Annotated in this window: 48 protein-coding genes; 21 read left to right on the top strand and 27 right to left on the bottom strand. The window is 66.1% G+C overall.

Annotation, left to right across the window (positions count from 1 at the left end; translation table 11 throughout):
- A partial coding sequence (locus CGK74_RS09130) for a hypothetical protein (protein ID WP_206186225.1) occupies positions 1-863 on the top strand: 863 nt, incomplete at its 5' end.
- Here the strand turns inward: CGK74_RS09130 and CGK74_RS09135 are convergent.
- Positions 860-2,533: a prenyltransferase/squalene oxidase repeat-containing protein gene (locus CGK74_RS09135; RefSeq protein ID WP_133091815.1), complete on the bottom strand. Its 1,674-nt coding sequence runs from the start codon at positions 2,531-2,533 to the stop codon at positions 860-862. The genes CGK74_RS09130 and CGK74_RS09135 overlap by 4 nt on opposite strands.
- Before the next feature lie 100 nt (positions 2,534-2,633).
- Here CGK74_RS09135 and CGK74_RS09140 point away from each other — a divergent pair, with 100 nt between their 5' ends.
- The gene (locus CGK74_RS09140; protein WP_094268187.1) at positions 2,634-3,254 is read left to right on the top strand and encodes a tetratricopeptide repeat protein; all 621 of its coding nucleotides are present in this window, start codon (positions 2,634-2,636) and stop codon (positions 3,252-3,254) included.
- A gap of 42 nt (positions 3,255-3,296) precedes the next feature.
- Here the strand turns inward: CGK74_RS09140 and CGK74_RS09145 are convergent, their stop codons facing one another.
- Positions 3,297-3,986 (bottom strand): GNAT family N-acetyltransferase, encoded by a 690-nt coding sequence (locus CGK74_RS09145; protein ID WP_094268188.1) that lies wholly within the window; start codon positions 3,984-3,986, stop codon positions 3,297-3,299.
- Between the two features lie 153 nt (positions 3,987-4,139).
- On the opposite strand from CGK74_RS09145, the gene CGK74_RS09150 reads away from it, so the two are divergent.
- Genes CGK74_RS09150 through CGK74_RS09160 form a run of 3 tightly spaced genes read left to right on the top strand, consistent with a single transcriptional unit; the run spans position 4,140 to position 6,083 of the window.
- A complete protein-coding gene (locus tag CGK74_RS09150; protein ID WP_048706093.1) occupies positions 4,140-4,388 on the top strand; it encodes an acyl carrier protein in 249 nt (82 codons plus the stop codon).
- 2 nt (positions 4,389-4,390) lie between these two features.
- Positions 4,391-5,224, top strand: coding sequence for a hydrolase 2, exosortase A system-associated (locus tag CGK74_RS09155; protein WP_094268189.1), 834 nt, complete (start codon positions 4,391-4,393; stop codon positions 5,222-5,224).
- A 46-nt stretch (positions 5,225-5,270) separates the two neighbouring features.
- Entirely contained in the window at positions 5,271-6,083 is an 813-nt protein-coding gene (locus CGK74_RS09160) for a hydrolase 1, exosortase A system-associated (protein ID WP_240498676.1), read from the top strand.
- Here CGK74_RS09160 and pth read toward each other — a convergent pair.
- The 4 genes from pth to CGK74_RS09180 all read right to left on the bottom strand — a co-directional run bounded on the left by pth (position 6,080) and on the right by CGK74_RS09180 (position 12,410).
- Positions 6,080-7,987 (bottom strand): aminoacyl-tRNA hydrolase, encoded by a 1,908-nt coding sequence (gene pth, locus CGK74_RS09165; RefSeq protein WP_094268191.1) that lies wholly within the window; start codon positions 7,985-7,987, stop codon positions 6,080-6,082. The two genes, CGK74_RS09160 and pth, sit on opposite strands and share 4 nt — an antisense overlap.
- Positions 7,988-8,208: 221 nt before the next feature.
- Positions 8,209-9,552 carry a UDP-glucose dehydrogenase family protein gene (locus tag CGK74_RS09170; RefSeq protein ID WP_094268192.1) on the bottom strand — a complete coding sequence of 448 codons (1,344 nt, stop codon included), beginning with the start codon at positions 9,550-9,552 and terminating at the stop codon, positions 8,209-8,211.
- A 139-nt stretch (positions 9,553-9,691) separates the two neighbouring features.
- Positions 9,692-10,816, bottom strand: a complete 1,125-nt coding sequence (locus tag CGK74_RS09175; protein ID WP_094268193.1) for a hypothetical protein — start codon at positions 10,814-10,816, stop codon at positions 9,692-9,694.
- A gap of 7 nt (positions 10,817-10,823) precedes the next feature.
- A complete protein-coding gene (locus tag CGK74_RS09180) occupies positions 10,824-12,410 on the bottom strand; it encodes an MBOAT family O-acyltransferase (RefSeq protein ID WP_094268194.1) in 1,587 nt (528 codons plus the stop codon).
- Between the two features lie 324 nt (positions 12,411-12,734).
- Here CGK74_RS09180 and CGK74_RS09185 point away from each other — a divergent pair, with 324 nt between their 5' ends.
- Both CGK74_RS09185 and CGK74_RS09190 read left to right on the top strand, forming a co-directional pair.
- Positions 12,735-12,929 carry a hypothetical protein gene (locus tag CGK74_RS09185; RefSeq protein WP_048706080.1) on the top strand — a complete coding sequence of 65 codons (195 nt, stop codon included), beginning with the start codon at positions 12,735-12,737 and terminating at the stop codon, positions 12,927-12,929.
- A 52-nt stretch (positions 12,930-12,981) separates the two neighbouring features.
- On the top strand, positions 12,982-15,408 hold the full coding sequence (locus CGK74_RS09190) for a hypothetical protein (protein ID WP_094268195.1): 2,427 nt from the start codon (positions 12,982-12,984) through the stop codon (positions 15,406-15,408).
- Positions 15,409-15,473: 65 nt separating this feature from the next.
- Here CGK74_RS09190 and CGK74_RS09195 read toward each other — a convergent pair whose 3' ends face one another.
- The 6 genes from CGK74_RS09195 to cysQ all read right to left on the bottom strand — a co-directional run bounded on the left by CGK74_RS09195 (position 15,474) and on the right by cysQ (position 24,273).
- Positions 15,474-16,715: a pyridoxal-dependent decarboxylase, exosortase A system-associated gene (locus tag CGK74_RS09195; RefSeq protein ID WP_206186226.1), complete on the bottom strand. Its 1,242-nt coding sequence runs from the start codon at positions 16,713-16,715 to the stop codon at positions 15,474-15,476.
- Positions 16,716-16,795: 80 nt separating this feature from the next.
- Complete coding sequence (locus tag CGK74_RS09200) at positions 16,796-18,592, bottom strand: asparagine synthetase B family protein (RefSeq protein WP_094268196.1); 1,797 nt, start codon at positions 18,590-18,592, stop codon at positions 16,796-16,798.
- 150 nt (positions 18,593-18,742) lie between these two features.
- The gene (locus tag CGK74_RS09205; RefSeq protein WP_240498677.1) at positions 18,743-19,972 is read right to left on the bottom strand and encodes a right-handed parallel beta-helix repeat-containing protein; all 1,230 of its coding nucleotides are present in this window, start codon (positions 19,970-19,972) and stop codon (positions 18,743-18,745) included.
- A gap of 18 nt (positions 19,973-19,990) precedes the next feature.
- Entirely contained in the window at positions 19,991-21,571 is a 1,581-nt protein-coding gene (locus tag CGK74_RS09210; RefSeq protein WP_094268197.1) for an acyl-CoA ligase (AMP-forming), exosortase A system-associated, read from the bottom strand.
- Between the two features lie 178 nt (positions 21,572-21,749).
- Entirely contained in the window at positions 21,750-23,486 is a 1,737-nt protein-coding gene (locus tag CGK74_RS09215) for an SLC13 family permease (protein ID WP_094268198.1), read from the bottom strand.
- A 16-nt stretch (positions 23,487-23,502) separates the two neighbouring features.
- Positions 23,503-24,273, bottom strand: a complete 771-nt coding sequence (gene cysQ / locus CGK74_RS09220) for a 3'(2'),5'-bisphosphate nucleotidase CysQ (protein WP_094268199.1) — start codon at positions 24,271-24,273, stop codon at positions 23,503-23,505.
- A 193-nt stretch (positions 24,274-24,466) separates the two neighbouring features.
- On the opposite strand from cysQ, the gene cysD reads away from it, so the two are divergent.
- The 4 genes from cysD (at position 24,467) to CGK74_RS09240 (ending at position 29,006) form a co-directional block, all read left to right on the top strand.
- Positions 24,467-25,384 carry a sulfate adenylyltransferase subunit CysD gene (gene cysD / locus CGK74_RS09225; RefSeq protein WP_094268200.1) on the top strand — a complete coding sequence of 306 codons (918 nt, stop codon included), beginning with the start codon at positions 24,467-24,469 and terminating at the stop codon, positions 25,382-25,384.
- Position 25,385: 1 nt separating this feature from the next.
- Positions 25,386-27,299: a sulfate adenylyltransferase subunit CysN gene (cysN, locus tag CGK74_RS09230; protein WP_094268201.1), complete on the top strand. Its 1,914-nt coding sequence runs from the start codon at positions 25,386-25,388 to the stop codon at positions 27,297-27,299.
- Between the two features lie 12 nt (positions 27,300-27,311).
- A complete protein-coding gene (gene ampD, locus CGK74_RS09235; protein ID WP_094268202.1) occupies positions 27,312-27,833 on the top strand; it encodes a 1,6-anhydro-N-acetylmuramyl-L-alanine amidase AmpD in 522 nt (173 codons plus the stop codon).
- 333 nt (positions 27,834-28,166) lie between these two features.
- Positions 28,167-29,006, top strand: coding sequence for a transglycosylase SLT domain-containing protein (locus tag CGK74_RS09240; protein WP_094268290.1), 840 nt, complete (start codon positions 28,167-28,169; stop codon positions 29,004-29,006).
- 47 nt (positions 29,007-29,053) lie between these two features.
- On the opposite strand, the gene CGK74_RS09245 is transcribed toward CGK74_RS09240, so the two are convergent.
- Positions 29,054-30,226: a pyridoxal phosphate-dependent aminotransferase gene (locus CGK74_RS09245; RefSeq protein ID WP_094268203.1), complete on the bottom strand. Its 1,173-nt coding sequence runs from the start codon at positions 30,224-30,226 to the stop codon at positions 29,054-29,056.
- Between the two features lie 105 nt (positions 30,227-30,331).
- On the bottom strand, positions 30,332-32,179 hold the full coding sequence (locus tag CGK74_RS09250) for a phosphoenolpyruvate carboxykinase (GTP) (RefSeq protein WP_094268204.1): 1,848 nt from the start codon (positions 32,177-32,179) through the stop codon (positions 30,332-30,334).
- Between the two features lie 426 nt (positions 32,180-32,605).
- Here CGK74_RS09250 and CGK74_RS09255 point away from each other — a divergent pair, with 426 nt between their 5' ends.
- From CGK74_RS09255 to pbpG, 3 genes are all read left to right on the top strand, one after another.
- Positions 32,606-34,879: an NADP-dependent malic enzyme gene (locus CGK74_RS09255; RefSeq protein WP_094268205.1), complete on the top strand. Its 2,274-nt coding sequence runs from the start codon at positions 32,606-32,608 to the stop codon at positions 34,877-34,879.
- Between the two features lie 66 nt (positions 34,880-34,945).
- Positions 34,946-36,082, top strand: coding sequence for a patatin-like phospholipase family protein (locus tag CGK74_RS09260; RefSeq protein WP_094268206.1), 1,137 nt, complete (start codon positions 34,946-34,948; stop codon positions 36,080-36,082).
- A gap of 168 nt (positions 36,083-36,250) precedes the next feature.
- Positions 36,251-37,357, top strand: a complete 1,107-nt coding sequence (pbpG, locus tag CGK74_RS09265; RefSeq protein WP_094268207.1) for a D-alanyl-D-alanine endopeptidase — start codon at positions 36,251-36,253, stop codon at positions 37,355-37,357.
- A 6-nt stretch (positions 37,358-37,363) separates the two neighbouring features.
- Here pbpG and CGK74_RS09270 read toward each other — a convergent pair whose 3' ends face one another.
- Entirely contained in the window at positions 37,364-38,185 is an 822-nt protein-coding gene (locus tag CGK74_RS09270) for an IclR family transcriptional regulator (protein WP_094268208.1), read from the bottom strand.
- 199 nt (positions 38,186-38,384) lie between these two features.
- On the opposite strand from CGK74_RS09270, the gene CGK74_RS09275 reads away from it, so the two are divergent.
- The 7 genes from CGK74_RS09275 (at position 38,385) to CGK74_RS19185 (ending at position 45,610) form a co-directional block, all read left to right on the top strand.
- Positions 38,385-41,246, top strand: coding sequence for a monovalent cation/H+ antiporter subunit A (locus tag CGK74_RS09275; protein WP_094268209.1), 2,862 nt, complete (start codon positions 38,385-38,387; stop codon positions 41,244-41,246).
- A complete protein-coding gene (locus CGK74_RS09280; protein ID WP_094268210.1) occupies positions 41,246-41,668 on the top strand; it encodes a Na+/H+ antiporter subunit C in 423 nt (140 codons plus the stop codon). The genes CGK74_RS09275 and CGK74_RS09280 overlap by 1 nt, the downstream gene beginning before the upstream one ends.
- Positions 41,665-43,185, top strand: a complete 1,521-nt coding sequence (locus tag CGK74_RS09285) for a monovalent cation/H+ antiporter subunit D (RefSeq protein ID WP_094268211.1) — start codon at positions 41,665-41,667, stop codon at positions 43,183-43,185. The genes CGK74_RS09280 and CGK74_RS09285 overlap by 4 nt, the downstream gene beginning before the upstream one ends.
- Positions 43,185-43,712, top strand: a complete 528-nt coding sequence (locus tag CGK74_RS09290; RefSeq protein WP_094268212.1) for a Na+/H+ antiporter subunit E — start codon at positions 43,185-43,187, stop codon at positions 43,710-43,712. The genes CGK74_RS09285 and CGK74_RS09290 overlap by 1 nt, the downstream gene beginning before the upstream one ends.
- Positions 43,709-43,978, top strand: a complete 270-nt coding sequence (locus tag CGK74_RS09295; protein WP_094268213.1) for a K+/H+ antiporter subunit F — start codon at positions 43,709-43,711, stop codon at positions 43,976-43,978. Before CGK74_RS09290 ends, CGK74_RS09295 begins: the two co-directional genes overlap by 4 nt.
- Positions 43,975-44,397, top strand: coding sequence for a Na+/H+ antiporter subunit G (locus CGK74_RS09300; RefSeq protein WP_240498678.1), 423 nt, complete (start codon positions 43,975-43,977; stop codon positions 44,395-44,397). The genes CGK74_RS09295 and CGK74_RS09300 overlap by 4 nt, the downstream gene beginning before the upstream one ends.
- 493 nt (positions 44,398-44,890) lie before the next feature.
- On the top strand, positions 44,891-45,610 hold the full coding sequence (locus tag CGK74_RS19185; RefSeq protein WP_240498679.1) for a pseudouridine synthase: 720 nt from the start codon (positions 44,891-44,893) through the stop codon (positions 45,608-45,610).
- Here CGK74_RS19185 and mnhG read toward each other — a convergent pair.
- The 12 genes from mnhG to CGK74_RS09370 all read right to left on the bottom strand — a co-directional run bounded on the left by mnhG (position 45,583) and on the right by CGK74_RS09370 (position 57,534).
- The gene (gene mnhG / locus CGK74_RS09310; RefSeq protein WP_094268215.1) at positions 45,583-45,942 is read right to left on the bottom strand and encodes a monovalent cation/H(+) antiporter subunit G; all 360 of its coding nucleotides are present in this window, start codon (positions 45,940-45,942) and stop codon (positions 45,583-45,585) included. The genes CGK74_RS19185 and mnhG overlap by 28 nt on opposite strands.
- Positions 45,939-46,265 carry an MrpF/PhaF family protein gene (locus CGK74_RS09315; RefSeq protein WP_094268216.1) on the bottom strand — a complete coding sequence of 109 codons (327 nt, stop codon included), beginning with the start codon at positions 46,263-46,265 and terminating at the stop codon, positions 45,939-45,941. Before CGK74_RS09315 ends, mnhG begins: the two co-directional genes overlap by 4 nt.
- Complete coding sequence (locus CGK74_RS09320) at positions 46,262-46,768, bottom strand: Na+/H+ antiporter subunit E (protein WP_094268217.1); 507 nt, start codon at positions 46,766-46,768, stop codon at positions 46,262-46,264. The genes CGK74_RS09315 and CGK74_RS09320 overlap by 4 nt, the downstream gene beginning before the upstream one ends.
- 11 nt (positions 46,769-46,779) lie before the next feature.
- On the bottom strand, positions 46,780-48,273 hold the full coding sequence (locus tag CGK74_RS09325) for a proton-conducting transporter transmembrane domain-containing protein (RefSeq protein ID WP_094268218.1): 1,494 nt from the start codon (positions 48,271-48,273) through the stop codon (positions 46,780-46,782).
- A complete protein-coding gene (locus CGK74_RS09330) occupies positions 48,270-48,680 on the bottom strand; it encodes a sodium:proton antiporter (RefSeq protein ID WP_094268219.1) in 411 nt (136 codons plus the stop codon). The genes CGK74_RS09325 and CGK74_RS09330 overlap by 4 nt, the downstream gene beginning before the upstream one ends.
- A gap of 1 nt (position 48,681) precedes the next feature.
- On the bottom strand, positions 48,682-51,480 hold the full coding sequence (gene mbhE, locus CGK74_RS09335; RefSeq protein WP_094268220.1) for a hydrogen gas-evolving membrane-bound hydrogenase subunit E: 2,799 nt from the start codon (positions 51,478-51,480) through the stop codon (positions 48,682-48,684).
- A gap of 256 nt (positions 51,481-51,736) precedes the next feature.
- Entirely contained in the window at positions 51,737-51,970 is a 234-nt protein-coding gene (locus tag CGK74_RS09340) for a hypothetical protein (protein WP_094268221.1), read from the bottom strand.
- 402 nt (positions 51,971-52,372) lie between these two features.
- Positions 52,373-53,572, bottom strand: a complete 1,200-nt coding sequence (locus CGK74_RS09350; RefSeq protein ID WP_094268222.1) for an ABC transporter permease — start codon at positions 53,570-53,572, stop codon at positions 52,373-52,375.
- Between the two features lie 5 nt (positions 53,573-53,577).
- Positions 53,578-54,786 carry an ABC transporter permease gene (locus CGK74_RS09355; protein ID WP_094268223.1) on the bottom strand — a complete coding sequence of 403 codons (1,209 nt, stop codon included), beginning with the start codon at positions 54,784-54,786 and terminating at the stop codon, positions 53,578-53,580.
- Complete coding sequence (locus CGK74_RS09360; RefSeq protein ID WP_094268224.1) at positions 54,783-55,478, bottom strand: ABC transporter ATP-binding protein; 696 nt, start codon at positions 55,476-55,478, stop codon at positions 54,783-54,785. Before CGK74_RS09360 ends, CGK74_RS09355 begins: the two co-directional genes overlap by 4 nt.
- Before the next feature lie 9 nt (positions 55,479-55,487).
- Positions 55,488-56,633, bottom strand: a complete 1,146-nt coding sequence (locus CGK74_RS09365; RefSeq protein ID WP_094268225.1) for an efflux RND transporter periplasmic adaptor subunit — start codon at positions 56,631-56,633, stop codon at positions 55,488-55,490.
- 7 nt (positions 56,634-56,640) lie between these two features.
- A complete protein-coding gene (locus tag CGK74_RS09370) occupies positions 56,641-57,534 on the bottom strand; it encodes a restriction endonuclease (RefSeq protein ID WP_133091819.1) in 894 nt (297 codons plus the stop codon).
- Between the last annotated feature and the right edge of the window lie 137 nt (positions 57,535-57,671).

A 57,671-nucleotide genomic window follows, 5' to 3' on the forward strand; every position in this document is an offset into this window, starting at 1 on the left:
CAGCCGCTGAAAGCGGGAAATTGAATATTTCAGGGCCGACTATTGAGATCGACAGACCGCAGAGCTCCTTTGACGCAGACCTTAAGGATATTCACATGACCAACCACTGTGGGGGTGGGCATGCCTGGGTTCTGCCGCTTGCGTCGCGGTTGGTGGGTGATTTTTCGACCGTCTACGACGGCTTGGCCGGGGAAGTCCTTTCGGCCGGTTTTATGCTGGATAACCGCAAGACGGCATTGTTCCGCGAGGAGTCGTGGGAGGAGCTGGCGCGGCTCATTCTGGGCGAAAGCAATGCCGAGCCGATGCTGCGCAGCGTATTCACCGATGCGTTCTATTCCCGGATCGGCTTGGAAGAGGCGGTGGGCAGGTTGGTGCCGGAATTGCGCAGGCATGCGGGCCTTCCGAATCCGGTCTTGTCGTTCGTTTTCGGAAACCGCACTCGACGCTACATCGCCTTGATACCATTTGCGACCCTTCATCAGATACCGGTGGTGCACGTGCCGTATCTGGATCATGACGTTTTCGACTTTCTATTTTCACTTGACCCTTCGATGATGGAGGGCGGTCGCCTGCATGACGAGACCATCCGCCGCGCCTATCCGGAATACGCTGACATCCCCTATGAGGACAAGCGCGTCAAGGCGGTGATGTCGGCAACTGACCATGCTTACTACCGCGCGGCGCGGCGGGCATTCTTTTCTTACCTTCGGCAGGCGCCGGCGGCAGCGACGGCCTCGCTGCGGAAAACCCAATTGTATGCGCGGACCGGTGCCGATCTGCTGACATCGCGGAGTCAGGCGACGTGGTATATGCGGCCAGCACTGCAGACCATCGAACTGGAGCGTCTGCGGCTGGGCTGCTAAGTAGGTGCGGAGGATGCCGTGCCCGTGGCGAGACCGTAGCGCCTGCATTGCCGATAGACGTAGGGCGCGGTGTTCCCCGGCGGTGCCCCTGCCGGCTCGCTGAACTGCTTGCTGGCCGGATGCACGCAGCGCGCGTGGGAGAAAGGCAGGAGCGTAAGTTCCTCCGTGACCGTGAAGCCTTGGGGGTTGGCGTCGAGTTGTAACGTCCGGCTGGCGTCGTGCCCGGGTAGGGGGGTACGTTTCAGATTCGCGCCGCGACCCAGGCGCCCGCCGAGGAAGCGCCAGTCGATGGCGGCCACGATGCGCCTGCGGAGGGATGCAGGGGGCGAGGGGGCAACCAGATGGGCCTGTCCGTGCAGGCGGAGGGTGAAGCCGCTTGCGGTGGCTTCGAGCACCGGATCTGGGTAGCGATCGATGACACACAGCCGGGTGTCCTCGCGCAGGAGTGGCGTTGGGCCGGCCAGGGCCGGGGTGGATTGAAGCTGCGAGAGCGGCCCGCGGTAGCCTGGGGTCATGACGGCCGGGCTGCTGCCAACCCGGAGGTGGTAAATCCGCCCGCCGCTGTATCGCAGATCCGCGGTGCAGCCGGCGGGGGCTTGCGGCGGTTGGCCGGTGGTGCTGAGTAGGATCACGTTGCCGGCTTCATCCCGCCAGCTCGCGAGCCCGGCTTGCTCGTCGTGGAACAGCCCGCTGCGATTGGCTCGCCACTGCAGTGCCTGCAGGCCCGGGGCGAGCGGGTAGCGCGCCTGTACCTCGCGCGCTGCGCGAAGGATTGCGGCAGCCCAGGCGTTGTAGATGGAAAGGTGCATGTAGTCGTCCCAGTGCCGGGGGCCTTGGTTGGGGCCCCAGGGGTCGAGCCACAGAAAGCCGTCGGAGCGCACTTGGCGATGCAGGCGTCGTGCCAGCGCGTCGGCGGGGCCGTGCTCGGGGACGTCGAGCAGGATCAGCGCAGCGATGAGGCAGGCGTCGCCAAACAGCGCATGGGTGCTGCGGCCAAAACCGCCTGCATAACCGGCATCGTCCCAACAATGAACCAGCCAGTCGAAGAGCCGCCGCGTCTGCGCAGCAAGTTCATCATCGGCACAGAATCGCAGGGCGAGCGCACCAAGAAACAGGGCTTTGTGGTGATAGGCGAGCGGCGTGCAGATTGCCTTGCCGGGGTTCGCAGGGTAGTCAATAAACCCGCCCTTGTGGGTCGTCCAGCGCCGGATCATGCTGGCCAGTGCTCTGGCGAGGCGGGGACGTTGCGCGGGCGTGGCCTCGAGCAGCGTGCAGGTGGCAGCGAGAAGCGTCCAGTTGTTTGACGGATAGTGCTTGCGAAGTTGGCAGCGCTTGATCCCGCTCTGGATCATGGCAGCTTGCGAGCTGTCGAACTGGTCTCCGAACAGGATGGCCATCAGGTGCAGGGTGAGGCGGTTGAACGGAAGGTGGCCGATCTGGCTGATCGGTGTGCCCAGCCAGGCTGCGAGGGCAGCATCGCGTTTGCACGCCTGACCCTGGTTGGGGGAACATAGCGCGAGCGCTGCGCAGGTCTGCCCATAGTGGTCGGGCGGCGTCGCCTTGCCGGTGTGCGCATCGACAAGGCCGAGTTTGGGGTGGACCCATTCGGCGATTGCTGTAGTCAGGCCGTCCAGCAATTGATCAAGCGCAGGTGATGTCTGAGCGGGCATGGTGTGTTCGTGTTCTTGTCGAATTGACGGCGACGTTAGCCATGATTGATGAAAGGCGAGAAAAATGGGAATCCGATCGAAGTCTATCTGCTTGGCTGTGATGACGGCCTGCCTGCTGCCTGGCGTAGCAATCGGACAGAGCGGGCTGGAGGCGATGGGCTGTGGAACCCTGCAGAAGCAGCCGGGTGGTTACGGGCCTCATGACTATCGGGTAGACAAGGACAAGCTGCCGGTGGTGGAGAAATACCACTTCGATGTGGGCGTCGAGACTTTCACCAGGCAGAAGACCGGGCCTTTCGGTGGTGATCTCAGCTACACGTTGAGGGCTTTCCCGAATCACCACCGCGCGTTGATGGCGATGGTGAACCTCGGGATCAAGGAAAAGGCTAGCCAGCCGCGTGGCGCAAGTTACACGGTTGCCTGTTTTCTTCAAAGAGCCGAAACCTACCAACCTGAAGACGGCATGGTGAAGGTGATCTATGGGCTGTACCACCTTAAACATGGGCGTCCCAGTGAGGCGGTGAAGAAGCTCGAGGAGGCACGAAAGATTGCTGGCGATGACGCCAATGTGCATTACAACCTCGGGCTGGCCTACATGGACCTGAAGCAGCATGACAAGGCGTTGGAGAGTGCGCATGCCGCCTATGCCCGTGGCTTTCCGCTCCCGGGGCTGAAGGACCGTCTGCGCAGGGCCGGCGCTTGGAGAGAGTTGCCACAGTAGGCCGCCCCGTTTCGCGGCTGCGCCTGCAGGGCCCGTCCCATTTCAGTGAGGCGGACTGAGTCGCAGCACTGGCCTTCGCGCAGACAGGCTGAGGTGCAGATAAGGACGGCGGTCCAGTGCGCTGAGTTGCAGGCGGCCACATTTTAGAAAACTTGCCGTGGCAACCTTCCTTATGCCGAGTCGTCGATGCGCGGCGAGCGAGGCTGGGTTGAACGCCGAGATGCGCGACAGACTCCAGCGCACCCCCTCTGAAGCCAAGTGCGTGTTGGCGGCCTCCCACAGGCGGGAGAAGGTGCGGCCGATGCGAAAGTCGGGTTCGACGTAGACGTCGTAGTCCCATGCACAGCGGGACGGATCGGCAAGGACGTATCGGCAGCGCACTTCGTCTTCTTCGTATGCACCGTGGGCAAGCCAGAGGAATCCGGAAAAACGTCCGTTGGTTTCGGCCACGAAGCAGGTGCTGCCGTTGGCAAACCGGTTGGCGATGACCTCGGCCGGTCGCGGAAAGCTCGCCACGACAGGATCCCCAGGGCTGACGAGGCGGACGGTGCTCTTTGCGGACGTGCGGTTGCCAGGTGTGGAGGTTTCGGGAACGGGTTGTGCGACGAAGTGGTACCTGATGAAGGTGATGTGGCCGCGGCTGGCGGCGGAGAGTGCCTTGGCTGCGAGGTAGTAAAGCCCTTCGCGAACGCCGAACTGGTTGAATACGCTTTTCAGACGGGCGGCTAACATGGGTGGGTCACGAGGCAGTGTCGGCGGCAGGCGGAATGCCAGCCTGTTTATGCAGGTTGAGCGGATGCTGGCCATATAATACGCGCGCTTCCTGGCCGCGCATCGGGCTGTACTGGCTGGACGAAACTCAACGCAAGATCACAGGAGACTGTTTTGGATATCAAGAAGGAAGTGCTGGCCGTCATCGATGAGGTGCTCAGCCTTGGTGGGCGTGCACATTCGTTTGACCTGGATACGCCCTTGCTCGGAGCGGTTCCCGAGCTTGACTCGATGGCGGTGGTCGGCTTGATCAACCTGATCGAGGAGCGCTTCGGGTTCGTTGTTGAAGACGATGAGATCGACGGATCGTCGTTCGCGACCGTGGGTACCTTGGTGGAGTTTGTGGAAGGCAAGCTCGCCTGAGCATGACGGACGTGGTCCGCGAGGCCTTCTTTCTGGAAGCCGGGGGGGGTGGGCGCTTTTGCGTACATACACATCACGCCTCGGCGCGCGCCGGCAATGTGCTTTTGGTGCCGCCGTTTGCAGAAGAGCTGAACAAGTCACGGCGCATGATGGCGCTGGCTGCCCAGGCTTTTGCCGAGCGTGGTTGGCGTGTGCTGCAGCACGACCTGCTCGGCTGTGGTGACAGCGCGGGCGATTTTGGTGATGCCAGCTGGGCGGCTTGGCTGGACGATGTCGATCGAGCATGTGCCTGGCTGGAACAGGACGACGATGCGCCGACAGTGATCTGGAGTCTGCGCGCCGGTAGCCTGCTCGCCGCGGACTGGATGAAGAAGGCCGGTAGAGCGTTGCCTTGGTTGGCATGGCAGCCCGTGAGCAACGGGAAGCAGCATCTGCAGCAGTTCTTGCGCCTGAAGGGCGTCAGCGAAATGCTGGCTGAGGCGGATGCGAAGGCAACGATGTCTGCATTGCGACAGGCTTTGGCCGAGCGGCAGGTGGTCGAGGTTGCGGGGTATGCAATTGCGCCGGAGTTGGTCGATGGCCTGGAGTCGTCGGTTCTGGACATTGCGCCAGGTCATGCCGCGCCGATCTGCATGTTCGAGCTGGTAGGCCAGGCGGAACCCGAGTGTTCCCCCGCTTTGCGCCTGCTCGTGGATCGATTGCGCAAGCAGGGGGGCACGGTGGAGGCGCGGGCCCTTCAGGGGCCTGCCTTCTGGCAGACCCAGGAGATCGAGACGTCTCCGACGCTCATCGAGGCATCGTGCGAGGTGCTGGAAGGGTGGCGCCGTGCACACTGAGCGAGCCGTAAGTTTCGACTGCGAGGGCGAACGGCTGATCGGTGTCGTGACCCAGCCCGCGGCGAGTGAACGGCCCGCCAGGATCGGTGTGGTGATCGTGGTGGGGGGGCCTCAGTATCGCGTTGGCAGTCACCGCCAGTTCGTACTTCTGGCGCGATTCCTTGCCGATAACGGCGTGCCGTGCATGCGCTTCGATTACCGCGGAATGGGCGACGCGACTGGCGCCGCGCGGGACTTCGAGGGTGTGACGCTGGATCTCGAGGCGGCCATCGATGCATTCGTGCGCGAGGTGCCCGGCGTGGCCAAGGTCGTGCTGTGGGGCCTGTGTGACGGCGCGAGCGCGATCTGTTTTGGCCTTGGACGCGACGCGCGCGTGGGCGGCGCGGTACTGCTGAATCCCTGGGTGCGCACCGCTTCCGGTGAGGCACGGACGATGCTCAAGCACTATTACCTGCGCCGGCTTTTTGACCGGCAGTTCTGGCTCAAGCTGCTGCGGGGCGGGGTCAGCATTCGCAGGGCCTTGGGTGGCGTGACATCTGCGGTTGGACAGGCGGCGGGCGCGGACGGGCAGGCGTCCGGCGCCGGCCAGCAGGCGAGCGTGCCTGAGCGGATGATCAAGGGGCTGCAGTCGTGCAGCGTGCCGATTGCCGTCTTTCTGAGTGGACGGGATTACGTGGCACGGGAGTTCGAGCAGTGCGTGGCCGCCGACCGCAACTGGTCGGCGCTGATCCGCTCAGAGCGTTGCGTACTGCGGCACTTCGACGATGCTGATCACACGTTTTCAAGTTCGGAGCATCGACATGCGATCGAGTTGGCGACGCTCGAGTGGCTAAACCGGATCGCGGCACATACCGGTTAGCGACCACCATTCGCAATGACGGTCTGAACCTGCTCGATCGCTTTGGTTTGTGCGCTTCGGAGCAGGTCGTGGTCCTCTTCCTGAAACCGTTCGAGCACGATCGAGCGTGCCGAGCTTCCTGCGCGATCCGTCTTGCGTACGCCGACGCGGATGCGCGAGATTGCACCACCATTCCCCAACGCTGAGAAAACTGAACGCAATCCCTTGTGTCCCCCGTCACTCCCACTGTGCTTCGAGCGCACGTCGCCCAGGTTGAGGTCGGCATCGTCATGAACAAGGGCGATGCGGTTGGGGTGCACGCCAAATCGTTGCAGGGTGCGGGCAACGAAAGGGCCGCACAAGTTCGTCAGTGTTGACGGCTTGAACAGGATGACTTCGTGATCGTTGAGCTTCGCGTGACTCAGCATCCCTTCGTTGGTCATCTGCCACTGTGCTGATAGCCGCTCGGCAAGGTGGTCGAGTACGGCGAAACCGATGTTGTGCGGAGTGCCGGTGTAGGCTTCGCCGTGGTTTCCCATGCCCACGATGAGCCATCCCGGGTGGACTGATTCGCTCGAGTGCGCTGGTGATCCGATGCCGGGGGAAGCTATGTCGGGGCCTGTCGTGATGCCGGATGCGACTACCGATGCGGTCGCCACGTTCGCGCCATGGGCCGGCTTGTCCAGTTCCGGACAGGCATCGCAGAAGCGGTTAAAGCCGCAGTCCCGACGCCAACAGAGAACCTGACGGCGGCGGGCGAGCAGGAGTCGAAAGAGATGGTCGGCGTGATTCGATGCCTTCAACAGGACCAGATCACCCTCGCGTAATTCGCGCTGCAGGAAACGGTGGGCGTCCTCGAGTTCCGTGAAGCCGACCAGGGAGTGATCGTCTTCACTTTGTCTTGCCTTCAGCGCTCGCAAGGCATGAGGCCCGACGAAGACGACGAGGTCGGCGACGTCCATGGCCAGCCGCGCCGCTTTGGGGTAGAGCTTGGATGCGGAAAGCGAATAGTCGGAGATGGTCCCGATGATCGCGACCTTGCGCTTTGCTCTGGCGTCCCGCAGGTACTCGAGCGTTATGGGGAACGACCAGTACGGAGCCTTGTAGTCGTCGCGGATGAAGGTGACCCCGTCGGATTCGCTGACAATCTGCATCCGTCCCGGTGTCGTCGTCGCGTCTCCGAGCGCAGCCAGGCACGTCTCGATGGGGGCGCCTGCAGCGATGCCGATGCCAATGGCAGCGAGAACGGGCACCACCAGGTGTTTGCCGTGTATGGCGGTAGCGCACCGGTATTGCACGCCTTGGTACTCGATGACGAGCGTCAAGGGGTCGGGCCAGGAAGACGTTGCTTCAATGAGCCGGATGTCCGCCTGCGGTGCGCTGCCAAACCAGAGGCATCTTGCGCGGGTCCGGGCCCCGATCGATTGCACGAGAGGGTCGTCGATATTTAGGACGGCGACGCCGTTCTCGGGCAGGGCCAGGATCATCGCCGCCTTTTCGTCCGCAATTGCCTCGATCGACTCGAAACTCTTCACGTGCTCCCGCTGCACTACGGTCAGTGCCCCAATCTTCGGCTGTACCAGCTCGGTCTTGCAGGCAATGTCGCCGGGCAGCAGGGTTGCGATCTCTATGACAGAGAAATGGTCCCGGCCCCGTGTGTTGAGGATGACCATTCCGACTTCAGGAAGGTAGTTGAGCGACGCATGATTGCAACTGACCGGGCCGAGACGGCGCAGGATGGCCACGGCCAGGTCCTTCGTTGTGGTTTTTCCGGCTGAGCCGGTGATGCCAACGAAAACCGTATCCTTGAGTCGTCGCCGCTTGAGGCGTGCCAACGCAAGGACGCAACGATCATGCACCCTGATGCTGCGCCATTCCACGGCGCGTCGCAGGTTATCCAGCAGGCTGACAGCGGCACCTCTCATGACGAATTCCTCACGTCCGAACTTCAAAGTGAAAAAAGCTACATGGTGCTGACGCAAAACGGCTCGCTTTGCAGGGGCACTCCAGGGAGCGCTGGGCCTGCGAGGCGATATCACTGCGGCTACGACTGCTGGGCTTGCTCAGGCTACGTGGCGGGGAGTTATGTCGGCAACGCGAGTCCATGACGGCATGACTCATCCCGCGGAGGTCGTCTAGTTCTTCATCATGTCCGCTGGCGTGCGGGGCGGCCAACACTGAAGTACTGCCAGCCGTCTTCTTCCAGACGGTTCGGGCTGTAGAGGTTGCGTCCGTCCACAATGACCTTGCCCTTGAGCAGGTTCGCCATTTCCTCGAAATCCGGTGCCCGGAACTGCTGCCATTCCGTGCAGATTGCCAGTGCATCGGCGCCTTCCAGCGCGCTGTACTTGTTGCCGCACAGTGCGAGATCAGGCCGGTCGCCGTAGATGCGCCGGGTCTCGTCCATTGCCACCGGATCGAAGGCCTGTACCTTGGCGCCGGCGCCCCACAGCGCCTCGATGAGCACGCGGCTGGGGGCCTCGCGCATGTCGTCGGTATTGGGCTTGAAGGCCAGGCCCCAGACGGCGATCGTCTTGCCTGCGAGCTTGTCGGCGCCGCCGAAGTGGCGGGCCAGTTTGGCGAAGAGGGTGGTCTTCTGGCGATTGTTGACCGCTTCGACGGCCTTGAGCAGCGGGGCCTCGTAGCCGATCTGGTCGGCGGTGCGACCCAGAGCCTGGACGTCCTTGGGGAAGCAGGACCCACCGTAGCCGCAGCCGGGGTAGATGAAGTGGTAACCGATACGCGGATCGGCACCGATACCCTTGCGCACTTCCTCGATGTCCGCGCCCACGATCTCGGCCATGTTGGCGAGCTCGTTCATGAAGCTGATCTTGGTGGCGAGCATGGCGTTAGCGGCGTACTTCGTGAGCTCGGCACTCTTCACGTCCATGAACATGGTGCGTTCGTGGTTGCGGTTGAAAGGCTCGTAGAGCTCTCGCATCCGCTCTTGCGCCTTGGCCGAGCGGGTGCCGATGATGATGCGGTCGGGCTTCAGGAAGTCACCGACGGCGGCACCTTCCTTGAGGAATTCGGGGTTGGAAACGACATCGAAGGCGATCTGCTCGCCGCGCTCTGCAAGGATCTGTTCGACTTTGGCCTGGACCTTGTCTGCGGTTCCGACCGGGACTGTGGACTTGTTGACGATGACGCGGTAGCTCGGCATGTGGCGGGCGATGCTCTCGGCCACTGCGAGCACGTACTGGAGGTCGGCCGAGCCGTCTTCGTCGGGCGGTGTACCGACGGCAATGAACTGCACCTCGGCATGTTTGACCGCATCTTCCACATCGGTGGTGAAGCGCAACCGGCCCTCGGCGACGTTGCGCTCGACGATGGGCTGCAGGCCCGGCTCCCAGATCGGTATGACCCCGGCTTTGAGCTTGTCGATCTTGCGCTGGTCGATGTCTATGCAGACGACTGTGTGGCCGACTTCTGCCAGGCACGCGCCAGTGACGAGACCGACGTAGCCGGTACCGAAGATGGTGAGTTTCATGAGTGGCTCGCTGTTGTGTTAATTATGGCGTCGATCTTGACGAGGCATAGATGTAATGTCAAAAGCCTAGCCCCCAAGGATGACGCTTTCAACGGCAGGGGCGGCGGTTCGCGGGGGGCGGGTGAGTTGTGGATCGCTCTCAGTTAGGTAGGCAGCTGTTGTTGTCGAGGAGCCGTGCAAGCATCACCTCGCCCAACTCTGCCGTGTAGTGCGCAGGCTCCCAAAACCACCGTATGTGCTTGTTCAGAATCTCCGGGCCAGGTGGCTCCTCGTCCAGATCGAGCCCTTGCGTGTTGAAGTTCTTGAACGGCACGCCCGAAGTCGTCGCTATTTCTTCAATTTTGCTGACCCACTGCGCGTAGGTGTCGCCCAATCCCGATTCGGCGATGATTCGGTGGTAGTCGGCGTGGTAAGGATTGATGAAGAGCGTGACGGATAACTCGTGCTGCCGCGCCCAGTCTAAAAAATTGCGCAGGGCGTCAAAGCTTTCCGAGCTCTGCTGGCCGCGAGGTAGGAGGCCGAGCGTAGGCTTGGATAGGCGGGTGCGCAGCTCCGCGTTTTTCTGTGCAAAGAGAACGTGCTGTCCTTCGCTCCGAATAATGGCCTGATAGTCACGCCCGGGATTGAAACCGTCGGCTCTACGGTCCGACGTGAGGGGGACCTGCTGCTGGATCACGGTTTCGAGCGAGTCAGTCAGGGTTGTGAGTGAGAACAGTGCGCCGAGTTTGTCCCGGGCCTGCAGTTGAATGAGTTGCCAGGCGGGAACATCCTCGCTGCGGATGTGAAGGCGCCCGGCGTAGCTCCGTGCCAGCGCGGGCCAGTTGGGCGCGTGGGCCGGCGCGTCTTCGTCCTCCAGAAAATCCAGGAAGTCAACCGCGAGCAGGACGTGTTTGCCGCCGCCGGCCATTAGGGCGTGCTTTGCGTACTGCGTCTGCATGTAGAAGCTGGCGCCGGGGATACCAGTGTTGAAGACCGGTTTGTAGTCATCAGGCCAACAGGGGCTTTGCGGGTTGAGACCGAGTTCGGGGCGTGAGTTGCCGGCGATGACTGTGGCCGGGCGTGCAGCGGTGGCCATGTAGGGCTTGGCAACTCGCACGCGTTCAGCGGCGGCGGGCTTTATGGCGTTGAAGCCTTGGGTGCGGGGGGTACCGAACAGGCCGTAGGGGTCGATGAGGTAATTGAGGCAGGCAACTGCAGCGCACACCAGGGCAAAGCTGAGCGCCAACCAGAGCAGGAAGCGACGCGAGGCGGTGGGGCTGTCCATGGCGGGTTCAGAACTGGAAGTAGAGGAATTCGGAGATGCGCGTCATGGCGAGCACGGCGATTGAGGCGAGCAGACCGATGCCAATGGCCCAGCTGATGCTTTCGTGCCAAGCGAGTTTGTCCGTGAGTTGCTTGCCTGGCTGGAGTTCGTCTTCGTCGCGACCTCGATGCAGATGAAGGCCGGGCTGGGAGTAGCGCATGATCTGCTGCGTGTTGGGCATGATGAGAGCGATTGGCAGCAGCGCGGCGATCCACAGCCAAGTGAAGACGAACTGCGAGCCGCCGCCGAGGTAGGTGTTGAAGCCGAAGCTGGCGAGTACGGGCCACACCGCATCTAGTCGTGCGGCGATGGCGTTGGGCAGTGCGATGCCGTTGAGGCCGGCCATGCCCTGCAGCACGGCGACGGCAGTGTCGAAGCTGCCTGCGCGGAAGAATACCCAGCCGATGACGACGGCGACGAAGGTGACGAGCCACGACAGGGCCTTGGCAAGCGGTGCTGGAAGCAACCCCTGCGGGCAGAGGCGTGCGGTGGTGTGCCGCCAGGCGTGGTTGATGCACAGATACAGGCCGTGCAGCGCGCCCCAGGCGACGAAGGCCCAGCCCGCGCCGTGCCACAGGCCGCCGAGCAGCATGGTGAGCATGAGGTTGCGGTAGCGCATGAGCCGCCCTGCGCGGTTGCCGCCGAGCGCTATGTAGAGGTAGTCGCGTAGGAATGCCGACAGCGTCATGTGCCAGCGCCGCCAGAATTCGATGATGTTGGTGGCCTTGTAGGGCGAGTGGAAGTTGACCGGCAGGACAATGCCGAACATGCGCGCGGCCCCGATTGCCATGTCGGAGTAACCGGAGAAGTCGAAGTAGAGCTGAAGCGTGTAGGCGAGCGCGCCACCCCAGGCTTCGAAGAAGCTAAGCGTGCTACCCGCGGCGGCGGCATTGAAGACCGGAGTGGCGTACTGGGCGACGCCGTCGGCGAGGACGGTCTTCTTGAAAAGCCCGAGGGCGAAGATGCTGAGGCCGATGGCCATGTTCTGCGCCCGCGGCATGAGCGCACCGGGCTTCATGAACTGCGGCAGTATGTCGCGGTGATGGACGATGGGGCCGGCGATGAGCTGTGGGAAAAAGGTGACGAAGAGCGCGTAGTGGGCGAACCGGTATTCGCGCGCTTGGCCTTGGTATGCGTCGACGAGGTAGGCGATCTGCTGGAAGGTGAAGAAGGAGATTGCTAGCGGCAGGATGATGGTGTCGAGGTGGAGGTTGGTGCCTGCGATGGCGTTGAGGCTGTTGACGGTGAAGTTGGCGTACTTGAAGTAGCCGAGCAGGGCGAGGTTGAAGGCGACACCAGCCGTCAGCCAGGCTTTGCCAACATGCCGAAGGCCTTGGCGGTGCGCGAGTTCGAGCAGGCTACCGAGGCCGAAGTTAACGAGCATCGAAAAGAGCAGCAGCAGCAGATAAACCGGCCGCCACCACGCGTAAAAGAACAGCGAAGCCAGCACCAGCCAGACAATCGCTGGCTCATGACCTCGCCGCGCTACCCAGAAGTAGCCTGCGAGCGTAATCGGCAGGAACAGGAAAAGAAATTCGTACGAGTTGAAGAGCATTGGCTGTCACGCGTCGCGGAGCGCCTAGGGTGGCACGTGATAATGACCGATGAAAAGTGCATTGTCAGCAGGTCAAAGGGCGTGCCCGCATGGTGCATTGCTTGGTTGCATGGCTGCGCTCGCGGATGGGCACCTGGGTGTCGAGGTTTCTTACACCGTTCCGGGTCTTGAGCGTCCTGCTCGCGATGCGCGTATTCCAGGTCATTGATCCAGAAACGGTTCAGCTGCGCTCATCAAGCAAGAACGGTTCTTGCTTAGAGCGATGCAAATGTGTTTTTGCAACTGCAGTGCGTTTGCAGGCTGCTTAGCGGATCAGGAGAGGAAATGGAGCAACGTACGCAGACCAAGCTGCGCCGGGTGGTGGATTTGTGCGTCCGGGCCGTTGCGCGCGGGTCCATGCCGTTGTCGAGGGCTGCCCGGACCATGGAGGCTGCAGGTGCGTCTTTCGAGGTGGTGTGCCGGGTGCTGCTGCCGTTCAAGGACGGTGTTTCAAAGAATGTGAGGATCGATGGAGTCTGACCCGATTGCCCCGTAGACTGGCTGCTTATTCAGGACAGGGGGAAGGCGGAGCATGGGGGCGCATTCGGGAAGCTTGAAGGGCAGCGCGCTGACACCGACGGGCTGGGGATTGCTGGCGCTGTGTGGTTTGACGGGCTTGGTGGTGTTTGCCCTGCGTCACCCCTTCGGCGTGGTCGCCGGGTGTGTGATCGCGATCGGCTTTGTTGCCCTGATGAGCGCACGCCGCGACGCCTGGCTGTTCTGTGTGCCGGCGCTGGCGCCCGTGGTCGATCTGGCCGGCTGGTCAGGCGCCATTCACCTGACCGAGAGCGATGCGCTGGTGATGAGCGCGCTGCTGGTGGGCAGTGTGCAGTCGATGGCCCCCGTGCGTCTGTCGCGAGCCGATATTAAGGGCGGGCGGCCCTGGCGGTTCGGCCCGCTTCAGCTCGGCGTGGTCGCATTGCTGGGTCTGAGCTTTCTCGTGTCGACGCAGTGGTCTGCGGTGGCCGAGGCGGCGGGCGATGCAGCGCTATGGATGGGGTACGGCACCGCCTTGAACGGGCCGCGCCTCGCCAAGGGTTTTCTCTGGGCCGTGTTGTTGCTGCCGCTGCTGGCGCAGGCCTTGCGCGACCGACCGCAGACGGCGACGCAGACGCTGGTGTTCGGGTTGGTGGCAGGAGCTGTGTTGGTTTCACTGGCTGCGGTGTGGGAGCGCTGGGCGTTCACCGGCGTGTCGGACTTCGCGAGCGATTACCGCACTACGGCACTGTTCTGGGAGATGAACGTGGGCGGCGCCACGCTGGACGGCTGGCTGGCGTTGACGGTGCCCGTGGCCTTGTGGTGGGTGCTGGGTGAGCGTGATGCACGCCGGCTGGCGATCGGGGCGGGGTTGCTTGCTGTGCTGGCCTACGCGAGCTTCACGACCTTCTCCCGCGGGCTGTACCTGGGCTTGGCAGTGGGGGTTGTGGTACTGCTGCTCGCGATGCTGCGGCGTGGGGCATGGCGGGTGTCGCTTCCGGCGGTGCTTGTGTGGGCCGGGTTTGCGGCGGCGTGCATCTGGCTGCTCGGCGGGGTGTTCCAGGCCGGCGGTTTTCGTGGGTTGGCGGCCATGCTGGGCCTTGCGCTGGCAGTCTTCGGGGTGGCTCCGGTGTTCGCGCTGGCGTCGGGCCGTGCGCTGGGGGCTGCGCTGCTGCTTGCACTGACGGGGACTGTTGCGAGCGCGATCGCCATCGTCCTTGTGCCGAAAGGGGTGTACCTCGCCTATGCATTCAATGCGGTGGCGCTGGGCTGGGCTTTGTTCGCGCATCTTCCGGCACGGCTTGAGCGTGTGGCGGTCGGTCTGGTGCTGGGCCTGCTCGGGTGGCTGGCGGCGAACGCGGTGCTGGTGAGCCACCACTGGGCCGAATCAGGCGGATTGTTGCCGGCCCTGCTGTGCACGCTCTTCGTCCTCTTGCCGCTTGCGTGGGTGCGCCTGCAGCCCGCGCGCTGTTGGCGGCCGACGGTGCATGGTTGGGTGCTGGTTTCGCTCTGCCTGGGCGCGATGGCCCTGACTGTGGTGAGCCTCAACACCTACTACGCGGCCCAGCGCATGGAGCGTGCCGCTGCCGATCTGGAAGGCCGCTTTGCACACTGGTCCTATGCCGCATCGCTGCCGTCTGCGCAGGGGGCACAGTGGCTGGGCGTGGGTGTGGGGCAGTTTGCCGAGGCGTATTTCTGGCACGCACCGCAGGAGGTGTTCCCGGGGTCGCACACCCTGGGTTTCGACGCGGGGAATCCCTATCTGAAGCTGGGGGCACCGCGTCACGTGCTGGGCTTTGGTGAGCTGTACCGGGTTTCTCAGCGCGTGTCGCCGGGCCTGGCTGCGCCCCTGCAGCTGGCGGTGCGCCTGCGCGCTCCCGAGCAGGATGCCCGGCTGGCGGTGGAGGTGTGCCGCAAGCACCTGTTGTACGACGGGGGGTGCACGACAGTTGGTATCCGGGTGCCGCAGGGGAGCGCCTGGAACACCTACCAGTTGATGTTGCCCCCGGGGCGTCTCGGCGTGCCGGCTGCGGGCTTTCCACGGCCGACGGTGTTCTCGATTGCCAACAACAGCCGCGCCTTGCTCGAGGTGGACGAGCTGAGCCTGATCGATGCGCGTGGGCGTGAGCTGCTGGGCAACGGACACTTCGAGCAGGGGGCGGATTACTGGTTCTTCTCCAGCGATCGTCATCACTTGCCCTGGCATGCCAAGAACCTGTGGCTCCACTTTTTTGTGGAGCAGGGGTGGCTGGGACTGGTCGCGTTCTCTCTGTTGTGCGTGGCCGCGACGTCGCGCCTGACGCTGGGGCGCGCGTCAGCGCACCCCTTGGCCCCGCCCTTGCTTGCCGGCCTGACCGCCTTCTTCATCGTCGGCGCCTTCGACAGCCTGGTGGACGCGCCGCGCCTGGCGATGCTCGCGTATCTGCTGATGTTCGCGGCGCTGGGGCTGCAGGGCGGGGGTGCGGCGGCACGGGCGCCTTAGCACTCGGCGCCCGACGTCTTCCGGCGACTCCGGATTGGCTCGAGCGCTCGACGCGCGGTGGCTGCTCAGATGAGTACTTCGGTGACCGCCGGATGCCCCAAAAACCTTTGCGGACTGGCCGTGGCGCCATAGGCGCCCGACTGGTAGATGACCACCAGATCGCCCGGCCCGGCCGCGGCTAGGTTCATGCGGTCGGCCAGCAGGTCGAGCGGTGTGCATAGCGGGCCAACGACGGAGACGGTTTCCTGCTCGGTTGCGTCCATGCGGTTGCCGATGGCCGCGGGGTAGTTCTTGCGGATGACCTGGCCGAAGTTGCCCGAGGCGGACAGGTGGTGATGCAGGCCGCCGTCGGTGACGAGGTAGGTGTGGCCGCGCGAGACCTTCTTGTCCAGCACCTTGGCGACGTATAGCCCCGCTTCGCCCACGAAGTAGCGGCCGAGCTCGATGACGATCTCGGCTTGCGGCAGGGCAGTTTTCGCCTGCGCCACGATGTCGGCGAGGTTGGCACCGATCGGGGCGAGATCTAGCGGCTGTTCGCCCGGGAAGTAGGGGATGCCGAAGCCGCCGCCAAGGTTGAGGAACCTGACCGGCGACGGCGCGTGCTCGGCCAGCCGGCAGGCGAGCGCGAAGCTCTTCTGCTGGGCCTCGACGATGGCTTCGGGCTTGAGGTTCTGCGAGCCGGCGAAGAGGTGGAAGCCTTCGAAGGCGAGCCCGGCGCGGCCGATCGCGGCGAGCAACTCGGGGACCTGTTCGGCGTCGACGCCGAACTGCTTGGGCCCGCCGCCCATCTTCATGCCCGAGGACTTCAGTTCGAAGTCTGGATTCACGCGTACCGCGACGCGCGCCGGCAGGCCGAGCGCCTGCTGGGCGGCGGCGAGGATGGGCAACTCGCGGAAGGATTCGACGTTGACCAGGATGCCTGCGGCCACGGCCTGGTGCAGCTCGGCGTCGGTCTTGCCGGGGCCCGCGAAGCTGATCTCCTGCGGATCGGCGCCGGCGTCCAGCGCCACCATCAGCTCGCCCGCGGACGCCACGTCGATGCCGTCGACCAGTGTCGCCATGTGGCACACCAGTGCCGGCATGGGGTTGGCCTTCATCGCATAGTGCAGCTTGACCTCGGCCGGCAGGGCGGCGCGCAACTGCGCTACGCGGGCGCTGAGCAGACTGCGGTCGTAGGCGTAGAAGGGCGTGCGTCCCACACGTGCGGCAATGCGGCTGATGGGCTGGTCGTTGATGAGCAGGTCGCCTCCGGCGCTGCGAAACTGGTTCATCGGCGTGTGGTCGGGCAGCTTGCGGGTTTCGGTCATTTCGAGTCTCGATTCGGCAGGGCTTTGCGCAGCGTGTGATCGGCTGTTTCGTCGGTGGTGATGAGGGGCACTGACGTGCGTCAGGCCGTCTCGTGTTCCCGCATCCAGAACTCCATCATCATCAGGATCCACACCATTTCGCCGTAGTAGCCGGGGTGGGCCGGCAGGTGCGTCTTCAGGAGTTCGTCGATGAACTGCGGGCGGACGATGCCGCGGTTGCGGAAGCTGCCCAGGGCATCGGTTGCAAGCGCCTTCAGCCCCGTGTGCTGGCAGGCCCAGACACCGAAGGGCAGGCCGAAGCCGTGCTTCTTCTTGGCGATGATCTCGTCGGGCAGGAAGCCGCGCAGGGCTTCCTTGAAGAACCAGCGCAGTGTCAGGCGCTTTAGCTTCCATTCCGGCGGCAGCGTGAGCGAGAAGTCGGTGAGTTCGTCGCTGAGCAGCGGGAAGGCCACATCCACGCCGGCCAACTGGGTGGTGCCGACGACCTTGGGCAGGTCGTTGTCGGCCAATGTGTACTTCCAGTCGTAGTTGAGCATGCGGTTAATGTGGGCGCTGGCATTGGTGGCCTGCCACACCTCGCGCTGCGCGCGGTAGGGGCGGTCGGTGTCGACACGCGCGATGAAGTCGGGCGCGAAGACGGTGTCCATACCCAACTGGATCAGCATGTTGTACATGTGGATGCGGTCCGGCATGGGCACGCGGGCCTGCTCGACGTAGCTGACACCTTTCTTGAGCAGCGGGATGCGGCCCATGCCGGGCAGGGCCAGCGTGGGCTCGAGCAGGCCACGGCGCAGCAGGCCGGGCACGCCGTCGTACCAGCCGAAGATGCGCTGCTTGGCGTAGCGGGTGTTGCCGCCGAACAGTTCGTCGCCGCCGTCGCCGGCGAGCATGCGCTCGATGCCATCCTCGCGCGCGCGCGTGGCGCAGATCCAGCCGGGCAGGGCCGACGAGTTGCCGAAAGGCTGGTCGTAGTGGGTGGCGACCTGCGGAATGCCTGCCACGAGGTCGTCGGGAGTGACGTAATACTCGCGGTGGTCCGCGCCGAAGCGCTTGGCGGCGATGCGGGCGTACTCCATCTCGTCATAGCCACTGGCATCGAAACCGATGGAGTAGGCGCGCGCAGGCTGGCCGACCACCTTGCACAGCATGCCGGTGACAGTGGAACTGTCCGTGCCGCCCGACAGGAAGCAACCCACGCTGGCGCCCTCGGCCTCGCGGCGTACGTCGTCCTCGATGATCTGGAGGAAGCGTGCTTTGGATTCCTCCAGGCTCGGGGTGTTGTCTTCCTCGAAGACCGCTTGCCACCAGCGCCGGCATTCGGCCTTGCCATCCTGCCACTTGAGCAGGTGGCCCTGGGGAAGCCGGAAGACGCCTTCGAAGATGGTCGTCGGCGCCGGGATCATGTGGAAAAATAGGTATTCGAATACCGCCTGCGACGAGATCTTCCGCGGGACGCCGGGGAGCGTGTCGGCGCGGTCGGAGAAATGCAGTCGTCCCTCGTGTTCGGCATAGCAGATGGGCCAGGTGCCGAAGCGGTCGGTGGCGAGCAATGCCTGGCTGCCATCCCGGGCGATCAGGATGACGCTGAAGCGGCCGGCGGCTTGCTGTACAGCGGCGTCTCCGTGGGTGCGGAAGGCCTGCGCCCAGGCCGCGGCGGCGCCGCGCTGCTCTTTGAGTTGCTGCAGGGCGGCGTTCTTGAAGCGGGGGGAGCCAAGCGCAAGGCAGACGCTGCCGTCATCCTGGAAGACCGTTACATCCGTCCGGTAACCGATGGCACCTTGGGGAAACTGCAGACGCGCCAGGTTTTCGGGAAAGATCCGGCTGGTGTCGGTGACTGCGTCCGACGCGTGAAGAACACCACAGAACCGCTCGAGCACACTGAACTCCGTTGGCCGCGAAGGCTGGAAAGTTTCGAATCGACGGGATGATGCCGCATGAAGGCGGGATTGTCAGTGCCGAGTGCGATCCGGATATGACAGAAGTGCGGGTTACCCGTGGCTGTGCAGCGTCCCGACCGCCTCCTGCACTCAGAAGTCGTTCTGCAACGCGCCGGGCAACCAGTTTGACGACGGGGTGAGCGGACGGGTGCCGATCGGCAGTGCGAACTCCGCTTCGGGCACGAGCGAGACGCCGCGTGCGCTACCGGCCGGCGTGGTGAGGTGACGCAGCAGCTCGGCGCCGCTCGGGCGAAAGTCGAGTGTGTCGGGTGCTAGCAGACCGCCAGGGGGAAGGGGCACGTTGCCGCGGAAATCACCGCTCGCCGCGAGCGTGAAGGCACCGATGCCCGCTGTGATGTTGTTGATGCCAAGCACCTCGACGTTGCCGGGCAACTTGTCGCTGAAGGTGCGCAGGAACCAGGTGCCGGTCAGGCGATCACTGAGCAGGGTGTTGTGTGACAGGTAGAGCGCGCTGTCGGGCCAGGCCTTGCCTTCTGCACCGTAGGCAATCACCACGGGGTTCTGGGTGCCGGCACTCTGGCCGATGATGTTGCCGATGAGGAAGGCCAGACCGCCGTTGGGCAGGTCGATCTCGTAGGAGGCTTCGCCGCCCGGACCGTCGAGGAGCAGGTTGTAGCGGATGTCGTTGTAGCGCGCGCGCGATTTGACCAAGTGGCCGTGGTAACCCTGATGGAGGCGGCTGCCGCTGATCTCGAAGCGGGCGATGCGGCCGACGTACAGCAGGTGCGGCAGCGGCTGTGTCTGCCGAGGCGCCTGAGCGAAAAGGCTGTCGCGGATGATGAGCTCCGCGTCCTCGAAGTTGGCAGTCAGGATGCCTGTTTGGTTGTCGACGAAGTGACTGTCTCGCACCTCGAGGCGGCCCCGCTCGAAGCGGATGCCCGCGCCGTTGCCGTCACTGGCGCGGGCGCCGTGGAACGCGATGTTCTCGATCTGGATGTCGCCGTTGCGGATTACCCAGATGGCCTTGCCCTCCGCGTTCTTGCCGTCGGCAATCAGCACCGGACGCTCCCCGATACCCCGGATGAGCAGGCGTTTTTGGTTCCACACCGTGACATCGCCCCGGTACTCGCCGGGCAGGATCTCGACGATGTCGCCGTCCCGTGCGGCCTTCGCCGCATCAGCGATGCGCGTGAAGGCTTCGCCCGGACCGACGCGGATGACGGCTGCAGCCAGATCCGATGGCAGGATGCAGGCGGCTATGAGCAGTGCCGTATGGAGAAGTGCCGCATGCGCGCGTCGGCAGCGCCGCGCAGCAATCGGGCGAGGGGGCTGCAGGGCCCCTTCACATCCGCGAGACATGAGCACCGCCGAGCTTGGTCAAACCTCGCTCGACAGCGTCTTGCGGTCGATCTTGCCGTTGGGGTTGCGCGGCAGCGGCCCGTCGCGCACCTCGATGCGCGTCGGCACCATGTAGGCCGGCATGCGCCGGCGGCATTCGGCCAGCAGCGCGGCGGTGTCGAGCGAACCTCCCTGCGGCGGTGTGGCGATGACCGTGATGCTCTGGCCCAGGGTGTCGTGTGCGACGCCGAAGGCCGCGCATTCACCGACGAGCTTGGTCGCGTACAGGATCTCCTCGACCTCGGTGGGGCTGACGCGATAGCCGGAGGTCTTGATCATCTCGTCGCGGCGGCCGATGAAGTAGAGGAAGCCTTCTTCATCGCGCCGCACGGTGTCGCCGGAGAACACGGCGATCTCGGGCAGCACAAGGCCGTTCTGTCGGCCCGGCGCGTGGCTGGGCAGGGGCTTGAAGCGTTCGGCGGTCTTCTCGGGGTCGTTCCAGTAGCCCATCGCGACGAGCGCGCCGCGCTGCACGAGCTCGCCCGGTTCGTTGGGGGCGCATTCGCTGCCGTCCTCGCGCAGCACGACCACGTCGGAATTGGGGATGGCCTTGCCGATCGAGTCGGGGCGGCGGTCGGCTTCTTCGGGCGGCAGGTAGGTGGCGCGGAAGGCCTCGGTGAGGCCGTACATCAGGAAGGGCCGGGTCTTCGGCAGCATGCCGCGCAGCGTGGTCAGAGTCTCGAGCGGCATGCGGCCGCCAGTGTTGGCGATGTAGCGCAGGTGCTCGGTGATGGTCTCCGGCCACTTCAACTGCGAGAGCTGGATCCACAGCGGGGGGACGGCGGTCAGGCCGGTGACCTTCTCCTTCTCGATGGCCTTCAGTACGTCGCGCGGCAGCAGATAGTTGAGCAGGACGACGCGCGCGCCGCTGTGGAAGGCGGTGGTCAGCTGCGAGAAGCCTGCGTCGAAAGACAGCGGCAGCGCCGCCAGCAGGGTGTCGTCGGGGTTGTTCCCGAGGTACTCGGCAACGCTCTTGGCGCCGGTGACCATGTTGCGGTGGGAGAGCACGACGCCCTTGGGCCGGCCGGTGCTGCCCGAGGTGTAGAGGATGGCGGCCATGTCGGCGTCGATGACGCGGTGGCCAGGTATGGCGGGCGCCGTCAGCAGGTCGATGAGTCGATGCACGGATGCGCCGGGCAGGGCAGGGAGTTCCGCAGGATTGCCGGTGAGCACGACGTGGCGCAGGTCGTGGCAGCTACCCAGGGTTTCGGCGAGCGCAGCGAACCGCTCGGGCGAGGTCACCAGCACTCGAACGTTGCAGTCCTGCAGGATGTAGCCCACCTGTTCGGGCTTGAGGATCGAATTGACCGGTACGAATACGCCGCCCGCAGCCGTGGCGCCGAACATGCCCACCACCGTCTCGATGCGCTTGTCCAGGTAGATGCCGACCCGCTCGCTGCGCTCCAGGCCCAGTTGGCGCAGCCCGGCGGCAAAGGCCTGCACTTCGACAGCCAGTGCGTCATAAGTGCGGTGTTCGGCGCCGAAGGTCAGCGCGACCGCGTCGGGCGTTCGATGGGCGGACGAGAAGATGAGCTGGTGCAGCAAATAGGTTGCGTTCATGACGGTCTGGGCTTGTGGGAGGCTGTGGATGATGCAATGCCACAAGGTTAGACTCAGAGCGTGAAGGCGACAACCGCCTTGGGCCGGAAAACGGCTGCGGAGGTGCCGCGATAGGCGTTTCTATTGAGACGCACTCTCCCTTCGCGGGCAGTGCCCGCCAACAGGGCGGGTTGTCGATTCAGGCGGGTCGGAACGGAAACACCAGCGGCACCAGCAGCAGCACCCCGATCGAATAGGTGAGGCTGATCGGCAGCCCGGCGCGCAGGAAGTCGCGCATGCGGTAGCGCCCCGCCGAATACACCATCAAGTGCGTCTGATAGCCGAAGGGGATCAGGAAGCCCGCACTGGCGCCGTAGGCGACCACCATCACGAAGGGGGTCGGGTCCACGCCGAAGGCACGTGCGGTGCCCAGCGCGATCGGGAAGGCCAGCGCCGCTGCGGCGTTGTTGGTGACGAGTTCGGTCAGGGCGAGCGTGATCAGGTAGACGCCGACCAACGCGCCATACACGCCATAGCCGTCGAAGGCGGCGCGCATCCAGCCGGCCATCAGCGCCGCGGCGCCGGAGCGCTCGATGACACCGGCGATCGTCAGCGCGGAGCCGATCACGATCATCAGCTCGAACGGGAAGCGCCGGCGCATTTCGCCCAGCGTCAGTAGGCCGCTCGCGAGCAGCGCCGCCAGCAGGATCAGTAGCCCGCTGAACAGCGGCAGCCACTCCAGTGCCGACAGCAGGATGACCGCAGCGAAGCCCGACAGCGCCAGCGTGCTCTGCCGCGATGTCATGCGCGGGCGCAGGCCTGCACCATTGAGCACGTGGAAGTTGCGGTCGAGGTTGCGGTGCTGGAAGAAGTCCGGTCCGGCGGCCAGCAGCAGGCTATCGCCGACGCGTAGCGGGATGCGCCCGAGCTGACCGGTGAGGCGCTTGTCGCCGCGGCGGATGCCGACCACGCCGGCATCGAACATGGTGCGGAAGTCGACATCGCGCAGGGTGCGGTTGGCCAGGTCCGACTGGTTGGAGATGACGACCTCGACCAGGTTGGACTTGAGCAGGGCGTCGGCGCCTGCGCCGAAAACCTGCAGGCCGGGAAAGCGCTGCAGGGCCTGGACCTTGGCGATCTCGCCGGTGAACACGAGCACGTCGCCTGCGTGGAGGACTTCCGCGGGGCCGACCGGCGAGATCAGGTGGCCGTCGCGCTCGATCTCGACGAGGAACAGGCCTTCCAGGTTGCGCAAGCGGTTCTGCTCGATGCTGCGACCGACCAGTGGCGAGTCGGGCGCCAGGCGCGCCTCGAGGAAGTAGGCCGAACGCGATTCCTGCTCGGTGGCCGCGTTCGCCGGCAGCAGTCGCGCGCCGAGCGCCATGACGACGATGCACATGATCGCTACCGGCAGGCCGACCAGCGTGAACTGGAACATGTGCAGCGCGGGCAGTCCCGACTCGACGGCGAAGGAGTTCACGACGAGGTTGGTGGAGGTGCCCACCAGGGTCGTGATGCCGCCCAGGATCGAGGCGTAGGAAAGCGGTATCAATAGCTTCGACGGTGGGTGGAGCCGCTGTTTCGAGAGCGGCCCCAGCAGTGCGCCGACGACCGCGGTGTTGTTCATGAACGCCGACACCAGCGCGGCGAAACCGCCGAGCTTGAGCGTCGCGCGTGGCTGGCTGCCCCGCAGCAGGGACGAGGACAGGTGGTCGAGCAGCGGCGATCGTTCCAGCGCGAGCGACACCAGCAGCAGCAGGATCAGCGTGGCCAGCGCCGGGTTGGTGAAGCTGGACAGGAAGGCCTGCTGGCTCGACAGCCCCAGCAGGTGGTAGCCGCCTGCCCAGGTGACGAACAGGATGGCGGGGCTGATGCGCCCGTGCACGAGCAGCGCGAGCAGGACGGCGATGGAGCCGAGGACGAGGTAGGCCGTCATCTGCGGAGTGTGCGTATCAGGCGGCGCCGCAGGCAACGAAGTGCGGGTTGTCGAAACCCGGCTTGCCGTAGCGCAGCGGTTCGCCGGACAGGGTCTCGACGCGGCCGCCGGCTGCCGTCAGCACCGCGTGGCCGGCGGCGATGTCCCATTCCATGGTGCGTCCGAGGCGGGGATAGAGGTCGGCCTCTCCACAGGCGATCAGGCACAGCTTGAGCGAGGAGCCGGCGTTCCTGAGTGCGGCGACCTTGCGCCCGCCGAGGAATGCATCCAGCGCCGTGGCATCGCCATGCGAGCGGCTGGCCACGACGGTGAGGCCTTCGGCCGGCACCTTGCGGCAGGCGATTGCGTGGCGCTGGCCACCTTCCTCAACGAACGCGCCTGCGCCGACGCAGCCGGCGAAAAGGCGGCCGAGCGCCGGCGCGAGGACTGCGCCCAGCACCGGGGTGCCGTGCTCGATGAGCGCGATGTTGACCGTGAACTCGCCGTTGCGGCTGATGAACTCCTTGGTGCCGTCGAGCGGGTCGACCAGCCAGAAAAGTTCGCCCACCTCGGGGATGCTGCCGGCGGCGACCGCTTCCTCGGCCACGATGGGGGTGCCGGGCAGCAGCGCTTCGAGCGCGGGGAGGATGAGCGCTTCGGCACGTTCGTCGGCCTCGGTAACGGGCGAGGCGTCGTCCTTGCCGCGCACCGCAAAGTCCGTGCGGTATACCGCCATGACGACGTCGCCAGCCGCGCGGATGATGGGCAGGAGACCTTCAAGCAACTCGGAGTGGCACTGGGCAGTCACGGTTCTGGTCCGCAGGGATGAAAGCACGGTATTTTAGCGACTGCTTGTGTAGTCGGGGGCGGACGATACCGGTCCAAGGGGCGTTTCGTCGCTGATCCAGCACATTCCGTTCAAATTTTCTGCCGGCGCGCGGTCCGGATGCGCGATCATTCGGGCTTCACGCTTTTCGCTGGCCGACCTGCCGACCGATTTCATGCAAATCTCTTCGTCGATCAACCTGACCCATCTGCAACGGCTCGAAGCCGAGAGCATCCATATCCTGCGCGAAGTCGTTGCCGAGGCCGAAAACCCGGTGATGCTGTACTCGATCGGCAAGGACAGTGCGGTGATGCTGCATCTGGCGATGAAGGCCTTCTACCCGGCTGTGCCGCCCTTTCCGCTGCTGCACGTTGATACACGCTGGAAGTTCCGCGACATGTACGTCTTTCGCGACCGCATGGCGAAGGAGACCGGCATGGATCTCCTGGTGCACATCAATCCGGAGGGCGTGGAAAAGGACATCAACCCCTTCACCCACGGCTCGGCGATCCACACCGACATCATGAAGACCGAGGGTCTGAAGCAGGCGCTCGACAAGTACGGCTTCGATGCGGCCTTTGGCGGCGCGCGACGCGACGAGGAGAAATCGCGCGCCAAGGAGCGCGTGTTCTCCTTCCGCAGCGCGCAGCACCGCTGGGACCCGAAGAACCAGCGCCCCGAGTTGTGGAAGCTCTACAACGCGCGCAAGCACAAGGGCGAGTCGATTCGCGTGTTCCCGCTGTCGAACTGGACCGAACTCGACATCTGGCAGTACATCTATCTGGAGAACATCCCGATCGTCCCGCTCTATTACGCCGCCGAGCGTCCGGTGGTGGAGCGCGACGGCACGCTGATCATGGTCGACGACGAGCGCATGCCGTTGCGGCCGGGCGAGGTGCCGATGATGAAGAAGGTGCGCTTCCGCACCTTGGGCTGCTATCCGCTGACGGGCGCGGTCGAGTCCGGGGCCGACACCTTGCCGGCGATCATCCAGGAGATGCTGCTGACCAAGACCTCGGAACGCCAGGGGCGGGTGATCGACCACGATTCGGCCGGTTCGATGGAAAAGAAGAAGCAGGAAGGGTATTTCTGAAATGGCACACGTTTCCGACCTCATCGCCACCGATATCGAGCAGTACCTCAAGAACCACGAGAACAAGAGCCTGTTGCGCTTCATCACCTGCGGCAGCGTCGATGACGGCAAGAGCACGCTGATCGGCCGCCTGCTTTACGAATCGAAGATGCTGTTCGAGGACCAGCTCGCGGCCGTCGAGGCCGATTCGAAGAAGTGGGGGACGCAGGGTGACCAGATCGACTTCGCGCTGCTGGTCGACGGCCTGGCCGCCGAGCGCGAGCAGGGGATCACGATCGATGTCGCCTATCGCTTCTTCTCGACCGACAAGCGCAAGTTCATCGTCGCCGACACGCCGGGCCATGAGCAGTACACCCGCAACATGGTCACCGGCGCCTCGACGGCCGACGTTGCGGTCCTGATGGTCGACGCGCGCAAGGGCGTGCTCACGCAGACCCGGCGCCACAGCTACCTGGTGTCGCTGCTGGGCATCCGCCAGGTGGTGGTGGCGATCAACAAGATGGACCTCGTTGACTACTCGGAGAAGGTCTTCCGCAGCATCGTCGAGGACTTCTCCGCGTTCGCGGCGCAGATCGGGCTCGACAGCGTCACCTTCATTCCGCTGTCGGCGTTCAAGGGCGACAACATCATTGCCCCCAGCGAAGCCATGCCCTGGTACCACGGCACGACGCTGATGGGCTACCTGGAGACGGTGGAGGTCGACGAGGCCCGCATGCAGCGCGCCCCGTTCCGCCTGCCGGTGCAGTGGGTCAACCGCCCCAATCTGGATTTCCGCGGCTTTGCCGGCACCATCGCAGGCGGTGCGATCCGCCCAGGGGATCGCGTCCGCGTGCAGCCGTCGGGGCGCGAGAGCACGGTGGCGCGCATCGTCACCCGGGACGGCGACCTGCCGCTGGCGGTGGCCGGCCAATCGGTGACGCTGACCCTCGCCGACGAAGTCGATATTTCGCGCGGCGACCTGATCTCGACCGTGGACGCGCCCGCCGAGGTGGCGGACCAGTTCGAGACCACGATCGTGTGGATGCACGACGAACCGATGCTGCCCGGCCGTCCCTACCTGCTCAAGATCGGAGCCAAGACGGTCACGGCCACGATCACCGACATCAAGTATCAGGTGAACGTGAACACGCTCGAGCACATCGCGGCCAAGAAGCTCGAGCTGAACGCCATCGGCGTGTGCAACCTGTCGCTCGACCGGCCGATCGCCTTCGACCCCTACCAGGTCAACCGGGATACCGGCGGCTTCATCCTGATCGACCGCCTGTCGAACAACACGGTGGGCGCGGGCCTGCTGCATTTCGCGCTGCGGCGCGCGCACAACATCCACCTGCAGCATGTGGACGTCGACAAGCAGGCGCGGTCGAACCTGAAGCGCCAGAAGAGTTGCATCCTGTGGTTCACCGGGCTGTCCGGCGCGGGCAAGTCCTCGATCGCCAACCTGGTGGAGAAGAAGCTCCACGCGCTGGGCCACCACACCTATCTGCTCGACGGCGACAATGTCCGCCACGGCCTGAACAAGGACCTGGGCTTCACCGACGCCGACCGCGTGGAGAACATCCGCCGCGTGGCGGAAGTCGCGAAACTGATGGTGGACGCCGGCCTGATCGTGCTCACCGCCTTCATCTCGCCTTTCCGCTCCGAACGGCGCATGGCGAGGACGCTGGTGGAGGAGGGCGAGTTCGTCGAGATCCACGTCGACACGCCGCTGGAAGTGGCGGAGTCGCGCGACCCGAAGGGCTTGTACAAGAAGGCGCGGCGGGGTGAGCTGAAGAACTTCACCGGCATCGACTCGCCCTACGAGGCGCCGGAGACGCCGGAGATACGGCTCGATACCGCGAACCGTTCGGTGGAGGAGGTGGCCGACGAAGTGCTGGGCTACCTGCTCCAGCACGGCATCCTCCAGTCAAAAGAGTAGGGCGGGGCGACGTTGACGCTCTTCCTCCCTTCTCCGAATTTCGATCAACGCCCCGAGGGCGAGCCCATCCGCCTGATCGTGGTGCATGCCATCAGCCTGCCGCCCGACGAGTTCGGCGGCCCTGGCGTGGCACAGCTGTTCACGAATTCGCTCGATCCGGGCGAGCACCCCTATTACGGGGAAGTTCATCACCTGCGCGTGTCGGCGCATTACTTCATCCGCCGCGATGGCAAGCTGATCCGCTTCGTGGATCCGGACCTGCGAGCGTGGCACGCAGGGGTGTCGTCGTGGCAGGGCCGGGAGCGTTGCAACGATTTCTCGATCGGCATCGAACTCGAGGGCTGCGACACCCTGCCGTTCGAGGCTGCCCAGTACGAGCAGCTTGCCCGGCTGGTTGCCGAGCTCGAGACACGCTATCCGGTCGAGGCCGTCGTGGGTCACTCGGACATCGCGCCGGGGCGCAAGACCGACCCGGGGCCGTGCTTCGACTGGGCTCGCCTCGGCACGCTGCTGGAACAGGAACGATCGGCTTGAAGTCGGCATACCTGCATGTCAAGTTTTGACAAAATGTTTGCCCGACAATAAAATCCGCCCTCTGTTGCTCTGCAGCATTCTTATTCATTGACCCATTTCGGTGCGGCGCCTTCCTGAAGGGGAGACGCAGTTTCATGGACGCACGCACCGCGGGGCCCGTCGTCTGGTTGCGGCGACTGGCTTGAACACCTACTGGCGACCGAGCGTGACTGCACGCAGGACGCAGCCCATCCGCTGCCCCTGCACTTGCTTCTGCTGACCTTGCAGAAGTCCCGGAGGCCCCTACCACGGCGCTCCGACCGCAGTCCCTCTGGCCACAGCATGGAGGACACCATGAAACACGCAACTCGAATCAATGCGCTCGCGCGTCAGGCGGGCGGGGTCGTGTTCAGCATCGCGCACGGCGCCGTTCTTTCTTTTGGTCTCATGGGCATGGCTTACATCGCCACCGAAGGTGGTGCGCCCGCAACCGTAAGCTACGCAAACACCCGCGGTAACCTGCAGGTCGGCCCCACGGTGGGCGAGGCAGCCATGGCGCTGGCCGAGGCCGATCGCGCCGCGCCGGCGCTGAAGGCGCCACGCCAGTCGGCGCCCGGTCTCAGCGTGCCCGCACCGCGCGTTCGTCACGCCACGGCGCTCGAGGCCCTTGCCCTGCCGGGTTTCGACCTGACGGCCGGGGGCGACGAGGGTCTGTCGCCCGAGATGGCGCGTGTGCGTGACTGGATCTCGGACACCTACCGCGTTTCCGACGAGGTGCTGGAGACGGCGCTATTGGCGGCCGAGGAGTCGGCGCAGGAGCACGGTTTCGACCCGCTGCTGATCGTTGCGATCATGGCGGTGGAGTCCAGCTTCAATCCGCGCGCCGTCAGCAACATGGGGGCGCAGGGGCTGATGCAGGTGATTCCGCGCTTCCACCAGGACAAGATCGGCACCAAGCGCGGCAAGTACGCGCTGTTCGACCCTGAGCTCAATGTCCGCGTCGGTACCCAGGTGCTGCAGGAAGGCCTGCAGCGCTATGGCTCCATGCAGCGCGCGCTGCAGTACTACAACGGCGCGCTGAAGGACCCGAAGGCGCGTTACACGCGCAAGGTCATGGCGGTGAAGAAGCGGTTGGTGGCCGCGTCGGGCCGCGAGGCCCTGGTCAAGACCGAGACGCCTGAATCCGCTGGCTGAGTTCGCGCCGGTGCGTGTGCGCCGGCGCTATCCTTAGAGTCTGACCCTCAAGGCACGAGTCGCGCGATGCGTTCGGCTGCTTCGAGCAGGCGTTCCCGGCGCGTCGTGTAGGCGATGCGCAGGTGCTTGCGCGGCAGGTGGTGGCCGAAATCCAGCCCGGGGGTTGCGGCGACGCCCGCCTCTTCGATCAGGCGGCGCGCGAAAGCCTCCGAATCCTCCGCCAGCTGCGATACGTCGGCGTAGATGTAGAAGGCACCCTGCGGTTCGGTGGCGACGGTGAAGCCCAGCTCGCGCAGTGCGGGCAGCAGCGTGTCCCGCCGCGCGGCGAACTCGCGGCGGCGCGCTTCGAGGATCTCCAGCGTTTCGGGCCGGAAGGCCGCCAGTGCGGCATGCTGGGCCGGCGTCGACGGCGAGATGAAGAAATGCTGGGCGAGCTTCTCGATGTCGCGCACGATGCCGCTCGGCGCCACCAGCCACCCCAGCCGCCAGCCCGTCATGCCGAAGTATTTCGAGAAGCTGTTGACGACGAACAGGTCGTCGGCGGCGTTCAGCACGGGATGGGCGAGGGCGGTGGAGGATGCCACGCCGTAGGTCAGCCCCTGGTAGATCTCGTCGACCAGCAGCACGCCGCGGCGCGCGTGGGTGACGCCATGCAGTGCGGCGATCCCGGCCGTGTTCAGCAGGGTGCCCGTCGGGTTCGACGGGGTGGCGATCATCAGGCCCCGCACGCGCTCGCCCCAGGCCGCGTCCACCTGTGCCGGCGTGGGCTGGTAGCGGCTCGCGGCGTCCACCGGCAGCGCGCGGGCCCGGCCTTCGAAGCTGCGCACCAGGTGGCGGTTTGACGGATAGCCGGGATCGGGCAGCAGCCACTCGTCACCCGGTTCGGTCGTCGCCGCCAGAGCCAGCATCAGCGCGCCCGATGCGCCGGAGGTGACGATGATGCGCTCGGGGCTGACGTCGGCACCGAAGCGGTCGTGGTAGAAGCGCGCGATGGCTTCGCGCAGCGCGGGCAGGCCCAGCCCGGGCGTGTAGTGCACGTCGCCGCTGGCGATGAAGCGCGTTGCGGCCTCGACGATGGGCTGCGGCGTCGGAAAGTCCGGTTCGCCGACCTCCATGTGGATGATGTCGCGCCCCTGCGCCTCGAGTTCGCGCGCGCGGCGCAACAGCTCCATGACGTGGAAGGGCTGGATTTCGTCGAGGCGGGTCGAGCGGTGAAGCATGGCGGATGTCCTGTGCAGCGGAGTTGGGCATTGTCGCCCGAAAAAGAAAAAGCGCCGACCGGCGGCGCTTTTTCGATGCGGAGCGCGTCAGCGCCCGGGGCTGGTTCAGTCGGCGTTGAGCGCCAGCTCGAACAGTTCGCGCTTGAGCACCAGCTGGCGCGGCAGGCGATCCTGCAGCTTGTCGAACCATTCCTTGTGCAGGTTGAGCTCTGCGCGCCAGGCGTCGGCGTCGACCTGGGTCAGGGCTTCGAACTCCTCGCGGGTGACGTCGGAGCCGGTCCAGTCGAGGTCTTCGAAGCGCGGCATCCAGCCCAGCGCGGTTTCCTTGGCAGCGATCTTGCCCTTGCAGCGGTCGACGATCCACTTCAGCACGCGCATGTTCTCGCCGAAGCCCGGCCACATGAAGTTGCCGTTCTCATCCATGCGGAACCAGTTCACGCAGAAGATCTTCGGCGTGTTCTCGACCACGTGGCCCATCTTCAGCCAGTGGTTGAAGTAGTCGCCCATGTGGTAGCCGCAGAAGGGCAGCATGGCGAACGGATCGCGACGCACCACGCCTTGCGCGCCAAAGGCGGCGGCGGTGGTTTCGGAGCCGAGCGTCGATGCCATGTAGACGCCGAAGTTCCAGTTGAAGGCCTGGTACACCAGCGGCACGGTGGTGGCGCGACGGCCGCCGAAGATGAAGGCCGAGATGGGCACGCCAGCGGGATCTTCCCAGTTCGGGTCGATCGACGGGCACTGGCCGGCGGGGGCGGTGAAGCGAGAGTTCGGATGTGCCGCCTTGCGGCCGGTCTCGCGGCCGATTTCCGGCGTCCAGTCCTTGCCCTGCCAGTCGATCAGGTGGGCGGGCGCCTCCTTGGTCATGCCTTCCCACCACACGTCGCCATCGTCGGTCAGTGCGACGTTGGTGAAGATGATGTTTTCCTTCAGCGTGGCCATCGCGTTGAAGTTGGTTTTCTCGGACGTGCCCGGGGCGACGCCGAAGAAGCCGGCTTCGGGGTTGATGGCGTAGAACTTGCCGTCCTTGCCCGGCTTGATCCAGGCGATGTCGTCGCCGACGGTGGTGATCTTCCACCCGTCGAAGGTCTTCGGCGGGATCAGCATGGCGAAGTTGGTCTTGCCGCAGGCCGACGGGAAGGCGGCGGCGACATAGGTCTTCTCGCCTTCGGGCGACTCGACGCCGAGGATCAGCATGTGCTCGGCCAGCCAGCCTTCGTCACGCGCCATCGTCGACGCGATGCGCAGCGCGAAGCACTTCTTGCCCAGCAGCGCGTTGCCGCCGTAGCCCGAGCCGTAGGACCAGATTTCGCGGGTTTCGGGGAAGTGGACGATGTACTTGGTGGTCGGGTTGCACGGCCAGCGGCTGTCCTTCTCGCCCTGGGCGAGCGGGGCGCCGACGGTGTGCACGCAGGGCACGAACTCGCCGTCGGTGCCGAGCACCTCGATGGCGCCCTTGCCCATGCGGGTCATGGTGCGCATGTTGGTGGCGACGTAGGGGCTGTCGGAGATCTCGATGCCGATGTGGGCGATCGGGCTGCCGAGCGGGCCCATCGAGAACGGAATCACGTACATCGTGCGGCCGTGCATCGAACCCTTGAACAGGCCGTTCAGGGTCTCGCGCATGACCTTGGGGTCTTCCCAGTTGTTGGTCGGGCCGGCATCGGCCTCGTTCTGCGAGCAGATGAAGGTGCGGTCTTCGACGCGGGCGACGTCCGAGGGGTCGGAGCAGGCGAGGTAGGAGTTCTTGCGCTTCTCCGGGTTGAGCTTGATCAGCATGCCGGACTCGACCATTTCTGCGCACAGGCGGTCGTATTCTTCCTGCGACCCGTCGCACCAGACGACACGGTCGGGCTCGGTCAGGGCGGCGATCTCGCCGACCCACTGCTTCAGGCCTTCGTGGCGAACGTATTCGGGGGCAGCGGCAATGGCCGCCTGGGCGTGGTTCTGAGACATGTGTACAGCTCTCCCGTGCTGTGATGCGAAACCATTCCCGTCGGTCGGCCATCGTTGAAGCAGGTGCTGCCTGGCCGGCGGGCTGCTCGGGCGCCCGGCTGGAGCGCCCCGACCTCCGCTTGCGACAGACCTTGCGTCAAATCGCAATCGGTGAAAGCCCGTAATTATGCCACGACCAAACCCCTCTGATGAACGGGGTCGTAACTATCGGTGAGCGGCGCACAGACTATTATTCATGCGGGCGCTGGCCCGATGCCTGCTGCGAGCGAGTTTCACATTGCAAGTCTTCTTTTCGCAATATGAAAGATTGGCGTTTCGGAGTATCCTGCCCGGGTCGCGCGAGGGTCGTCCGGCTTGCCGAGTTGTCGGGACCGTCGGCCGTGCGTGTCGCGCACTCCACACTGAAGACGAGACAGGAAGAAGACCATGGATGAACTGATCCGTAGTGCCGCCCTCGATTACCACCGCTACCCGCGTCCCGGGAAGATCTCGGTGACGCCGACCAAGGTGCTGTCCAACCAGCGCGACCTGTCGCTGGCCTATTCGCCCGGCGTCGCGGCGGCGTGCGATGCGATCGTCGAGGATCCGGCGCAGGCGGCCGAACTGACCGCGCGTTCCAACCTGATCGGCGTGGTCACCAACGGCACTGCGGTGCTGGGCCTGGGCAACATCGGCCCGCTGGCCTCGAAGCCGGTGATGGAAGGCAAGGGGGTGCTGTTCAAGAAATTCGCCGGCATCGACGTGTTCGACCTCGAGATCGACGAGCCCGATGCCGACAAGCTGATCGACATGATTGCCGCGCTCGAGCCGACCTTCGGCGGCATCAACCTCGAGGACATCAAGGCGCCCGAGTGCTTCTACATCGAGAAGAAGCTGCGCGAGCGCATGAAGATCCCGGTCTTCCACGATGACCAGCATGGCACCGCGATCGTGGTCGGCGCGGCCATCCTCAACGGCCTGCACCTGCAGGGCAAGGACCTGAAGAAGGTCAAGCTCGTGACCTCCGGCGCGGGTGCGGCGGCGCTGGCCTGCCTCGGGCTGCTCGAGAAGCTCGGCGTGCCGGTCGAGAACATCTGGGTCACCGACATCGAAGGCGTGGTCTATGAGGGCCGTACCGTACTGATGGACCCGATCAAGGCGCGCTACGCGAAGCACACCGATGCGCGCAAGCTCGCCGAGGTCATCGAGGGCGCCGACGTGTTCCTCGGTCTGTCCGCCGGCGGCGTGCTGAAGCCGGAAATGGTCGCGAAGATGGCGCCCAATCCGATGATCCTGGCGCTTGCCAACCCCACGCCCGAGATCCTGCCCGAGCAGGTCAAGGCCGTGCGCGACGACGCGCTGATTGCGACCGGCCGTTCGGACTACCCGAACCAGGTCAACAACGTGCTGTGCTTCCCCTTCATCTTCCGTGGTGCGCTGGACGTGGGCGCCACGACCATCACCGACGAGATGCAGCTTGCCGCGGTGAAGGCCATCGCCGAGCTGGCGCGCGTCGAGCAGAGCGACATCGTCGCTGCGGCCTATGGCGAGAAGGTGGGTGGCTTCGGCCCCGAGTACATCATCCCGCGCCCCTTCGATCCGCGCCTGATCGTCAAGATCGCGCCGGCCGTGGCGGAAGCCGCGGTGGCCTCGGGGGTGGCGACGCGCCCGATCACCGACTGGGAAGCCTATCGCGCCCAGCTCAACAACTTCGTGTGGCACTCCGGCCTGATCATGAAGCCGGTGTTCGCCGCCGCGCGCAAGAACCCGAAACGCATCATCTTCTCCGAAGGCGAATCCGAGAAGGTGCTGCGCGCGGTCCAGACCGTGGTCGACGAGGGTCTGGCGCGCCCGATCCTGATCGGGCGTCCCGACATCGTGAAGGCCAACATCGAACGCTTCGGCCTGCGTATGGCGGCCGATCGCGACTACGAGCTGGTCAATCCCGACTCCGACCCGCGCTTCAACCAGCTGTGGCAGCACTACCACGAGCTGATGGAGCGCCGCGGCGTGTCGGTGGAGTATGCGAAGAAGGAAGTCCGTCGCCGCACCACGCTGATCGGCACGCTGCTGCTGAAGTTCGGCTACGGCGATGGCCTGATCTGCGGCACCTATGGCATGCACCGCCTGCACCGCGAGTTCGTCGAAACGGTGCTCGGGCGCCGCGAGGGCGTCGATCACCTGTACACGGTGAACCTGCTGAGCCTGCCTGGCCGCACGCTGTTCCTGGCCGACACCTACGTCAACTATGACCCCACGCCGGCGCAAGTCGTCGAGATGACACTGCTGGCGGCCGAAGAGATGAAGCGCTTCGGTGTCGAGCCCCGGGTGGCGCTGCTGTCGCATTCGTCCTTCGGTTCGGCCGATTCGCCCACCGCCGAGAAGATGCGCACCGCGCTGCGCATGCTGCACGCTCAGCATCCCGATCTCGCGGTCGAGGGCGAGATGCACGGCGATTCGGCGCTGGATGCCAAGCATCGCCTGCAGATCTTCCCCAACGCCAAGATGCGCGAGGACGCCAACCTGCTGATCTTCCCGACGCTGGATGCGGCGAACATCGCCTTCAACCTGCTGAAGAACGCGGCAGGCGAAGGCATGACCGTCGGCCCGATCCTGCTCGGTGCAGCCAAACCGGTGCACATCCTCACGCCGTCGGCCACCGTGCGCCGCATCATCAACATGACTGCGCTGACGGTGGTTGAGGCAGGCCAGCACGGCTGAGCGCTTGCCCGCCTCGCTGCATCTCGTTCATGCTACCCGGGTGAGCACGGACGGGCGCGACGACAGATGAAGGGCGGGGGCGGGCAGGCTGCGCTGGTACTGACGGGGGGCGGCGCGCGTGCCGCCTACCAGGTAGGGGTGCTGGCCGCGATCCGCGAACTGCGCGGGCGCCGGAGCGGCAACCCCTTTCCCATCCTGTGCGGCACCTCGGCGGGTGGCATCAATGCCGCCGCGCTGGCGGTGTATTCGAGCAGCTTCAACCATGCAGTCGGCCAGATCGAGTACATCTGGCGCCACTTCCACGTCGACCAGGTCTATCGTGCCGACCCGGTCGCGCTGTTGGGTAGCGCCGCACGCTGGGCTTCGGCGATCGGAACAGGCTGGGCGATCCGGCAGACGCCGCGTTCGCTGCTCGACAACGCTCCGCTGCGCGAACTGCTGGGGCGCGTGCTCGACTTCTCGGCCATCGACCGTTCCATCCGCCGTGGCCATCTGCGTGCGCTCAGCGTCACCGCGTCGGGCTATGCGTCGGGGGAAAGTCTGGCCTTCTTCGAGGCCGCGGACGACATCCAGCCCTGGCGGCGCACGCACCGCATGGGGGTTCGCACCCGGATCAACGTCGATCACCTGATGGCGACCAGCGCGCTGCCCTTCGTGTTTCCTGCGGTGCACATCCATCGTGAGTTCTTCGGCGATGGCTCGATGCGCCAGCTGGCGCCGGTAAGCCCGGCCATCCACCTCGGCGCCGACCGCATCATGGTGATCGGTGCGGGGCGGCTGGCGGAGGAGGGGCGCCAGCGCGCCGAGTCCTATCCGTCGCCGGCGCAGATCGCCGGTCACGCCTTGTCGAGCATCTTCCTCGACACGCTTGCGGTCGATCTGGAGCGCCTGCACCGCATCAACCAGACCGTGGGGGCGATGAGCCCTGAGCAGCGCCAGGCGTCAGGCACGCCGCTCAAGCCCATCGAAACGCTGGTGATGCTGCCTTCGCGGCGGCTGGATGCAATTGCAGGACATCACCGCAAGGCCTTGCCCCTGTTGCTGCGGACCGTGCTGCGCAGCTTTGGCGCGATGCGGCGCGACGGCTCGACGCTGCTGTCCTACCTGCTGTTCGAACCCGCCTTCACGCAGGCGCTGATCGAGCTCGGCTACGAGGATGCGATGGCGCGGCGCGGCGAGCTGGCGGACTTCCTTCGCCTGTAGACGGACAAGCCCCAAGTTGTGCGGGATTTTTTGTATCAGGGGATGCCCGAAACGGGCATTCGTGTGACAATTTCCCTGCATTCCGCGAATCAGCTTCAAAAAGTCTTGCTATCTACTTATTTCTGTTACAGATTTAAGCTGGGTATATCTTCGGTAGCACTCCTCGCCATGAAACCACGCTCCCTGCTTGCCGCCGCCGTGCTCGGCCTGTTCATGTTGCAGCCGGTTTCCAATCTGGCTGAGGCCTCCACCAGCAATGCGACAAAGGTCGGCGCCAAGCCTGCCGCGAAGAAGCCAGTCGCCAAGATGACCGCAAAGAAAAAAAAGGCGGCGGTGAAACCGACGGCGCGCAAGGCCGTGGCCAAGTCCGGCAGCAAGTCCGCAGCCAAGAATGTCCAGCGCGTTGCAGTGCGCATGGCGCCCGCCGCTGCGACCACTGCGCTGATTGCGCCGGATACCGAAGCCGCCGACGTTCCTCTTGCGCTCGATGCCAATGGACTGCCCGAACTGGGTTCCAGTGCGTTTTACATCGTCAACCCCGCCAACGGCGAGGTGCTGCTCGAACGCAATGCCTCTGCGGTGGTGCCGATCGCGTCGATCACCAAGCTGATGACGGCCATGGTCGTGCTCGATGCGGGCCAGAGCCTGTCCGAGCCGCTGACCATCTCCAGCGGCGACATCGACACGCTGAAGGGTACGAGTTCGCGTCTGGCCCTCGGCACCACGCTCACCCGCGAGGAGATGCTGCATCTGGCGCTGATGTCGTCCGAGAACCGTGCCGCGTCGGCGCTGGCACGCTATTACCCGGGCGGCGAGCAGGCCTTCATCGAGGCGATGAACGTCAAGGCTCGCCTGCTGGGACTGTGGAACACCCGCTTCCATGACAGTACCGGCCTCAACCCGGCCAATGTCTCGAGCCCCCGCGATCTGGCGAAGATGGTGTCGGCGTCGGCGTCCTATCCGCTGATCCGCGAGTTTTCGACCTCGCAGGAGCGCTACGTCGACGTCCGCGGCCGCATGACCCGCTTCGGCAACACGAATGGCTTGGTCAAGAGCCCGGAATGGTCGATCAGCGTGTCCAAGACCGGCTACATCTCCGAGGCCGGGCGCTGCCTGGTGATGCAGACCTGGCTGCAGCAGCAGCCGGTGGTCATGGTGCTGATGGACTCCAGCGGTCGCTACACCCGCACGGCCGACGCCAAGCGGGTACGCAAGTGGCTGGAGCAGGTCGCCGCCCACCGCATGGCGGCTGCGCCGATCCGGCGCGAGGGCTGATCGGCGTCAGGCGCCGCGGGCCGGGGTGTAACCGAGCAAGCGCGAGATTTCGTCCGCGGTCTCACGCACCAGCGGCGCCCAGTCCGGGTTGAAGCGCTCGGAAGGCGTAGACAGCGACAGGCCCGCGACCAGTTCGCCACCATCATTGCGGATGCCGGCCGCGATGCAGCGCACGCCGGCTTCCACTTCATCCAGGTCGAAAGCCACGCCGTGGCGGCGTACGCGGTCGAGTTCCTTTTCCAGCGCGGGCAGGGTGGTAATCGAGGCGGGCGTCGACGGCGGCAGGCCGGTGCGACGAGCGTAGTCGCGAATCCGATCGAGACCGTCCTCGACCAGGAACAGCTTGCCGGTGGCCGTGGTGTGCAGCGGCGCGCGCGCGCCGACGATGTGCACCACCCGCACCGACGAGCGGCCGCTCGAGGTGCGCTCCACATAGACGATCTCGTCGCCGGCGCGGATGCCGAGGTTCACGCTTTCGCCGGTCGCGGCATGCAGCTTCAGCATCAGGGGCATGGCCGTATCGCGCAGCGAAATGCGCGATTTCACCAGGCTGCCCAGCTCGAGCAGGCGGATGCCGAGGCGGTAGATGCCGGCCTCCGAACGGTCGACGAAGCCGCTCTGCGTCATCGCCCCGAGGATGCGGTGCGCCGTCGACGGATGCAACCCGGTTTCCAGCGCGAGCTGCTTGAGCGGCACGGGGTCGGGGTGTTGGGCAAGCACGTCCAGCAGCTTCATCATGCGATCGATGACCTGGATGGGATTCTTGCCCTCGGTGGCGGGGACGGGGTCGATCTTCTTGGCGGGCACGGTAACGCTCGATATGAGCATGGGTTGTGGAACTCAAATGTTACTCGTCTGGTCCGATTTCGCCTAGTGAAATGGAGTGCCGTTTCGTGAAGGCGCGCCGCAGCCTTATACTTTGGCGGCAACACACCCAGCCCGGACCCGGTCCGGGCATTTTTTCTTGATAGGAGCCTGCGATGAGGTTTCCCCAGCGCGGGGCTCGCGGGCTGGCCCGGAGTCTCCGATGAGTCTTCTGTTGATCGTGCTGTTGCCTTTCCTCGGCGCCCTGTTCCCGGCGCTGATGATCCGTGCCGGGCGCACGGCGTGCGCGACGACCACCTTCACGTTCTCGCTGCTCGCCTTCGCGCTGCTGATGTCGCATGCGCCGGCCGTGTTCGACGGCGAGGTGGTTCGCGTCAGCTGGGACTGGTTGCCCGGCCTCGGCCTCAATGCCAGCTTCTTCCTCGACGGCCTGGGCTTCTTCTTCGCCGGGCTGATCCTGGGTATCGGCCTGCTGATCATCACCTATGCCCGCTTCTACCTGTCGAAAGACGACCCAATGGGCAGCTTCTACACCTACCTGCTGCTCTTCCAGGGCGCGATGGTGGGCATCGTGCTGTCGGACAACGTCCTGCTGCTGCTGGTGTTCTGGGAACTGACCAGCCTGTCGTCCTTCCTGCTTATCGGTTACTGGAAGCACCTGCCCGAAGGCCGCCAGGGTGCGCGCATGGCGCTGACCGTGACCGGCGCCGGCGGCCTGGCGATGATCGCGGGCATGCTGCTGCTGGGCGAGATCGCCGGCTCGTACAACCTGTCGGACATCCTGCTGGCGCGCGAGGCGATCCAGGCGTCGCCGCTGTACCTGCCGGCCCTGCTGCTGATCCTGGCGGGCTGCTTCACCAAGAGCGCGCAGTTCCCCTTCCATTTCTGGCTGCCGCATGCGATGGCGGCGCCGACGCCGGTGTCGGCCTACCTGCACTCGGCGACGATGGTGAAGGCGGGCATCTTCCTGATGGCGCGCATGTGGCCGGTGCTGGCCGGCACGCCGGAGTGGTTCTACATCGTCGCCACCACCGGTCTGGTGACGATGCTGTCGGGCGCGGTGATCGCATTGTTCAAGGACGACCTGAAGGGCCTGCTGGCCTTCTCCACCGTGAGCCACCTCGGCCTGGTGACGATGCTGCTCGGCTTCGGCACGCCGCTGGCGGCGGTCGCGGCGGTGTTCCACATCCTCAACCACGCCACCTTCAAGGCCGCGCTGTTCATGAACGCGGGCATCGTCGACCACGAGACCGGCACGCGCCACATCCCGCACCTGGGCGGCCTGCTGCACGTGATGCCGATCACCGCCACGCTGGCAATGGTGGCGGCGGCCTCGATGGCGGGCCTGCCGCCCCTCAACGGCTTCATTTCCAAGGAAATGATGCTGCACGAGGCGGTCTCGGCGGAGTGGCTCGGCTCGGGCTGGGTGATCGCCGCGCTTGCGACGCTGGCGGCCTGCTTCTCGGTGGCGTATTCCTTCCGCTACATCGTGCATGTCTTCTTCGGCCGCACGCGTGGCACGCTTTCGGTCAAGCCGCACGATCCACCCGCCGGCATGTGGCTGCCGCCCGCGTTGCTGGTCGTGCTGGTGGTGCTGATCGGGCTGTTCCCCGATGCCGTGGCCGGTCCGCTTGTGGCGATCGTGTCGCGGGCGGTGACCGGCGGCCAGATGATGGACTACCACCTGGCGCTGTGGCACGGCATCACGCCGGCGTTGGGGCTCAGCGTGGTGGCGGTGGCGGTGGGTCTGACGCTGTTGCGCTGCTACCCGCGGGTGCGCGCCGCGTGGGCGGCGGGTCCGCACCCGGAGGCGAAGGCGATGTTCGAGGCGGTGATCGCAGCGTTCGTGGCGCTCGCACAGCGCATCACCCATGGTCTGCATAACGGCTCGCTGCAGCGCTACCTCGCGTTCGCCATCACGGCCGTCACGACGGCGGGCTTCGTCGCGTTCTTCGGCACCTCGCATGCACCGGGCACGCGTGCGCTGCTGCCGGCTGAACCGGTGGCGATCGTGGCCTGGCTGCTGCTGGTCGGCGGTTGTGGGCTGACAGTCTTCCTGTTCCGCAGGCGCCTGCTGGCGGTGTTGGTCGCCGGCACCGTCGGTCTGATCGTCTGCGTCGCCTTCATCTACCTGTCGGCACCCGACCTGGCGCTGACCCAGATCTCGGTCGAGGTGACCACCGTCATCCTGATCCTGCTTGCGCTGTACTTCCTGCCCAAGCAGGGGCCGCACAGCTCCAGTGTAAAGGCCGACCCGATGCGCCACCTGCGCGATGCCGTACTGGCGATCGTGGCGGGTCTGGGCATGGCGGGCGCGAGCTGGGCGATGCTGACGCGCGACGGCACCTCGCTGTCGCGCTACTACCTCGAGAACTCCGTGTCCGAGGGCGGTGGCACCAACGTGGTCAACGTCATCCTGGTGGACTTCCGCGGCTTCGATACCTTTGGCGAGATCACCGTGCTGGGCATCGCCGCGCTCGCGATCTACGCCTTGCTCGACGGCTCGCTGTTCGGCCGCGTCGGTCGCCGATTGAGTACCTGGACGCCCGACCTGCCGCAGTCCGTGGATCGCCACCCGATGATCATGGTCGTCGCCACGCGCGTGATGCTGCCGCTGGCGATGCTGGTGGGTGCCTACATCTTCCTGCGCGGGCACAACCAGCCGGGCGGCGGCTTCATCGCGGCGCTGGTCGTGTCGATCGCGCTGATCATGCAGTACATGGCGAGTGGCTTCGGCTGGGCCGCGCAGCGCGTGCGGGTTAACTACCACGCGATGATCGGCGCGGGCGTGCTCCTTGCCGCAGCGACCGGTATCGGCGCGATGGTGATGGAGCATCCCTTCCTGACCTCGACCTTCACCCATGTTCACCTGCCGCTGATCGGTGAATTCGAGATCGCCAGCGCGATGGCCTTCGACACCGGCGTGTTCCTCACCGTCGTCGGTGCCGTGATGCTGGCCCTGGCCAACCTGTCGCGCATGGGGCGCCGTACGGCGCATCTGCCGATCAACCAGACCGCGATGGACGTCGACCCCAGCGCCGCCGGTGCAAAGGAGCACAACTGATGGAGTTTCTCGTCGCCAGTGCGATTGGCGTCATGACCGCAGCTGGCATCTACATGGTGCTGCGTGCGCGCACCTTCCCGGTGGTGATCGGCCTGTCACTGCTGACCTATGCCACCAACCTGTTCCTGTTCGCCACCGGGCGGCTCGCGGTCAACCAGCCGCCGGTGATCGGTGCCACAGCCGGCGCCTACGTCGACCCCTTGCCCCAGGCGCTGGTGCTGACCGCCATCGTGATCTCCTTCGGCATGACTGCGGTGGTGGTCGTGATGGCGTTGCGTGCCTATCTGGAGACGGGCAACGACCACGTCGACCTCCCTGGCGATGCCTCGCCCGAGGCGAGCGAGGACGACTGGAAGCTGCGTGGCCGCAAGCAGGCTCCGGTGCCGCAGTCGGTCTTCGGCAGCGGGGGAGAGCGGGCATGAACCATACGTTGATCCTGCCCATCCTGCTGCCGGCCGTGGTCGGTGCACTGCTGGTGATGGCGGCACGCTACGACAAGGTGCTCGCACGCGCCTTCTCGCTGGCTTCGGCCGTACTGCTGCTGGGCGTGGCGATTGCGCTGTTCGTGATCGCGAGCGACGACAGCGTGCGTACCTACGCGCTCGGGGCGTGGCCTGCGCCGTTCGGCATCGTGCTGGTACTCGACCGCCTAGCCGCGCTGATGCTGTTGCTCAATGCGGTGCTCGGCCTCGGCGTGCTGCTCTATGCTGTCGGTGGCTGGGACATGCGTGGCAAGCATTTCCACCCGCTGTTCCAGTTCCAGCTGATGGGTATCAACGGTGCCTTCCTGACCGGCGACTTCTTCAACCTGTTCGTGTTCTTCGAGATCCTGCTGATCGCGTCCTACGGCCTGATGGTGCATGGGGGAGGCGGGCTGCGCGTGAAGGCCGGCGTGCAGTACGTGGTGACCAACCTCGTCGGCTCCTCGGTGTTCCTCATTGCGGTGGGTCTCATCTACAGCGTCACCGGTACGCTCAACATGGCCGACCTGGCGCTGAAGGTGCCGCAGGTGCCGGCCGGCGACCAGGCTTTGCTGCAAACCGGGGCGGTACTCCTGCTGCTGGTGTTTGCGGTGAAGGCCGCGCTGGTGCCGCTGCATTTCTGGCTGCCAGGCACCTACGCCAATGCGCCGGGCCCGGTCGCCGCGCTGTTCGCGATCATGACCAAGGTGGGGGCGTACTCGATCATCCGCATGTATATGCTTGCATTCGGCGCGGATGCCGGCGAGGCTGCCTGGCTGGCAGCGCCCTGGCTGCTGCCGGCGAGCCTCGTGACGCTGGTGCTGGGCATGACCGGCGTGCTGGCCGCGCGCAGCCTGGGGCAGATGGCGAGCTTTGCCGTGATCGGCTCGATGGGTATGCTGCTCGCCACCGTGTCGGTGTTCACCCAGCAGGCGATCGGCGCCGCCCTGTACTACCTGGTCCATTCCACCTTCGCCGCGGGGGCGCTGTTCCTGATCGCCGACCTCGTCGCCGAGCGCCGTGGCGTGCAGCGCGACCGCTTCGTCCTGGCGCCGCGCTTCGCACAGGGCGGGCTGATCACCGCGATGTTCTTTGTCGCCGCGATCGGCGTCACTGGCATGCCGCCACTGTCCGGCTTCATCGGCAAGCTGCTGATCCTCGATGGCGTGCGGGATTCGGCGCATGCGGCCTGGTTCTGGACGCTGATCCTGTCGACCTCGCTGATCGCGATCGTCGGTTTCTCGCGCGGTGGCAGCCTGGTGTTCTGGAAGAGCCATGCGCTGCCACCGGCGCCGGCGTCCGGGCATCGGCCCGCCGCGGCGCCCTTCGTTGCGGTCGGTGCGCTGCTGGCATGCCTGGTGGCGCTGACCGTGTTCGCCGGGCCTGCGCATGCCTGGCTGGAGGGTGCGGCTGTGCAGCTCTTCGCACCGGCGGGTTACATCGAGGCCGTGATGGGCACGCTGCAGGAGGTCCGCTGATGGGGAGCAAAACTGAAGTGCTCGACAAGCGCACGTTCATGCAGCGCTGGCTGCCACATCCGCTGCTGACGGTGGTGCTGATCATGCTCTGGATGCTGCTGCTGAATGCGTTCAGCGTCGGTGGCTTCGTGATGGGTGCCCTGCTGGGCATCGTGATTCCGCGTGTCACGAGCAATTTCTGGCCTGAACGGCCGCCAATCCAGGCTTATGGCAAGGCGCTCGCCTACATGGGGCTGGTGTTGTGGGACGTGGTGGTTGCCAACCTGCATGTCACCCGGCTGATCCTTTTCCGCCGCGCGGACCAGCTCCAGGTGCGCTGGGTCACGTTGCCGATCGAGCTCCGTTCGCCCGAGGCGATCACCGTGCTGGCAGGCACCATCACGATGACGCCCGGCACCGTCTCCTGCGATCTGTCGGCCGATGGCCACAGCCTGCTGGTGCACTGCCTCGACGCGCCGGATGTCGAAGAGGCCGTGCGGCAGATGAAGGAACGCTACGAGGCCCGCCTGAAGGAGATCTTCCCGTGATCGAATATGCACTGACGTTCGGATTCTGTGCGGTCTCGCTTGCGCTGCTGCTCAATCTTTGGCGACTGCTGCGCGGCCCTTCGCTGATGGATCGGGTGCTCGCGGTCGATACCATGGTGATCAACGCCATCGCGCTGATCATCCTGTTCGGCATCCAGCAGCGCACCACGATCTTCTTCGAAGGCGCGCTGCTGTTCGCGATGTTCGGCTTCATTTCCACCGTTGCCTACTGCCGCTTCATCCTGCGCGGCGACGTCATCGAGTGAGCGGGGACAGTATGGATTTCGTGTTCGAACTGATCGTGTCCGTCCTCATCGTGCTGGGCGGTTTCTTCTCGCTGGTAGGCTCGGTCGGCCTGATCAAGCTGCCTGACCTGCTGACCCGGCTTCACGCACCGACCAAGGCGACCACGCTGGGCGTGGGTGGTGCGCTGGCGGCGTCGATGCTGTTCTTCGCCGTGTTCGAGGACTCGCTGACGATTCACGAGGTGCTGATCACCGCCTTTCTGTTCCTGACCGCGCCGATCAGTGCCCATTTCATCGCCAAGGCGCATCTGCACGAGCATGCCGAGTTGCGCGATCAGTTGCCGCCCACCGGCCGTCCGCAAGGCTGGAGCACCTTCGATGGGCTGCCGGTCACGGAGGAGGAGGGCGAAGGCGACGACCACAAGGCGGCGCATCACTGAGGGCGGCGCAGGGCGTTGGGAGTGAGTGAGAATGGGCGATAATGCGCGTCTGATCTCACCGGATATTGCCTTGAACACCGTTCGCAGAAAGCCTCCCACTCCGGCGCCGCAGCGCGTCAGCGGAACACTTCGACTCCGGTCGCGCAAGTCCGAGGACGAGGCCGTGGCGCCGGACGCAGGCGAGCAGGCGCCCGAACTGGCTGCCCGACCCGCTGCCAAGGCGGGCCAGAAGCCGGCGGGCAAACCGGCTGCCCGGCCGACGAGGCCAGCGCAGCCCGCCGATGCAGGTCGGCCCGCACGCCCGGCGTCTGGCGCCCGGCCCAAGCCTTCGGCAACCGCGTCACCCTCCGCCGGACGCGCTCCGCGTACCGAGCCGCAGCGGCCGGCCCGTAAACCCACGCCCGCACCGGCTGCACCGGCTGCAGCGCGGCGACCAGCACAGGACACGCCGGCGCGGTCTGCGGCGGACAGTGTTGCCCCGGCCCCGGAAGGCGTGCGCCTGTCCAAGGTGATGGCCGAACGCGGCATCTGCTCGCGCCGGGAGGCGGACGAATTCATCGAGCGTGGCTGGGTGTTCGTCGACGGCAAGCGCGTGTCCGAGCTCGGCATCCGCATCGACCCCGAGGCCCGCATCAACCTGGCGCCCGAGGCCACCCGTACGCAGCGCCAGCGCGTCACCATCCTGCTGCACAAGCCGGTCGGTTACGTTTCCGGCCAGCCCGAACCGGGCTATGCGCCGGCGGTGAGCCTGATCGGTGCCGGAAACCAGTTCGACCGCGACACCGCGCAGCGCTTCCACCCGAGCCAGCTCAAGAACCTGGCGCCGGCAGGGCGGCTCGACATCGACTCCACTGGCCTGCTGGTGCTGACGCAGGACGGCCGCATCGCACGCCAGCTGATCGGTGATGACTCCAAGGTGGACAAGGAATACCTGGTGCGTGTCGAAGGCAGGCTGCAGCCCGAAGGCCTGGCCTTGCTCAACCACGGTCTCGAGCTCGACGGCGTGAAGCTGCGCCCGGCGAAGGTCGAATGGATCAACGACGACCAGCTGCGCTTCGAGTTGCGCGAAGGGCGCAAGCGCCAGATCCGGCGCATGTGCGAACTCGTCGGCCTGAAGGTGGTGGGCCTCAAGCGGGTGCGTATCGGCAAGGTCAAGCTGGGCGACCTGCCGCTCGGCGAGTGGCGCTACCTGCGCGAGGACGAATCCTTCTGATCGCTGTCCTGCGCCATGGCGTCGCCCAGCGGCCCGGTGCGTGGCAGGATGCCCGCACGATAGGCTGCGCGCGACACCGCGTGCGCAGCCAGCGGCGTGGTCGCCAACAGCACCGCGATCGCGAACAGTGCCTCCAGCGACACCGCGCCTTCGCTCGCCGCGGCGACGCCGGCCAGCACTAGCACGGCGCCGAGCGCACCGGCCTTGCTCGCGGCATGCATGCGCGTGTAGCTGTCGGGCAGGCGTAGCACGCCGATCGCGCCGACCAGCCCGATCAGCGCGCCAGCCAGCAATAGCGCGGACGCCAGCCAGGGCAGCACGCCGGCGCTCACGATGCGCTCTCCCCGCCGTCGTCGCGTCCCGCCGTCTCCGGCGTGCGGCCGTGGCGGCGGAACATCAGCATGTAGGCAGCCGTGCCGAGGAAGGACACCAGCGCCAGTACCACTGCGGCGTCGAGCAGCATCGGCTGCGCGGTGGCGAGCGCGATCAGCGCGACAACGCCAATGCCAAGCAAGGTCAGCGCGTCGATGGCCACCACGCGGTCGGTGGCGCGCGGCCCGCGCACCAGGCGGATCACGATCAGTACCGCCGACAGCGCCTGCAGCGCGAAGACCAGCGGCAACACCCAGCCGGCGCCGGCGAACTCGACATTCATGCTTCATCTCCTCCTGCTCGCGCAGCGGCCGGGTCGCCCGCGTGCAGCCAGGCGAGCAGGCGGGCCTCGATCTCGCGCACGCCATCACGGACGTCGTCGGCATCGCGTGCATCGATCGCGTGGATGTACATCGTGCCGCTGTCGGCTGCGTAGTCGAGCGCCAGCGTGCCCGGCGTCAGCGTCAGCAGGCAGCCGAGCAGGGTGGCGACGCGTTCGTCAGGCTCGCGCAGCTGCAGCGCGACCACGGCGGGTTGTGGATCGACGCGCGGCGCGAGCACGATGCGCGCCACGTCCAGGCTCGCCTTGATCACTTCGAGCACGAACCACGCGGCGAAGCTCACCCCCAGCTCCAGCCTGCGCACGTAGCGGCGCAGGCCGAGCAGGTCCGCACTGAGCCGCAGGGCGACATGGACGAGCACGAACGCCGCCAGCACGCCGAGCGGGGTCAGCGTCTTGGCGAAGGCGGCGAGGCCGATGGCGACGAGGATGTGAAGTCCGAGCATGGCGTCCTCCGCTAACGGGCCGGCGTGCCCAGCACGGCGTCGATATAGCCCTGCGGCGCGGCCAGCTGCTCGGCGGCGGCACTGGCGTAGTCCATCACGGGGCCGGCCAGCAGGCCGATCGCCACGGTCATCGCCGCCAGTGCCGAAATCGCCCACAGGGCCGGCCGCAGGCCCGCCACGCGGCGCAGCGCGCCCTCGCCCCCGGGGTGGGGTTTCAGGAAGGCCTCGTTCCAGATCTTGCTCATCGACAGCAGGGTGAAGATCCCGGTGAGCAGCGCCACGGTGGCGGCAATCCAGGCGCTCGCGTCGAGGCTGGCCTTCACCAGCACGAACTTGGCCCAGAAACCCGACAGCGGCGGAATGCCGGCGAGCGACAGCGCCGGTATCGCGAACAGGATCGCCAGCCAGGGCGCGTGTGCGTAGAGGCCGCCCATGGCGGCCAGGCGCTCGGCGCCGGTCAGGCGCGCCGCGATGCCACCGATGAAGAACAGGTTGGCCTTCACCACGATGTGGTGGATCAGGTAGAACACCGCACCGGCCAGCGCCAGCGGCGTGGCGAGCGCGAGGCCGAGGATCATGTAGCCGACCTGGCTGACGATGTGGAAGGACAGGATGCGGCGCACCTCGGTCTGCGCCGCCGCGCCGAGCACGCCGATCAGCATGGTCGCGCACGCGACCCACAGCAGCACCTCGTGGGCGATGCCGGAGTCGGGCCACAGCAGCGTCACGAGCCGGATCAGCGCATACACGCCGACCTTGGTCAGCAGGCCGGCGAACAGCGCCGAGATTGGCGTCCAGGCGAGGTGATAGGAGGCCGGCAGCCAGCCGAACACCGGGAACAGCGCGGCCTTGATCGAGAACGCGACCAGCATCAGCCCGACCGCGGCATTGGCGGTGGCCGGCACCTCGCCGGAGGCGAACAGGTGCGCGAGTTCGGCCATGTTCAGGCTGCCGCTGGCGCCATAGAGCAGGCCGGCCGCCAGCAGGAACATCATCGTCGCAACCAGGTTCAGCACGACGTACACCACGGTGCCCGACAGGCGCCGACGGCCGCCGCCGAGCACGATCAGTGCGAAGGAGCCGACCAGCAGCACCTCGAACCACACGTAGAGGTTGAAGACGTCGCCGGTGATGAAGGCGCCGCACACGCCGACCAGCAGGCCGTGCAGCAAGGGATGGAAATCGCGCCCGCGCGCCGCGTCGGTGTCCCGCGCCAGCGCGACGAGCACCGTCGCCAGGCCGACGATGCCGGTGATGGCGACCATCACCGCCGACAGGCGGTCGATGACCAGCGTGATGCCGTAGGGCGCAGCCCAGCCGCCAGCCTGGCCGGCGAGGATCTCGCCGCCGGCGGCGAGGCCGACCAGTGCCAGCCCGGCCGAGGTCAGCGCAGCACTGCCGACCAGGCTGAGCGCGCCGACCAGTCGCGGCGAGCGCCGTGCGAGCAGGCACAACACCAGCGTGGCCAGTGGGATCAGCAGCGGCGAGACGAGCAAGGCCTTCATCCGCGCACCTCCCGTTGCCCCGCAATGGGCGCTGCCGGAACGGGCTCGGCCGGCAGGTCGGGCGCTGGTTCCTCGGCTACCGCGGTGATCCGGTCGGTCTCGATGTTGCCGTGCAGTTCCCAGCTGCGCTTGAGCACCGCCAGCGCGAACACGAACAGCGCAAAGCCGATCACGATCGCGGTCAGCACCAGCGCCTGCGGCAGCGGATTGACGGCTGCGGCCAGGTCAGCGCTGTCGGCAAAGGCCGCGACGCTGCCGTCCAGGCGTCCGCCCAGCAGCACCGCGAGGTTGACGCCATTGCCCAGCACCACCACGCCCAGCACCACGCGCAGCAGGCTGCGGTCGAGCAGCATCCAGATGCCGATGGCGACGAGGAGGCCGGCGGTGACCGATGCGACGATTTCCATGTCAGCCCTCTGTCGGCCGGCTTGCGGCGGCTTCGTGGGGTCCATCGCCGGCCTGCTCGCGCTCGAGCAGGCGCAGCAGCATGTGCAGCACGGCGCCGAGCACGGTCAGGAACACGCCGACATCGAACAGCAGCGGCGAGCCCAGCGGCAGGCCCCCCGGGAAGATCCAGCTGCCGGTCAGGAAGGCTTCGCCGCGCGCGAGCCCGATCACCCCGGCACCGGCGGCCAGCGCCAGGCCAGTCGCCGCGATGATGGCGGGCGGCACGCGCAGCATCCTCCGTGCGCGCTCGACGCCGTCGCCCAGTGCCAGCAGGACGACCGCACAGGCGGCGACCAGTCCGCCGATGAAGCCCCCGCCAGGCAGGTTGTGGCCGCGCCACAGGAGCACCAGCGACATCAGCAGCAGCAGCGCCGACAGCGGTTTCATGCCCTGGCGCAACAGCACCGAGCCGAACTCCGGATTGCCTTGTCCGTGCGGCGGGTGGGCGGTACCCGGCTGCCGCTTCCTGCTCGCGCCCAGCAGCGATGCGGCGGCGAGCCCCGCCAATGCGACTACGAGGATCTCGCCCAGGGTGTCGAGCGCACGGAAGTCGACCAGGATCACGTTGACCACGTTGGCGCCGTGTCCGCCCGGCAGGCTGTTGTCGAGGTACCAGCGCGCGATGTTGCCGGGCAAGGGTTCGCTGAGCGACACCAGCAACAGCGCGGTGACGATGGCACCGAGCGCGATTGCCACCACCGCATGGAAGCGCTTCGCGGTCGGGTTGCGCGAACCGACGCCGGACAGCGGCGGCAGCTTGCGCAGTACCAGCGCGAGGAAGATCACGGTCAGTGTCTCCACCATCAACTGCGTGATGGCGACATCGGGCGCATTGGCGGCGAGGAAGAACAGCGCCAGGCCCAGGCCGCTGGCGCCCAGCGTGGCGACCAGTGCGACGCGGCCGCGCATCACCGCCGCGGCGGCAGCGCCGGCCACCGCGAGCACGCAGCCCACTGTGCCCGCGACCGACAGCGGGCTGGCGGGAATCGGCCAGCGGATGCCGCCGCCGGCCGCCAGCGCGGAAACCACCCCCACCAGCGTGAAACCCGTGATCGCCAGCACCAGCAGGCTGATGTGCTGGCGCAGTGAGCCATGCTGGAAACGGTCGGCCACCCCAGTGGCGAAGGCGAAGATGCGCTTGAGCAGGCGGTCCCAGATCATGTCGCCGCTGACTCGCCATAGCACCCGCCACAGCGACAGGCGACGGCGCACGCGGGTGCGCTGCAGGTAGAAGAACACGCCGAGGCTCACGGTCAACAGGCTCGCCGCCACCGCCGGCGTGAGTCCGCCCCACAGGTACAGCTTCACATCCACCGCGTCGCGCGCCACCGCCTGCACCGCGGCGTCGATCAGCCAGATCTCGGCGATGTTGTTGAAGGCGCCGAACACAAAGCCGCCGAAGGCGAGCAGCATCGGTCCGATCCACATCGGCAGGCTGACCTCGTGCGGGTGCCGCGGATAGCGCCCCTCGCGGCCGAGGAAGGCGCGAACGAAAACCAGACCGGCGGCGGTGAGCAGCAGCGCGTTGGTCAGGATCATGACCGCGGTGGTGATCCACCCGACCACGCCAAGCTCGATGAGGCCGGCGTACTTGAACTCCTTGGCAATGAAGCCGAAGAAAGGCGGCAGGCCGGCGTTGGAGAAGGCCGCCAGCGCCACCGCGAAGCCGGTGAGCGGCATGTAGCGGATCAGGCCGCCCAGGCGCGGGATCTGGCGTGTGCCGGTGGCGTGGTCGATGGCCCCGACCGCCATGAACAGCGCCGCCTTGTAGAGCGCATGGGCGACAAGGTAGATTGCGAAGGCCTGCAGGCCGTAGCGGGTGTTGGTGCCGAGCAGCATGGTCAGCTGGCCCAGCACGGTGACGGTGGTGTAGGCGAGCACCCGCTTGAGGTCTGTCTGGCGGATCGCCAGCACCGCGCCCACCAGCGCCGTGGCGGCGCCGATGACGATCAGGATCGTGCTCCAGCCGGCCGAGCCGCCGAGCACCGGGTTGAGGCGGGCGAGCAGATAGACGCCGGCCTTTACCATGGTGGCCGAATGCAGGTAGGCCGACACCGGGGTCGGCGCCGCCATGGCATTGGGTAGCCAGAGGTGAAACGGGATCTGCGCCGACTTGGTGAAGGCCCCCGCGAGCACCAGCAGCAGGATCGCAGGGTACAACGCGTGTCCCTCGATGGCAGCGGCCGACAGGCCGGAGAACTGCCAGCTCTCGCCCGCACTGCCGAGGAGGATGAGCCCGGCGAGCAGGGCGAGCCCGCCGCCGCCGGTGATCAGCAGCGCCTGCAATGCCGAGCGGCGTGATTCCGGCTTGTCGTGCTGGAAGCCGATGAGCAGGAAGGAAGCGACGCTCGTCAGCTCCCAGAACACGAACATGGCGATGAGGTCGTCTGCCAGCACCATGCCCAGCATGGCCGCCATGAAGCCCAGCAGGTAGGCGTGGAAGCGCCCGAGGTGATGGTGGTCCGACAGGTAGCTGCCGGCGTAGAGGACGATCAGCGTGCCGATACCGCTGATCAGCAGCGCGAACAGCAGCGACAGTCCGTCCAGGCGGAACGCAAGGGTGACGTCGAGCGCAGGCACCCAGGCGTGGTGCTCGAGGATTACGCCGCCTGCCGCGATCTCCGGGGTCAGCGACAGGAAGTGGCCGAACACGACCAGCGGCGCGAGCGCGAGCACCCATGCTGCGCGCTCGTCGAGCCAGCGCGTGAGCGGTGGTGCGAGCAGCATCGCCACGGCGATCAGGCCGATGCTGGTCAGCATCGCACGCCTCCCCTGAACAGCATGTTCGTCGTCTCCCCTTTTACCTGGCGCAGGCCGTTGGTGTAGGCCTGCGTTGTTCGTATTGGTGGAAAAGGGACAGGGCGTTCGGTGGCGAGGTTCCCGGCATGGCCTCCGGATAGGCAGACTTGGCGCGAAAACGCGCCCAACTCACCGAGCGTGCGCCTTGCTGGGCGCCGCTGCGGCGAGTTGGACTTCAGAGTGGACGTCGGCTTGGACGTCGGGCTGGGAGGTGGCCTCAGGCCGCCATGCGAATGCGCTCCTCCCGAATCTTCATGCATTCACCCGCATGCTTCATCATTTCGGCGTCCTCTTCGCTGAGTCCGCTGACTTCGGCAAAGTAGCCGGCCAGCGGGCAGTCGAACCCTGGTGGACATCCGTGTTCGCACGCGCATTCCTGTTGCGTCTCGTCCAGCAGAACCATTTCGTGAACGGCTTCGCAACGCCCGATCGGGGAGTCGATGATGCTCATGACAGTCTCCTTCAATGGTGCAGACCAGCCCGCGATTCCGTGTATTCATTGCATGTTCGTGACGGATTTCACGGACGCCAACTGATTTAAATCTAGTCGGCGGTGCGCGGCGTGCCCGAGGAAATGGGCGAAGGTTGACCTGCGTCAACGTGTGGGGAAGGCCGGGAAAGCGGGGCGCGCGGTCGCACCTCGTAGGGCGTGCGGCACTGGCTGTCGCGGTAGGGTCCCCGGCTGCGTTCCCAGCCAGGACCCGGCTCGGTCTGGCTGCAGAACGGGCGGCCGTCGAGTTTGCTGAGCCATACGTACCATGGGGCAGGGGCGGCTTTTGCGACAGGCGCGTGCAGGCTTAGCGCCAGCGTCGTCGCCAGTGCCAGGCGGACGGCCGGGGTGTGACGACGGCGCTCACTCCGCACGCAACGCCTCCACCGGGTCCAGACGGGCTGCGCGGCGTGCGGGCAGCACTCCGGCCGCGAGTCCGATCGATATGGCCAGCAGTTCGGCGGCGACGACGAAGCTCCACGGCGTGCTCACGGGCAGGTCCGGCAGCATCAGGCCGAGCAGGTGCGCAAGGCCTGCTCCCACCGCCAGGCCGACCACGCCGCCCGCGGCAGCCAGCACTACCGCCTCGCCCAGGAAAAGTCCGAGGATGGTTCGGCGGCGCGCGCCGAGCGCCACCAGCAGGCCGATCTCGTTGGTGCGCTCGGCCACGGCGATGGTCATGATCGTGACGATGCCGACGCCGCCCACCAGCAGGGAGATGCCGCCCAAGGCGCCCACCGCGGCGGTGAGGATGTCGAGGATGTTCGAGAGCGTGGCGAGCATGTCTTCCTGGGTGCGGATCGTGAAGTCCTCGCGGCCGTGACGGGCGATGAGGCTGCGCTTGACGAGTTCGACCACGCGGGCGGCAGGAACGTTTTCCTCGTAGTCGAGGCCGATCTCCATCAGCCCGTCGCGATTGAACAGGGCGAGGCCGCGCGCGGTGGGGATGAAGGCGGTGTCGTCGAGGTCGATGCCGAGGAACTGGCCCTTCTCCTCCATGATGCCGATGACCCGATAACGTTCGTCGCCGATCTGCACCCGCTCGCCGAGCGCATTGCCGGCATCGAAAAGCTCACGTTTCAGTTTCGGGCCGAGCACGACGAAGGCGCGCGGGCTGCTGCTGTCGTCGGGCGGCAGGAACTGGCCGACGCGAACGCGCATCGCGTACACCGCGTGCATGTCGGGACCGACGCCCAGCACCATCGTGCGCCGCACGCGGCCGTTGGCGCGCACCTCGGCGTTGCCGTTGACGTTGCCGGTGACGTGGCGCACATGCGGCAGGCGGGCCAGGGCGGTGACGTCGTCGAGAGTGAGGTCGCGCGCGGTGGACGGCAGGCCGGGCGGGCCGCCACGGGCGCCCTGGCGGCCGGGATTGATCTCGATGACGTTGGTGCCGAACTGACCGAATTCCTGCAGCACGAAACGATGCAGGCCCTCGCCGATAGAGGTCAGCAGGATCACGGCGGCGATGCCGACGGCGATCCCCCCGAGCGTCAGGCCGCTGCGCATGCGGTGCGCGGTGACCGAGCGCAGGGCGAGGTGGAGAAAGTCGATCCAGCGCATCGCGCTCACCGCTTCATCAGTGCCTGCACCGGATCCAGTGCGGCGGCGCGGCGCGCGGGCATCACCCCGAACAGCAGCCCGGTGGTGAGCGCCGTACCCACCGCGGCGGCCACGGCCCAATCCGGCGGCCAGGCTGGCAGGGCGGGGAATGCCAGCCGGATGCCCCATGCGCCGGCGTGACCGAGCGCGAACCCGGCTACCGCCCCGGCCAGCGACAGCAGCCCGGCTTCGGCGAGGAAGGCGAGGCGGATCGCACCTGTGCTGGCGCCGAGCGCCTTCAGCAGGCCGATCTCGCCGGTGCGCTGGGTGACCGCGACCAGCATCACGTTCATGACCAGGATGCCGGCCACCGCCAGGCTGATCGCGGCGATGCCGGCGACCCCCAGCGTGAGCGCGCCGAGGATGCGGTCGAAGGTGCCGAGCACGGCGTCCTGGGTGATGACGGTGAAGTCGAGCTCGCCGTCGCGGCGAGCGCGCAGCAGATCCTCCACCTGGCGTTGGGCCGGCCCTAGCGCCTCGCGGCCGCGGGTCTCGACCATGATGCGGAACAGGGCGTTGGTGTTGAACATCGCCTGAGCGGTGGCGACCGGCACCAGCACCAGTTCGTCCGAGTTCATGCCCAGCCCGCGTCCGGCCGGCCCCATGATGCCGATCACGCGCAGGCGGCGGTCGCCAAGGCGGATCATGCGACCAATCGCATTCTCGTTGCCGAACAGTTCGGCGCGGATCGTTTCGCCGATTACCGCGACCGCCGTGGCGCGGCCGAAGTCCTCGCGCGGCAGGAACTGGCCGCCAGCCACGCCGAAGCCGCGGATGCCGAGATAGTCCGCCGTGGTGCCCAGCACCATCACCTCGCGCAGGCGACCGCCCACCGAGATCTCGGAGTTGCCCACGGTGAGTGGCGCGACGCGCTGCACCAGCGGCAGGCGCAGCAGGGCCGCAGCGTCGTCATTGGTGAGGTCGCGCGGCGTGCTGCTGACGAAGCTGCCCGGGTTGACGCCGCCGGTCTCGGTGCGCCCCGGCAGCACGATCAGCAGGTTGGCGCCGAGCGCGGAGAACTCCTCGACCACGTAGCGGCGCGCACCGTCGCCGAGCGCGGTGAGCATCACCACCGCCGCGACGCCAATCGACATCGCCAGCACCATCAGTGCAGTGCGAAGGGGGTAGCCGAGCGCGGCGCGGGTGGCGAAGCGCAGCGTGTCGGCGGGACTCATGCCGGCTCCGGGCCGCGGCGCAGGTCCTGGCGGATGGCGCCGTCCTCCATCAGCACCCGGCGGCGGGCGCGCTCGCCCATGACCGGGTCGTGGGTGACCACGATCAGTGTCATGCCGGCGGCGTTGAGATCCTCGAGCAGGGCGGTGACCTCCTGGCCGGTGGCGCGGTCGAGGTTGCCGGTCGGTTCGTCGGCCAGGAGCATCGCCGGGCGCATGATGGTGGCGCGCGCGATTGCGACACGCTGACGCTGGCCACCGGACAGTTCCTCGGGGCGGTGATGGGCCCGTGCCTCGAGGCCGAAGTCCTTCAGCGCCTGGGCCACGCGGCGGGTGCGCTCGTGGGCGGGCATGCCGGCGAGCATCAGGGGCAGGGCGATGTTCTCCGCCGCGGTGAGCCGCGGCACCAGGTGGAAGCTCTGGAACACGAAGCCGATGCGGGCGCTGCGCACCGCGGCCTGCTCGTCGGCGGACAGCGTGGTGACGTCGCGTCCTTCCAGACGGTAGTGGCCGCTGTTGGGGCGGTCGAGCAGGCCGAGCAGGTTCAGCAGCGTGGATTTGCCCGAGCCGGAGGGACCCATCACCGAGACGTATTCGCCCGCCTCGATGCGCAGCGACACGTCGCACAGCGCATGCACCTGGCTGTCGCCGAGCTGGAAGATGCGGTTGATGCCGTCGAGCTCGATCTGCGCCATGTCTGCGCGCTAGCGGGTGACGGACTCGACGCTGACGTGCGCACCGGCCGCCACGCCCGTGCGTTCGAGCGAGGTGACGATGCGCTCGCCGGCCTGCAGGCCTTCGACGACTTCGGTCTGTTCCCAGTTCGACAGGCCGGTGCGCAGGCCGCGCTCGACCAGTACGCCGTTCTGCTCTACCAGCACGCGCTGGCCTTCGCGCAGCGCGGAGGTCGGGACGCGCAGCACGTCCGGGCGGGTGTCGAGCACGATCTCGACGTCCGCGCTGTAGCCCACCAGCATGCCGCGGGCCTCGTCCGGGCGGACGAAGTCGACGTCCACCTCGACCGTGCGGGCCTGCTTCTCCACCGCGGTGATGTAGGGCGCGACACGTTTCACCCGGCCTTCGAACACCGTGCCCGCCATCGCTTCGAGCGAGATCCGCACCGGCAACCCGGCACGGATCTTGGGCGCGTCGATCTCGTCCATCGGCGCCTTCACGTACAGGCAGGAGTCGTCGATCAGGTCGATGGCCGGCGGCGTCGGCACGCCGGGCGGGGAGGGGATGGAGATCTCGCCCAGTTCGCCGCTGATCTTGGCCACGGTGCCGGCGAAGGGAGCGATCAGCACCAGGCGCTGGCGCTCGGTCTCGGTGGCGGTGAGCTGGGCTTGCGCGGTGGCGACGTCCGCGCGTGCCGTGTCGCAGGCAGCGCGGCGGGCGCGGGCTTCGGTGCGCGCCTTCTCCTCTGCGCTGGCGGACACGAAGCCGCGCTTGACGAGCTGCGCCTGGCGCGCGGCCTCGCGTTCGGCGTTGTCGGCCACGGTGCAGGCTTCCTGCACGCGCTGGCGTGCGGTGGCGAGCTGCGCCTGGTTGACCGCCAGTCGCGCGTCCAGGTCGCCGTGCCACAGCCGCATCAGCACCTGCCCGGCCTCGACCCGGTCGCCTTCCTTCACCCCCAGGTAGTCGATGCGCCCGCCGACGATGGTCGCCATCTTGGTCCGCTGGCAAGCCTCGATCTCGCCCGCCCGCGTGTTCGACAGCGTCGCCTCGACCAGTCCGCGCCCGACCTCATGCACCACGACCGCGACCGGCTTGGGGCGGGTGAACCACCAGCCTGCCGCGCCGAGGAGGGCGAGCACGATGACGAAAGGAATCAGGCGCCGGAAGGTATTCATCAGAGGCTCAGAGATCGTCGAAGAAGTCCGTATCCAGACGCTTCAGTTCTATTTTGCGCTTGATGGACACGCCGACGTTGTGTTCGACGGCGAGCCGGGCAAGCTCTTCCCCATCAATCAGGACCAGCCTCAGGTGAGGCAGCTCCACGGCGCGTCTTGCATCTTGGGTGAAGCGACTCGTCGTCACGAAGACGCCGCGATTTGCGCCATGCTTTGCCAACGCACCGAGGAAGCCATTGATGTCCGGCCCACCCACCGGCGCGTCGGTCCATCGCTTCGCCTGCAGATAGATCCGGTCCAGTTTCAGCCGGTCTTCGTAGATCACGCCATCGATCCCGCCGTCACCTGAACGGCCTGTCACTTCTCCGACGCCATAACCCATCGCTGCGAGAAGGCGTACGACAAAGCGTTCGAAGCTCGCCGGACTGATGGCGCGTAGCTGAGTCAGTACTTCCTGTTCCAGGGCCTCCTGAAGTTCCTTCAACGTCTCGTCGATCTGTTCTTCAGGTGTCAATGTTTCGTCGAATTGGGCGGCAGCGCTGACGGGGGCGTTTTCGGAGGCCGCGGTCGCCTTCCAGCTGCCGAAGCCGTGGCACTCGAAATACTTGCGATCCAGTTTGACTGGCAGATCGGGCAGTGCGAAACGGCCTTTCGTCGAGATCTTGAACATCCCGCGACCGCAGCTTTCGATGAGCCCTGTCTTATTGAGGTCGCTCTTGGCCCAGCCGACTCTGTTGAGGTATCGCGGATAACCACTCGGAAGGGTTTCCGCGAGGTCTTCCTCGGTGAGTCCCAGATGTTCAGCAAGCTCCTGGGAGGCCTCGCGGAGATTGCGCGGGCGTCCGTCGGCAACCAGATCGAGCAGGGGGCGAATGAGTTCGTGGTACTTCGGGACACTCATGAGGTCTGAGTCCTGCGGTGGTGCAAAGGATGCGTACGCGGTGTTCCTTCCGAGGCTGCGGAACTCGCTGCGCTCGGACAGTCCTCGCCTCTCCAGGAACACCACGTACGCATGCAGGAACTGATTCTGCTCGTTGA

This window comes from Thauera propionica (genome assembly GCF_002245655.1).
Taxonomy (GTDB): Bacteria; Pseudomonadota; Gammaproteobacteria; order Burkholderiales; family Rhodocyclaceae; genus Thauera; species Thauera propionica.

Coding starts and splice junctions, on each gene's coding strand:
- CGK74_RS09135 (WP_133091815.1), bottom strand. CDS start 2,533: ATGCCCGCTCAGACATCACCTGCGCTTGATCAATTGCTGGACGGCCTG.
- CGK74_RS09140 (WP_094268187.1), top strand. CDS start 2,634: ATGACGGCCTGCCTGCTGCCTGGCGTAGCAATCGGACAGAGCGGGCTG.
- CGK74_RS09145 (WP_094268188.1), bottom strand. CDS start 3,986: ATGTTAGCCGCCCGTCTGAAAAGCGTATTCAACCAGTTCGGCGTTCGC.
- CGK74_RS09155 (WP_094268189.1), top strand. CDS start 4,391: ATGACGGACGTGGTCCGCGAGGCCTTCTTTCTGGAAGCCGGGGGGGGT.
- pth (WP_094268191.1), bottom strand. CDS start 7,987: ATGAGAGGTGCCGCTGTCAGCCTGCTGGATAACCTGCGACGCGCCGTG.
- CGK74_RS09170 (WP_094268192.1), bottom strand. CDS start 9,552: ATGAAACTCACCATCTTCGGTACCGGCTACGTCGGTCTCGTCACTGGC.
- CGK74_RS09175 (WP_094268193.1), bottom strand. CDS start 10,816: ATGGACAGCCCCACCGCCTCGCGTCGCTTCCTGCTCTGGTTGGCGCTC.
- CGK74_RS09180 (WP_094268194.1), bottom strand. CDS start 12,410: ATGCTCTTCAACTCGTACGAATTTCTTTTCCTGTTCCTGCCGATTACG.
- CGK74_RS09185 (WP_048706080.1), top strand. CDS start 12,735: ATGGAGCAACGTACGCAGACCAAGCTGCGCCGGGTGGTGGATTTGTGC.
- CGK74_RS09190 (WP_094268195.1), top strand. CDS start 12,982: ATGGGGGCGCATTCGGGAAGCTTGAAGGGCAGCGCGCTGACACCGACG.
- CGK74_RS09195 (WP_206186226.1), bottom strand. CDS start 16,715: ATGACCGAAACCCGCAAGCTGCCCGACCACACGCCGATGAACCAGTTT.
- CGK74_RS09205 (WP_240498677.1), bottom strand. CDS start 19,972: ATGTCTCGCGGATGTGAAGGGGCCCTGCAGCCCCCTCGCCCGATTGCT.
- CGK74_RS09210 (WP_094268197.1), bottom strand. CDS start 21,571: ATGAACGCAACCTATTTGCTGCACCAGCTCATCTTCTCGTCCGCCCAT.
- CGK74_RS09215 (WP_094268198.1), bottom strand. CDS start 23,486: ATGACGGCCTACCTCGTCCTCGGCTCCATCGCCGTCCTGCTCGCGCTG.
- cysD (WP_094268200.1), top strand. CDS start 24,467: ATGCAAATCTCTTCGTCGATCAACCTGACCCATCTGCAACGGCTCGAA.
- cysN (WP_094268201.1), top strand. CDS start 25,386: ATGGCACACGTTTCCGACCTCATCGCCACCGATATCGAGCAGTACCTC.
- CGK74_RS09240 (WP_094268290.1), top strand. CDS start 28,167: ATGAAACACGCAACTCGAATCAATGCGCTCGCGCGTCAGGCGGGCGGG.
- CGK74_RS09245 (WP_094268203.1), bottom strand. CDS start 30,226: ATGCTTCACCGCTCGACCCGCCTCGACGAAATCCAGCCCTTCCACGTC.
- CGK74_RS09250 (WP_094268204.1), bottom strand. CDS start 32,179: ATGTCTCAGAACCACGCCCAGGCGGCCATTGCCGCTGCCCCCGAATAC.
- CGK74_RS09255 (WP_094268205.1), top strand. CDS start 32,606: ATGGATGAACTGATCCGTAGTGCCGCCCTCGATTACCACCGCTACCCG.
- CGK74_RS09260 (WP_094268206.1), top strand. CDS start 34,946: ATGAAGGGCGGGGGCGGGCAGGCTGCGCTGGTACTGACGGGGGGCGGC.
- pbpG (WP_094268207.1), top strand. CDS start 36,251: ATGAAACCACGCTCCCTGCTTGCCGCCGCCGTGCTCGGCCTGTTCATG.
- CGK74_RS09270 (WP_094268208.1), bottom strand. CDS start 38,185: ATGCTCATATCGAGCGTTACCGTGCCCGCCAAGAAGATCGACCCCGTC.
- CGK74_RS09275 (WP_094268209.1), top strand. CDS start 38,385: ATGAGTCTTCTGTTGATCGTGCTGTTGCCTTTCCTCGGCGCCCTGTTC.
- CGK74_RS09280 (WP_094268210.1), top strand. CDS start 41,246: ATGGAGTTTCTCGTCGCCAGTGCGATTGGCGTCATGACCGCAGCTGGC.
- CGK74_RS09285 (WP_094268211.1), top strand. CDS start 41,665: ATGAACCATACGTTGATCCTGCCCATCCTGCTGCCGGCCGTGGTCGGT.
- CGK74_RS09290 (WP_094268212.1), top strand. CDS start 43,185: ATGGGGAGCAAAACTGAAGTGCTCGACAAGCGCACGTTCATGCAGCGC.
- CGK74_RS09315 (WP_094268216.1), bottom strand. CDS start 46,265: ATGAATGTCGAGTTCGCCGGCGCCGGCTGGGTGTTGCCGCTGGTCTTC.
- CGK74_RS09320 (WP_094268217.1), bottom strand. CDS start 46,768: ATGCTCGGACTTCACATCCTCGTCGCCATCGGCCTCGCCGCCTTCGCC.
- CGK74_RS09325 (WP_094268218.1), bottom strand. CDS start 48,273: ATGAAGGCCTTGCTCGTCTCGCCGCTGCTGATCCCACTGGCCACGCTG.
- CGK74_RS09330 (WP_094268219.1), bottom strand. CDS start 48,680: ATGGAAATCGTCGCATCGGTCACCGCCGGCCTCCTCGTCGCCATCGGC.
- mbhE (WP_094268220.1), bottom strand. CDS start 51,480: ATGCTGACCAGCATCGGCCTGATCGCCGTGGCGATGCTGCTCGCACCA.
- CGK74_RS09340 (WP_094268221.1), bottom strand. CDS start 51,970: ATGAGCATCATCGACTCCCCGATCGGGCGTTGCGAAGCCGTTCACGAA.
- CGK74_RS09350 (WP_094268222.1), bottom strand. CDS start 53,572: ATGCGCTGGATCGACTTTCTCCACCTCGCCCTGCGCTCGGTCACCGCG.
- CGK74_RS09355 (WP_094268223.1), bottom strand. CDS start 54,786: ATGAGTCCCGCCGACACGCTGCGCTTCGCCACCCGCGCCGCGCTCGGC.
- CGK74_RS09360 (WP_094268224.1), bottom strand. CDS start 55,478: ATGGCGCAGATCGAGCTCGACGGCATCAACCGCATCTTCCAGCTCGGC.
- CGK74_RS09365 (WP_094268225.1), bottom strand. CDS start 56,633: ATGAATACCTTCCGGCGCCTGATTCCTTTCGTCATCGTGCTCGCCCTC.
- CGK74_RS09370 (WP_133091819.1), bottom strand. CDS start 57,534: ATGAGTGTCCCGAAGTACCACGAACTCATTCGCCCCCTGCTCGATCTG.